Source organism: Mycolicibacterium diernhoferi (assembly GCF_019456655.1).
GTDB classification, from domain to species: Bacteria; Actinomycetota; Actinomycetes; order Mycobacteriales; family Mycobacteriaceae; genus Mycobacterium; species Mycobacterium diernhoferi.
The window spans coordinates 5,763,584-5,821,254 of sequence record NZ_CP080332.1; the positions used below are offsets into that span (position 1 = coordinate 5,763,584).

43 protein-coding genes (2 of these 43 running past the window's edge) are annotated in these 57,671 nt (G+C 68.3%); 21 read left to right on the forward strand and 22 right to left on the reverse strand.

Annotated elements, in window-relative coordinates; translation table 11 throughout:
- The 5 genes in view from wzt to K0O62_RS27510 are tightly spaced (at most 44 nt apart) and all read left to right on the forward strand, a layout consistent with a single transcriptional unit that may run on beyond the window.
- A protein-coding gene (gene wzt, locus K0O62_RS27490) for a galactan export ABC transporter ATP-binding subunit Wzt/RfbE (RefSeq protein ID WP_073857289.1) crosses the window boundary here: on the forward strand, positions 1–732 show its 3' portion. It extends 72 nt beyond the left edge of the window; 732 of the gene's 804 nt are visible here — the last part of the coding sequence; its start codon lies beyond the left edge, outside the window; the stop codon is at positions 730–732.
- Positions 725–1,660, forward strand: coding sequence for a galactofuranosyltransferase GlfT1 (glfT1, locus tag K0O62_RS27495; protein WP_073857290.1), 936 nt, complete (start codon positions 725–727; stop codon positions 1,658–1,660). Before wzt ends, glfT1 begins: the two co-directional genes overlap by 8 nt.
- Entirely contained in the window at positions 1,657–2,487 is an 831-nt protein-coding gene (gene wzm / locus K0O62_RS27500) for a galactan export ABC transporter permease subunit Wzm/RfbD (protein ID WP_073857291.1), read from the forward strand. Before glfT1 ends, wzm begins: the two co-directional genes overlap by 4 nt.
- Positions 2,488–2,505: 18 nt before the next feature.
- Positions 2,506–3,291: an alpha/beta fold hydrolase gene (locus K0O62_RS27505; protein WP_073857376.1), complete on the forward strand. Its 786-nt coding sequence runs from the start codon at positions 2,506–2,508 to the stop codon at positions 3,289–3,291.
- 44 nt (positions 3,292–3,335) lie between these two features.
- A complete protein-coding gene (locus K0O62_RS27510; RefSeq protein ID WP_073857292.1) occupies positions 3,336–4,733 on the forward strand; it encodes an HNH endonuclease signature motif containing protein in 1,398 nt (465 codons plus the stop codon).
- On the opposite strand, the gene K0O62_RS27515 is transcribed toward K0O62_RS27510, so the two are convergent.
- Positions 4,730–5,107, reverse strand: a complete 378-nt coding sequence (locus tag K0O62_RS27515) for a hypothetical protein (RefSeq protein ID WP_073857293.1) — start codon at positions 5,105–5,107, stop codon at positions 4,730–4,732. The two genes, K0O62_RS27510 and K0O62_RS27515, sit on opposite strands and share 4 nt — an antisense overlap.
- The gene (locus K0O62_RS27520) at positions 5,104–5,820 is read right to left on the reverse strand and encodes a TMEM165/GDT1 family protein (protein ID WP_073857294.1); all 717 of its coding nucleotides are present in this window, start codon (positions 5,818–5,820) and stop codon (positions 5,104–5,106) included. The genes K0O62_RS27515 and K0O62_RS27520 overlap by 4 nt, the downstream gene beginning before the upstream one ends.
- Positions 5,821–6,243: 423 nt before the next feature.
- Here K0O62_RS27520 and K0O62_RS27525 point away from each other — a divergent pair, with 423 nt between their 5' ends.
- The 3 genes from K0O62_RS27525 to K0O62_RS27535 are packed head-to-tail and all read left to right on the forward strand — an operon-like array spanning position 6,244 to position 9,869.
- Positions 6,244–7,293: an iron ABC transporter substrate-binding protein gene (locus K0O62_RS27525; RefSeq protein WP_073857295.1), complete on the forward strand. Its 1,050-nt coding sequence runs from the start codon at positions 6,244–6,246 to the stop codon at positions 7,291–7,293.
- A gap of 4 nt (positions 7,294–7,297) precedes the next feature.
- Complete coding sequence (locus K0O62_RS27530; RefSeq protein ID WP_073857296.1) at positions 7,298–8,833, forward strand: ABC transporter permease; 1,536 nt, start codon at positions 7,298–7,300, stop codon at positions 8,831–8,833.
- On the forward strand, positions 8,826–9,869 hold the full coding sequence (locus K0O62_RS27535) for an ABC transporter ATP-binding protein (protein WP_073857297.1): 1,044 nt from the start codon (positions 8,826–8,828) through the stop codon (positions 9,867–9,869). Before K0O62_RS27530 ends, K0O62_RS27535 begins: the two co-directional genes overlap by 8 nt.
- Positions 9,870–9,877: 8 nt before the next feature.
- Here K0O62_RS27535 and K0O62_RS27540 read toward each other — a convergent pair whose 3' ends face one another.
- The gene (locus tag K0O62_RS27540; RefSeq protein ID WP_073857298.1) at positions 9,878–10,348 is read right to left on the reverse strand and encodes a carboxymuconolactone decarboxylase family protein; all 471 of its coding nucleotides are present in this window, start codon (positions 10,346–10,348) and stop codon (positions 9,878–9,880) included.
- Positions 10,349–10,397: 49 nt separating this feature from the next.
- On the opposite strand from K0O62_RS27540, the gene pdxR reads away from it, so the two are divergent.
- Positions 10,398–11,804 (forward strand): MocR-like pyridoxine biosynthesis transcription factor PdxR, encoded by a 1,407-nt coding sequence (gene pdxR, locus K0O62_RS27545; RefSeq protein ID WP_073857299.1) that lies wholly within the window; start codon positions 10,398–10,400, stop codon positions 11,802–11,804.
- On the opposite strand, the gene K0O62_RS27550 is transcribed toward pdxR, so the two are convergent.
- Positions 11,794–12,417 carry an HD domain-containing protein gene (locus tag K0O62_RS27550; protein WP_073857300.1) on the reverse strand — a complete coding sequence of 208 codons (624 nt, stop codon included), beginning with the start codon at positions 12,415–12,417 and terminating at the stop codon, positions 11,794–11,796. The genes pdxR and K0O62_RS27550 overlap by 11 nt on opposite strands.
- A 30-nt stretch (positions 12,418–12,447) precedes the next feature.
- On the opposite strand from K0O62_RS27550, the gene K0O62_RS27555 reads away from it, so the two are divergent.
- The 5 genes from K0O62_RS27555 to K0O62_RS27575 are packed head-to-tail and all read left to right on the forward strand — an operon-like array spanning position 12,448 to position 20,256.
- Positions 12,448–12,858: a GtrA family protein gene (locus K0O62_RS27555; RefSeq protein WP_073857301.1), complete on the forward strand. Its 411-nt coding sequence runs from the start codon at positions 12,448–12,450 to the stop codon at positions 12,856–12,858.
- Positions 12,859–12,885: 27 nt separating this feature from the next.
- Positions 12,886–14,298, forward strand: coding sequence for a decaprenylphosphoryl-beta-D-ribose oxidase (gene dprE1, locus K0O62_RS27560; RefSeq protein WP_073857302.1), 1,413 nt, complete (start codon positions 12,886–12,888; stop codon positions 14,296–14,298).
- A 30-nt stretch (positions 14,299–14,328) separates the two neighbouring features.
- Positions 14,329–15,108, forward strand: a complete 780-nt coding sequence (gene dprE2, locus K0O62_RS27565; protein WP_073857303.1) for a decaprenylphospho-beta-D-erythro-pentofuranosid-2-ulose 2-reductase — start codon at positions 14,329–14,331, stop codon at positions 15,106–15,108.
- Between the two features lie 58 nt (positions 15,109–15,166).
- Complete coding sequence (locus K0O62_RS27570; RefSeq protein ID WP_207550993.1) at positions 15,167–17,041, forward strand: galactan 5-O-arabinofuranosyltransferase; 1,875 nt, start codon at positions 15,167–15,169, stop codon at positions 17,039–17,041.
- Entirely contained in the window at positions 17,041–20,256 is a 3,216-nt protein-coding gene (locus K0O62_RS27575; protein ID WP_073857304.1) for an arabinosyltransferase domain-containing protein, read from the forward strand. The genes K0O62_RS27570 and K0O62_RS27575 overlap by 1 nt, the downstream gene beginning before the upstream one ends.
- An 11-nt stretch (positions 20,257–20,267) precedes the next feature.
- Here K0O62_RS27575 and K0O62_RS27580 read toward each other — a convergent pair whose 3' ends face one another.
- On the reverse strand, positions 20,268–21,884 hold the full coding sequence (locus K0O62_RS27580; RefSeq protein ID WP_073857378.1) for a GMC oxidoreductase: 1,617 nt from the start codon (positions 21,882–21,884) through the stop codon (positions 20,268–20,270).
- A 132-nt stretch (positions 21,885–22,016) separates the two neighbouring features.
- Here K0O62_RS27580 and K0O62_RS27585 point away from each other — a divergent pair, with 132 nt between their 5' ends.
- Genes K0O62_RS27585 through K0O62_RS27600 form a run of 4 tightly spaced genes read left to right on the forward strand, consistent with a single transcriptional unit; the run spans position 22,017 to position 29,868 of the window.
- Positions 22,017–23,201 (forward strand): alkane 1-monooxygenase, encoded by a 1,185-nt coding sequence (locus K0O62_RS27585; RefSeq protein ID WP_073857305.1) that lies wholly within the window; start codon positions 22,017–22,019, stop codon positions 23,199–23,201.
- A gap of 5 nt (positions 23,202–23,206) precedes the next feature.
- Positions 23,207–26,449 carry an arabinosyltransferase domain-containing protein gene (locus K0O62_RS27590; protein WP_073857379.1) on the forward strand — a complete coding sequence of 1,081 codons (3,243 nt, stop codon included), beginning with the start codon at positions 23,207–23,209 and terminating at the stop codon, positions 26,447–26,449.
- 56 nt (positions 26,450–26,505) lie between these two features.
- Positions 26,506–29,643, forward strand: coding sequence for an arabinosyltransferase domain-containing protein (locus tag K0O62_RS27595; RefSeq protein WP_165637003.1), 3,138 nt, complete (start codon positions 26,506–26,508; stop codon positions 29,641–29,643).
- Positions 29,644–29,664: 21 nt separating this feature from the next.
- On the forward strand, positions 29,665–29,868 hold the full coding sequence (locus K0O62_RS27600) for a hypothetical protein (protein WP_073857307.1): 204 nt from the start codon (positions 29,665–29,667) through the stop codon (positions 29,866–29,868).
- On the opposite strand, the gene K0O62_RS27605 is transcribed toward K0O62_RS27600, so the two are convergent.
- The 15 genes from K0O62_RS27605 to glf all read right to left on the reverse strand — a co-directional run bounded on the left by K0O62_RS27605 (position 29,865) and on the right by glf (position 51,517).
- A complete protein-coding gene (locus K0O62_RS27605) occupies positions 29,865–30,293 on the reverse strand; it encodes an RDD family protein (protein WP_097933937.1) in 429 nt (142 codons plus the stop codon). The two genes, K0O62_RS27600 and K0O62_RS27605, sit on opposite strands and share 4 nt — an antisense overlap.
- Before the next feature lie 5 nt (positions 30,294–30,298).
- Positions 30,299–30,709, reverse strand: a complete 411-nt coding sequence (locus K0O62_RS27610) for a hypothetical protein (protein ID WP_073857309.1) — start codon at positions 30,707–30,709, stop codon at positions 30,299–30,301.
- Positions 30,710–30,730: 21 nt separating this feature from the next.
- Complete coding sequence (locus K0O62_RS27615; RefSeq protein ID WP_073857310.1) at positions 30,731–32,305, reverse strand: acyl-CoA carboxylase subunit beta; 1,575 nt, start codon at positions 32,303–32,305, stop codon at positions 30,731–30,733.
- Entirely contained in the window at positions 32,302–37,746 is a 5,445-nt protein-coding gene (gene pks13 / locus K0O62_RS27620) for a polyketide synthase Pks13 (protein ID WP_073857311.1), read from the reverse strand. Before pks13 ends, K0O62_RS27615 begins: the two co-directional genes overlap by 4 nt.
- A gap of 60 nt (positions 37,747–37,806) precedes the next feature.
- Positions 37,807–39,696 carry a long-chain-fatty-acid--AMP ligase FadD32 gene (gene fadD32, locus K0O62_RS27625; protein WP_073857312.1) on the reverse strand — a complete coding sequence of 630 codons (1,890 nt, stop codon included), beginning with the start codon at positions 39,694–39,696 and terminating at the stop codon, positions 37,807–37,809.
- 215 nt (positions 39,697–39,911) lie between these two features.
- Entirely contained in the window at positions 39,912–40,922 is a 1,011-nt protein-coding gene (culp6, locus tag K0O62_RS27630; protein ID WP_073857313.1) for a carboxylesterase Culp6, read from the reverse strand.
- A 69-nt stretch (positions 40,923–40,991) separates the two neighbouring features.
- Entirely contained in the window at positions 40,992–41,495 is a 504-nt protein-coding gene (locus K0O62_RS27635; RefSeq protein ID WP_234800163.1) for a DUF732 domain-containing protein, read from the reverse strand.
- A gap of 87 nt (positions 41,496–41,582) precedes the next feature.
- Positions 41,583–42,470, reverse strand: coding sequence for an esterase family protein (locus K0O62_RS27640; protein ID WP_165637001.1), 888 nt, complete (start codon positions 42,468–42,470; stop codon positions 41,583–41,585).
- 145 nt (positions 42,471–42,615) lie between these two features.
- The gene (locus tag K0O62_RS27645; protein WP_073857315.1) at positions 42,616–43,614 is read right to left on the reverse strand and encodes an esterase family protein; all 999 of its coding nucleotides are present in this window, start codon (positions 43,612–43,614) and stop codon (positions 42,616–42,618) included.
- 99 nt (positions 43,615–43,713) lie between these two features.
- The gene (locus K0O62_RS27650; protein WP_073857316.1) at positions 43,714–44,703 is read right to left on the reverse strand and encodes an esterase family protein; all 990 of its coding nucleotides are present in this window, start codon (positions 44,701–44,703) and stop codon (positions 43,714–43,716) included.
- A gap of 194 nt (positions 44,704–44,897) precedes the next feature.
- Positions 44,898–46,865: a terminal beta-(1->2)-arabinofuranosyltransferase gene (gene aftB / locus K0O62_RS27655; RefSeq protein ID WP_372512819.1), complete on the reverse strand. Its 1,968-nt coding sequence runs from the start codon at positions 46,863–46,865 to the stop codon at positions 44,898–44,900.
- The gene (locus K0O62_RS27660; protein ID WP_073857317.1) at positions 46,843–47,760 is read right to left on the reverse strand and encodes a decaprenyl-phosphate phosphoribosyltransferase; all 918 of its coding nucleotides are present in this window, start codon (positions 47,758–47,760) and stop codon (positions 46,843–46,845) included. Before K0O62_RS27660 ends, aftB begins: the two co-directional genes overlap by 23 nt.
- A complete protein-coding gene (locus K0O62_RS27665; protein WP_073857318.1) occupies positions 47,757–48,287 on the reverse strand; it encodes a phosphatase PAP2 family protein in 531 nt (176 codons plus the stop codon). The genes K0O62_RS27660 and K0O62_RS27665 overlap by 4 nt, the downstream gene beginning before the upstream one ends.
- 1 nt (position 48,288) lies before the next feature.
- Entirely contained in the window at positions 48,289–50,244 is a 1,956-nt protein-coding gene (locus K0O62_RS27670) for a glycosyltransferase (RefSeq protein ID WP_073857319.1), read from the reverse strand.
- A 61-nt stretch (positions 50,245–50,305) separates the two neighbouring features.
- Complete coding sequence (glf, locus tag K0O62_RS27675) at positions 50,306–51,517, reverse strand: UDP-galactopyranose mutase (RefSeq protein ID WP_073857320.1); 1,212 nt, start codon at positions 51,515–51,517, stop codon at positions 50,306–50,308.
- A gap of 267 nt (positions 51,518–51,784) precedes the next feature.
- On the opposite strand from glf, the gene K0O62_RS27680 reads away from it, so the two are divergent.
- Both K0O62_RS27680 and K0O62_RS27685 read left to right on the forward strand, forming a co-directional pair.
- A complete protein-coding gene (locus K0O62_RS27680; protein ID WP_073857321.1) occupies positions 51,785–52,756 on the forward strand; it encodes a hypothetical protein in 972 nt (323 codons plus the stop codon).
- A 147-nt stretch (positions 52,757–52,903) separates the two neighbouring features.
- Positions 52,904–54,496 carry an N-acetylmuramoyl-L-alanine amidase gene (locus K0O62_RS27685; protein ID WP_073857322.1) on the forward strand — a complete coding sequence of 531 codons (1,593 nt, stop codon included), beginning with the start codon at positions 52,904–52,906 and terminating at the stop codon, positions 54,494–54,496.
- A gap of 49 nt (positions 54,497–54,545) precedes the next feature.
- On the opposite strand, the gene K0O62_RS27690 is transcribed toward K0O62_RS27685, so the two are convergent.
- Both K0O62_RS27690 and K0O62_RS27695 read right to left on the reverse strand, forming a co-directional pair.
- Positions 54,546–55,358, reverse strand: a complete 813-nt coding sequence (locus tag K0O62_RS27690) for a Cof-type HAD-IIB family hydrolase (RefSeq protein WP_079244627.1) — start codon at positions 55,356–55,358, stop codon at positions 54,546–54,548.
- Positions 55,359–55,607: 249 nt separating this feature from the next.
- Positions 55,608–56,381, reverse strand: a complete 774-nt coding sequence (locus K0O62_RS27695) for a lysophospholipid acyltransferase family protein (protein ID WP_073857324.1) — start codon at positions 56,379–56,381, stop codon at positions 55,608–55,610.
- Between the two features lie 97 nt (positions 56,382–56,478).
- Here K0O62_RS27695 and K0O62_RS27700 point away from each other — a divergent pair, with 97 nt between their 5' ends.
- Positions 56,479–57,671: the 5' portion of an MBL fold metallo-hydrolase gene (locus K0O62_RS27700; protein ID WP_073857325.1), read on the forward strand. Its footprint extends 367 nt past the window's final position; the window shows 1,193 of its 1,560 coding nt (coding positions 1–1,193); it begins with the start codon at positions 56,479–56,481; its stop codon lies off the right edge, out of view.

The window sequence follows — 57,671 nt, forward strand, 5'->3', positions numbered from 1 at the left end:
TCGCTGAAGAAGGCGTTCCTCGGCAAGGCCGGTGGCACGATCGGCCGCAACGAATCCAACGTCGTGGTCATCGAGGCATTGCGCGACATCACCATGTCCCTGCAGATGGGCGACCGGGTCGGGTTGGTCGGCCACAACGGCGCCGGCAAGTCGACGTTGCTGCGGCTGCTCTCGGGCATCTACGAGCCCACCCGCGGATCGGCCACCGTGCGGGGCCGGGTGGCGCCGGTGTTCGATCTCGGGGTCGGGATGGACCCGGAGATCTCGGGGTTCGAGAACATCATCATCCGCGGCCTGTTCCTCGGCCAGACCCGCAAGCAGATGATGGCCAAGGTCGACGAGATCGCCGACTTCACCGAGCTCGGCGACTATCTGTCGATGCCGCTGCGCACCTACTCCACCGGCATGCGGGTGCGGCTGGCGATGGGCGTGGTCACCAGCATCGACCCGGAGATCCTGCTGCTCGACGAGGGCATCGGCGCGGTCGACGCGGAGTTCATGAAGAAGGCCCGTACCCGGCTGCAGAGTCTGGTGGCCCGCTCCGGAATCCTGGTGTTCGCAAGCCATTCCAACGAGTTCCTGGCCCAGCTGTGCAAGACGGCGATGTGGGTGGATCACGGCACCATCAAGATGACCGGCGGCATCGAGGAGGTCGTCGGCGCCTACGAGGGCCCGGATGCGGCCCGGCACGTGCGTGAGGTGCTCGCCGAGAACGCCCGTGACGATGCCTGAGCAGGTGGCCGATGAGCGCTCCCGCGAAGAGCACGTAACCGCGGTCGTCGTCACCCACCGCCGGGTGGGCGAACTGTCCGTCTCACTGCAGGCGGTGTGCGGCCAGACCCGCCCGCCCGATCACCTGATCGTCGTCGACAATGACGACGATCCGGCCGTGCGCGAGCTGGTGGCCGGCCAGCCGGTTGCGTCAACCTACCTGGGTTCGCGCCGGAACCTCGGTGGCGCAGGCGGTTTCGCACTCGGCATGCTGCACGCCCTGAGCCTCGGGGCGGACTGGGTGTGGCTGGCCGACGATGACGGGCGCCCCGCCGACCCGAGCGTACTGGCCACCTTGTTGGCCTGCGCGGCAGAGCATTCGCTGTCCGAGGTGTCACCCATGGTGTGCGATCTCGACGATCCCAGCCGGTTGGCGTTCCCACTGCGGCGCGGCCTGGCCTGGCGCCGGCACGTCGCCGAACTGCGTGTCGACGGCGCCGGTGACCTGCTGCCCGGCATCGCCTCGCTGTTCAACGGTGCGCTGTTTCGCGCCGAGGCCCTGGAATCGGTCGGCGTGCCCGATCTGCGGTTGTTCATCCGCGGCGACGAGGTCGACGTGCACCGCCGGCTGGTGCTGTCCGGTCTGCGGTTCGGCACCTGCCTGGAGGCGGTGTACCTGCATCCGCAGGGGTCCGACGAGTTCAAGCCGATCCTCGGCGGCCGCATGCACACGCAGTACCCGTCCGACGAGGCCAAACGGTTCTACACCTACCGCAATCGCGGATACCTGCAGGCGCAGCGGGGATTACGGCGCCTCATTCCGCAGGAGTGGCTGCGGTTCGGCTGGTTCTTCCTGGTGACCCGCCGCGACCCGGCGGGGTTGCGCGACTGGCTGCGACTACGACGGTTGGGTAGGCAGGAGAAGTTCGAGAGGTTCAGACGAGCATGACGATTCTTGACGCCGCGGCGCAGTCCAAGACCATGACCCGCGCCTGGGGCGATCTGCGCGACGGGTTCAACAAGCGCGAGCTGTGGCTACACCTGGGCTGGCAGGACATCAAGCAGCGTTACCGGCGTTCGGTGCTGGGGCCCTTCTGGATCACCATCGCCACCGGCACCATGGCGGTCGCGCTCGGTGGGCTGTACTCGAAGCTGTTCAAGTTGGAGCTATCCGAGCATCTGCCCTATGTCACGCTCGGCCTGATCATCTGGAACCTGATCAACGCGGCCATCATCGAGGGTGCCGACGTGTTCGTCGCCAACGAGGGCTTGATCAAACAGCTGCCCACACCGCTGAGTGTGCACGTCTACCGGCTGGTGTGGCGTCAGGTCCTTTTGTTCGCGCACAACATCATCATCTTCGTGATCATCGCGATCATCTTCCCGCAGCACTGGACGTGGGCCTCGCTGGCCTTCATCCCGGCGCTGGCGCTGATCGTCGCCAATTGCGTATGGGTGGCACTGGTTTTCGGCATTCTGGCGACCCGCTACCGCGATATCAGCCCGCTGCTGTTCAGCCTGGTCCAGCTGCTCTTCTACATGACGCCGATCATCTGGAACGACGCCACGCTGCGCCAGCAGGGCGCCGAGGGCTGGGCGAAGATCATCGAGTTCAACCCGCTGCTGCACTATGTGGACATCGTGCGGGCGCCGCTGCTGGGCGCCGATCAGGAACTGCGGCACTGGATCGTGGTGCTGGTCTGCACGACCGTGGGCTGGATCTGTGCCGCGTTCGCCATGCGCCAGTACCGGGCACGGGTGCCGTACTGGGTGTGATCGCCTAACGTGCTGTCGGTGGGCATCTCGCTGACTGCACCGGACGGCACCGAACTCGTCGCCGAAGTCACCGGGTCGGGTCCGCCGGTCGTCTTCGTGCACGGCTCCAACGGCGGGCTGGACTCGTGGGCCGACATCGGCGACCGGCTGACCGGTCATCAGGTGGTGCGATACGCCCGCCGCAACCATCCGCCCAGCGGGACCGGGCCGGCGCCGAACAGTTTCGCCGTCGAGGCCGGCGATCTGCAGTCGGTGCTCGACACCGTCGGACGTGCGCACGTGGTGGGCGGCTCCTACGGGGCCACCGTCGCGCTGCACGCCGCGCTGGCCGATGCCGGTCGCATCGCGTCGCTGGCGTTGTTCGAGCCGCCATTGCTGCAGTCGGGTCCGCGGCTGGCGCCGATCATCGAGCAGTACCAGCGGCTCTACGTCACCGTCCGCTACGCCGACGCGCTCGAACTGTTCCTGCGGGACGCTGCGCGGATGCCGGCCGAGCTCATCGCCCAGGGTGCACCGATCCCGGACGATCCGGTGGCGGCCATGTCCGCGCTGGCCGATCTGGAGGCGATGGCCGGCGACACCGACGATGTCGGCCGGTGGGGCGGCATCGACGTCCCGGTCCTGCTGATGCAGGGCGGGCTCAGTTGGCCGCCGCTGCCGGAGGGGATGGATCTGCTGGCCGCGGCGCTGCCGCGTGCCCAGCGGGTGATCTGGCCCGATCAGTCGCATTTCGCGACCGCCACCGCCCCGGAGCTGGTGGCCGCGGCGCTGCAGACATTCCTCGATTCACTTGTCGGGTCCTAGACATACAAATCGACTTGTCACCCCCGGATGGCATAATCGAAAGCATGTTCGATAGCGGGAGTGTGGCAGTCAAACACCTCGATGCCGCGCGGGATCAGTTGCGCGCCGAACGTCGGGCCGTGGCCGCGAAGATCTTGGAGGCGGGCAATTTCGCGTTGACGCGGATGACCGAACTGGGTCACGCGTTCGAGGATCTCATCGTCGATGACTGGGAACTGGTCGCCGCCGAACTCGGCGTCGAACTCGGGATCAGCCGGGGTCGGGCTTGCACGCTGATCACCCAGGGCCGCAACCTCATCAAAGACCTTCCGGCCTTTGCCGAGGTCTTCGCCACCGGCGCGGTCGATCTGCGGGTCCTGCGGATTATCCTGCACCGCACGGCGCTGATCACCGACCCGGACATCATGGCGGTCATCGACGCCCAACTCGCCAAAGCGGCTCCCTCGTGGAATGCCTTGTCCGACGATCGGATCGCCGAGTTGGTCGACTGGATGATCATCGATGTCGACCCCGAGGCGGTGCGCCGTGCCCGCCAAGCCCGCCAGTCCCGCAGCATCCATGTTGAGCCCGTCGGGGACGGGATGGTCGAGATCTACGGCCGCGTTGATGCGGCCAAGGGCGCGGTGTTCGATCAGGGTTTGGATGCGTTGGCGCGCACCGTGTGCCCCGATGACCCGCGCACCCTGGATGAGCGTCGCGCCGATGCCGTCGAGCCCCTGTCGCTGGGCGCCACCGCTCTGAGCTGTCTGTGCGGCAACGACAGCTGTGTTGCGGCCGGCAACGAGGTACCCAGGGGGCACCTCGTCATCCACGCACTCGCCGAGCAGGGGACCCTCAGCGGGGAGTCCGAGCGCCCGGCGTTGCTGCCCGGATACGGCACGATCCCGGCCGAGCAGGTCCGCGAGATGGTACCGCGCGCGCAGCTCCGCCCCGTGCCCGAAGCGGCCGATCTGGGCGGTGAACGCGGCTACCAGCCCTCCCGCAAGCTGACCGATTTCGTGCGCTGCCGGGATCTGACGTGTCGGTGGCCCGGTTGCAACGTCGCGGTCGAGCGCTGCGATATCGACCACACCGTGCCGTGGCCGTACGGGAGCACCCACCCGTCGAACACCAAGTTGTACTGCCGGATCCATCATCTGATCAAGACATTTCACTGCGGCCCCGGTGGTTGGACCGATCAGCAGCACGCCGACGGCACCATCACCTTCACCGCACCCAACGGGCGCACCTACACCACCACACCCGGCGGGCAATTGTTCTTCCCGAAGCTGGCCACCCCGACCGCGACGCTGGTGCTGCCACCGGATCCTCCGTCGAGTCCGCACCGTGAACTGGCCGCACCCAAACGGGCACGCACACGCACACAGAACCGGGCGTATCGAATAGCGCATGAACGCGCACTCAATCGCGCCCACTACGACGCGAACCCACCGCCGTTCTAGCTGGGTTGGGTCTCCCGCTGGGCAAAGATCCAGCAGGCCAACCAGATTGACCCGACGGTGACGAGGAGCGCACCGGGGATATGGATGGCGAGCGTGTAACCCTTGCCCAGGTATGCCTGGACGAACGAGAACGCGAACAGGACCGAGGCCAGTCCCGCCACCCACCACCCGGACCCGCGCAGCCGGGCCAGGCCCAACAGGGTGATCGCCAGCGCTCCCGAAACGACATGCAGCGCAATGGCGGCCACGCCGTGCACATTCTCCAGTTGGTGCGACTGCACCAGCTGCCCCGCGGTGACGAACAGGACCGCCACCACGGCCACGGTGAGCACCGCCAGACCTCGCGACGCCCGCAGCCAGACCACCGGGCTCATGCCTGGGTCACCGCGGGATCGGCGGGAGCCGGGACCGGCCTGAGCACGGCCGGGCGGAACCGCTCGGGCAGGGCGCGCAGTCCGCCCGCGACAAGTCCGAGGATCGCCGCGGTGGCCAGCGCGATGACCCAGAACGGCGCGGTGGCGAACACGTTGTCCAGCAGCATGAACACACCGAACAGCAAGAACAGCGCCGCCGCGGCGATTTGGATGAATCGCTCGGGCAGATGCTTACCGGCCACGGCGCCCACCACGATGGCGAGACCGTCGGCCACCACCATGCCGAGGGTGGATCCGATCCACACCCCCAGCCAGTCGTTGTCGGCGGCCAGCGTGATGGTCGCCAGCATCGTCTTGTCGCCGAGCTCGGCCAGGAAGAAGGCCGAGGTCACCACGAAGAACGCGATGCCGGACGCGCGCTCCACCCGGCTCTTCTCGTCATCGCTGAGGCTGTCCCCGCGCAGCGTCCACATCCCGAAGAAGACGAACATGGCGCCGGCCAGGATGCCCAGCAGATGCCCGGGCAGGGCGGCGCCCAGGTAGTGCCCGATGGCGACCGAGAGCACATGCACCAGAGTGGTCGCCGCGGTGATCGCGCCGAGCACGACCCACCACTTGTAGCGCAGCGCGAACGTCATCGCCACCAGCTGTGTCTTGTCGCCGAGCTCGGCGACGAAGATGACGGCGAAGCTCAGCAGAAGCGCGGAGACCACGGGCAACTCCTCGATCGGTGGCTCCCGGCGAGGATCAACAGATACCTCCGGCCGGCAACCGTTACGGTTCGTGCGGCCGAAGGTCTCGCCCACCGGCAGATGCCGGTTCGGTGACCGGGCTTCGCGACGTGCGCTCAGCCAGTATGTCGATCAACCGATTTGGGGGCTACTCCCCTTCGCTTTTCCCAGATTGGCACACAAAGGCCGATAGCGCAATCGCTGGACGCTGAAAGAGCTTACGTATCAATAGTTTTCAGTAGCCTTCTGGAAATGTTCGTAGGCACGAACATTTTCTCAACGGTGCCCCGAGTCGCCCGTTCACCACCGGGTATTGTGCGGACTCGACCGCGAACAAAGAATCCTCACAGCAAGCTGTCCATACTGTGAGCTCGACGGTCACACGACAGACGAAGGTGGCAATAGATGGCAAAGGCGCGATGGATCGCCGGGCTGGGAGCGTGCGCCGCGGCGCTGGCGCTCACCTCCTGTAGCTCCGGCTCCGATTCCGCATCCGAGGCGACATCGGCCGGCGCCGAGGGCGAACAGAAGGTGCTGGTCTACTCGGGACGCAGCGAGGATCTCGTGGCGCCGCTGCTCGAGCAGTTCACCACCGACACCGGAATCCAGGTCGAGGTCCGCTACGCCGGCTCGGGCGAGCTCGCCGCACAGATCCTCACCGAAGGTGACGGCTCCCCCGCCGACGTGTTCCTGTCCCAGGACGCCGGCGCGTTGGGCGCCGTCTCGAAGGCCGGGCTGTTCGCCCCGATCGACGACACGACACTGCAGGCCGTCCCGGCGGCCTACTCCGCAGAGGACGGCACCTGGGTCGGCGTGTCCGGCCGGGCCCGCACCATCGTCTACAACCCCGAGCTGGTCCCGACGCCGCCGGACACCATCGACGCGCTGCTCGACCCGCAGTGGCAGGGCCAGATCGCCTACGCCCCGAGCAACGCCTCCTGGCAGGCCTTCGTCACCGGGCTGCGGGTCCTTCGCGGCGACGAGGGCGCCGAACAGTGGCTGCGTGGTTTCAAGGCGCAGAACCCTCGGGCCTACGAGAACAACGTCCAGATCCGCGATGCGGTCGACGCCGGTGAGATCCCGATGGGCCTGACGAACCACTACTACATGTACGAGCTGATCAACAGCAAGGGCGCCGAAAACGTCTCCGCCCGACTGCAATTCATGGCCCCGGGCGATGCCGGCGGGCTGATCAACGTGGCGGGCGTCGGTGTCCTGAAGACAGCGCCCGATCCGGCCGCCGCCCAGGAGTTCGCGGCCTACCTCGTCGGCCGGTCCGCACAGCAGTACTTCGCGGCCGAGACCGCCGAGTTCCCGCTGATCGACGGCATCGCCGTGGTCGGCGATGTCCCGCCGCTCGCCGACCTGCAGCCGCCCGCGGTCGATCTGTCCCAGCTCGACGACATCGAGGCGACCCAGCAGATGCTGGTGGACACCGGCCTGCTCACCGGCTGACCGGGTGAGTTCCAAGCGCCGGCCACCGGCGCTCCTGCTGCTCGCCGCGACTGCAGTGGTCACGGTGTTGCTGGTACCACTGGTCTACCTGGCCGACCGGTCACTGGCGCGTGGCGGCTCGTTCGTCGCCGACGAGCTGCTGCGCTGGTCCACCGCGATGCTGATCGGCCGGTCGCTGCTGCTCGTCGGCGTGGTGACCGCCGCATGTGTGACGCTCGGCGTCGGGTTCGCAGTGCTGCTGTCACGCACCGACCTTCCGGGCCGGCGCTGGTGGGCCGTTGCGTTGACGCTTCCGCTGGCGATGCCGAGCTATCTGCTGGCCTTCCTGTGGGTGTCCGCGATCCCGTCGATGAACGGCTTCTGGGGCGCCGCGCTGGTCCTCACCCTGGTCAGCTACCCGTTCGTGATGCTGACGACGACGGCCGCGCTGGCCCGGGTCGATCCCGCGCAGGAGGAGGTGGCGCGCTCGCTCGGGTTGGGCAGCGTGGCGGTGCTGTTCCGGGTGACACTGCGCCAGGCACGAGCCGCCATCGCCGCCGGCGCCCTGCTGGTGGCGCTCTACGTGCTCAGCGACTTCGGTGCGGTGGCCGCGATGCGGTACGAGGTGTTCACCTGGGTCATCTACGGCGCCTACCGGTCGGGGTTCAATCCGGCCCGGGCCGCGGTACTGTCGCTGGTCCTGATGCTGTTCGCGGTGGTCCTGGTGGTGGGCGAACGATGGGCCCGCGGGTTGGCCGCCTCCCGGGTCGGAACGGGTGTGCCCCGACCGGCTCCGCGCGCCCGGCTCGGCAGGTGGCGGTACCCGGCCACCGTGCCGGCGGCCGCGGTGCTCGTCCTGGCGGTGCTGGTTCCCGGCGTGGCCCTGTCGAATTGGTTGATCGCCGGTGGACTGCGCTGGGATCTCGACCGGTGGTTGGACGCGCTGACGTCGACCCTGTGGCTGTCCGCGGTGGCGGCCGTGGTGTGCACCGCGGCCGCGCTGCCGCTGGGTCTGCTCGCCGCGCGGTACCGGTCGCCGGCCACCCGGATGCTGGAGAGCGCCGGCTATATCGCGCACGGACTGCCGTCCATCGTGGTGGCCATCTCCATGGTGTCGGTCGGGATCCTGCTGCTGCGCCCCATCTATCAACGCGAGCCGCTGCTCATCCTGGGCTACCTGGTGTTGTTCGTGCCGCTGGCGGTGGGGTCGGTGCGATCCGCCATCGAGTCCTCACCTCCGCGCCTCGATGAAGTCGCGCAGTCACTGGGCCGCAGCCCCGCGCACGTGTTCGTATCGGTGACCGCTCGCGCGGCGGCACCCGGAATCGCCGCTGCGGCAGCCCTTGTACTGCTGACCTGCATGAAGGAACTCCCGGTCACCCTGTTGCTGCACCCGACGGGTGTCGATACCCTCGCCACGCGACTGTGGGGATACAGCACGGTCAGCAACTACGCTGCGGCCGCCCCGTATGCCGCGGCACTGCTGGTCTTCGCCGCCATCCCGACGGCACTGCTCGGCTTCTGGACGACACGGTCCACCGAAAGGAGAATCGATGCCTGACCCGGTCGGCGTCCAGATCGTCGATGTGACGAAGTCCTTCGGTGACACAACGGTTCTCGCCGGAATCACGCTCGACATCGCGGCCGGATCGGTCACCGCGATCCTCGGTCCGTCCGGCTGCGGGAAGTCGACACTGCTGCGCATTCTGGCCGGGTTCGAAGATCCCGACGCCGGAACCGTGCGCATCGCCGGAAGCACCGTCGCCGATCGGACCGGCACGGTGCCGGCCCACCGACGGCGGGTGGGCCTGATGCCGCAGGAAGGCGCGCTGTTCCCGCACCAGGATGTCGCCGGGAACATCTCCTTCGGGCTCGGCAGGATGGCGCCGGCGCAGCGGGCGGCCGAGGTCGCCCACTGGCTGGACGTCGTGGGCCTGCAGGGGTTCGCCGACGCCCGCCCCCATCAACTCTCCGGCGGGCAGCAACAACGGGTCGCACTGGCCCGTGCGCTGGCGGCCCGGCCACGGGTGCTGCTGCTCGACGAACCGTTCGCCTCCCTGGACACCGGCCTGCGAGTCCGGGTCCGGGAGGACATCACCGCCATCCTGCGGAAGTCGGGAACCACCGCGATCCTGGTGACCCACGACCAGGCCGAGGCGCTGTCGCTGGCCGATCAGGTGGCCGTCCTCCTCGACGGGAGGATCGCCCAGTACGGCGCCCCCGTCGACCTGTACCGCCGGCCCGCATCCCTCGGGGTGGCCCGATTCGTCGGCAGCACAATCGAGATCGACGGTCAGGCCGAAGGCGGTGTGGTCACCTCGCCGGTGGGAACCCACCCGGCGGCCGGTGCGGTCCCCGACGGCCCGGTGACGGTGGTGATCCGGCCGGAGCAGGCCACCTGCGGACCGGGCGCCGGCGATGCGGCGAACGCGGTGGTCATCGGTCACCGCTTCTACGGCCCGCAGACAGTGGTACGGGTCAGGCTCGTCGACGGCACCGCGATGGAATTGCAGGAGGCCGGCCACAGCACCACCGCGGTCGGCGAATCGGTGCGCGTCCAGCTCCACGGGAAGGTGCTGGCCTTCCCGCAGACCTGACGGCGCCCTCACCGCCGTGGTGCCGGCATCCGGGTGGCGACGTTGAACCGGTTCCAGGCATTGATGGTGACGGCCATCGCGATCACCTGCGCGAGTTCACGCTCGTCGAACACCGCGGCGGCCTTGGCGTAGACCTCGTCGGACACGTGACCGTGGTGCAGTTCGGTGATGGCCTCGGTGAGTTCCAGGGCGGCCCGCTCCCGCTCGGAGAACAGGTCCCCGGCCTCTTCCCAGGCCGCGAGGAGCGCCAGGCGCTGCTCGGTCTCGCCGTTCTTGCGCGCGTCGGCGACGTGCATGTCCAGGCAGAACGCGCAGTGGTTGAGCTGCGAGGCGCGAATCTTGATGAGCTCGCCGAGGGTCGGGTCGATGTCCTTGGCCGAGGCCGTGGACAGCTTCATCATCGCGTCGTACAACTCGGGCGACACCTTGTAGATGTTCAGGCGGTCGATGGCGGTCGGGTGTTGCAGTGTCTGCGTCATGGCATCACGCTAGGACCGTAAAGAACCAATGACATGGTTCAATTCTGCAGTGACTTCATGGGCCAATTCTGGGTCGCGGGATCTGCACCTCGACCTGGGTGAAGTCATCACCCCCGGTCTGCGCGGGGCCAGGAACACCCTGGTCGACGCCCTACGTGCGGCCATCCGGTCCGGCCGGTTGGCACCCGGGGCGATGCTGCCACCGTCCCGCGGCCTGGCTGCCGACCTGGGATTGGCCCGCAACACCGTGGCCGAGGCCTACGCCGAACTCGTCGCCGAGGGATGGCTGGCCTCCCGGCAGGGCGCGGGCACCTGGGTGGTCAACGTCCGGACCGCCCCGCTGCCGGCCCGCCCGCGCGGGAGCCCCGGCGTCCCGCCGCACAATCTGATGCCCGGTTCCCCGGACGTCTCGCAGTTCCCTCGCGCCGCCTGGCTGGCCTCGACCAAGCGGGCCCTGGCAAGCGCTCCCACCGAGGCATTGCGCATGGGGGATCCGTTGGGCCGCATCGAATTACGCGAAGCGCTCACCGAGTATCTGGGCCGGGTCCGCGGAGTGCGCACCCGCCCCGACGAGATCGTCATCTGCGCGGGCACCCGCCACGGTGTGGAGATCCTGGGCAGGGCGCTGGGCGGCCCGATCGCGGTGGAGGCCTATGGGCTGTTCCTGTTTCGGGAGGCCCTGCAGTCCGTCGGCGTGGCCACCACCCCCATCAGCGTCGACGAGGACGGTGCGGTGATCGCCGAGCTGGACGCCACCGAGGCGCGGGCGGCGTTGCTCACCCCCGCCCACCACTTCCCGCACGGTGTACCGCTGCATCCGAGCCGGCGTACCGCGGTCCTGGACTGGGCGCAGCGCACCGACGGCTACCTGCTGGAGGACGACTACGACGGCGAGTTCCGGTACGACCGCCAGCCGGTCGGCTCGGTGCAGGGCCTGGATCCCGACCGGGTCGCCTATCTCGGCTCGGCCAGCAAGAGCCTGTCACCGGTGCTGCGGCTGGGCTGGATGGTGCTGCCGGCGGCGCTGATCGACCGGGCCGTGGCCGCGCTGGGCGGTCAGCAGTACTACGTCAACGCCCTGACCCAGCTCACCATGGCCGACTTCATCGCAAATGGCAGCTACGACAAGCATATTCGGCGCATGCGGGTGCGCTACCGGCGCCGCCGGGATGCGCTCGTCCGGGCACTGGAACCGTTCGACGTCGGCATCCGCGGCCTGTCGGCGGGTCTGCACCTGCAGCTGACGCTGCCCGAGGGTACCGAGGCCGAGGTGTTGCGTCGCGCCGGGGAGGCCGGCATCGCGTTGTCCGGGCTGCAGATCCTGCGCCACCCCGACGCCGGCCCCGACATCCCGAGCCCCGACGGGGTGGTGGTCAGCTTCGGCACCCCGGCCGAGCACGCCTTCGGCGCGGCCGTCGACGCGCTGTGCCGCGTGCTCGAGGGCCTCAGCCGTTGAGGGTGCGCAACTCGGCCGTCAGGTTCTCCCGAGCGGCGCTCTCCCACAGCCGTTGCCCCTGCGCCGTGCGGTAGAGCGCCGGTGCGGCCAGCAACGCGGCGATGACGCGGGCCCGGCCGGCGCGGAAGTCCTCATCTGACACATGGCCGTACTCGGCACGGACTCGCTCGGTATTTCGGCGGTATTGCTCGGGAGCCACCGCCAGCTCCGCCAGATCCGCATCCGAGAGCACCTGGCCGTTGCGGTCGGCCGGACCGGGATCGTGCTCGACGGTCAGCCGGACCAGCCGGGCGACCTCGTCCACCAGCGCCGCCGGCACCTGCAGCGAGCGCAGGTCGGCTTCGGCGAGCAGCGCGCTGTTCTCCTCGTCGTCGGGAGCGCCCGCGTACACCGCGTCGTGGTACCAGGCGGCCATCCGTACCGCGTCCGGGTCATCCGCGTGTTCGGCGAGCGCGTCGACGGCATCCAGTACGCCCTGCAGATGCGCCGTGTCGTGGTAGCGGCGGTGCGGTTCGGACCAGCGCGCCAGCATCGCGGCGCCCACGGCACCGGCATCCGGTGACGCGGTGTGGCGCGCAAGCAGCACCAGCCACTCCTGGAGCAGATCGGTCACGCGCCCATTCTGGCCCCGTAAGCTGCCCGCGTGGCCGACACCCCGGATTACGCTCCCCTGAGCCTGCGCACCCAGGCGGCGCGGTTCATCATCACCGGCGGGCTGTCGGCGGTCGTCGACTTCGGGTTGTACGTGCTGCTGCTCGCGCTCGGCCTGCACGTCAACCTCGCCAAGACGCTCAGTTTCATCGCCGGCACCACCACGGCGTATCTGATCAACCGGCGATGGACCTTCCAGGCGCCGCCCAGCCGGGCCCGGTTCGTCGCGGTGATGGTGCTCTACGCACTCACCTACGCCGTGCAGGTCGGCATCAATTACCTGTTCTACCTGGAGTTCGCCGGGCAGCCCTGGCAGGTCCCGGTCGCCTTCGTGATCGCCCAGGGCACCGCCACGGTCATCAACTTCGTGGTGCAGCGAGCGGTGATATTCCGGTTGAAGTGACCGCGAACGGTACCCTTCATCACTGATATGTCTACCGAAACTGGCACCACCCTGCCGCTGACCGCGCGCACCCTGACCGGCTTCGGCCGTACCGCGCCGAGCGTGGCCCAGGTGCTGTCGACACCCGATGTCGAGGTCATCGCCGACGCCGTCAAGCGTGTCGCCGACGCCTCCAAGAGTGATCCCGCATACCTCAGACGCGGCATCATCGCCCGCGGCCTCGGCCGTTCCTACGGCGACCATGCCTGCAACGGCGGCGGCATCGTCGTCGACATGACGCCGTTGAACCACATCCACTCGATCTCGGGTGACACCGCGGTCGCCGACGTGGACGCCGGGGTGAGCCTGGACCAGCTGATGAAGGCCGCCCTGCCGTTCGGGCTGTGGGTGCCGGTGCTGCCGGGCACCCGCCAGGTCACCGTGGGCGGAGCCATCGGCTCGGACATCCACGGCAAGAACCACCACAGCGCCGGCAGCTTCGGCAACCATGTGCTGTCGCTGGACCTGCTGATGGCCGACGGACAGGTGCGTACCCTCACCCCCGACGGCGACACCAGCGAGCTCTTCTGGGCCACCATCGGCGGCAACGGCCTGACCGGCATCGTGATCCGCGCCCGGATCGCGATGACCCGCACCGAGACCGCGTACTTCATCGCCGACGGCGTGGCCACCGCCGACCTGGACGAGACCATCGCCGTGCACACCGACGGCAGCGAGGACGCCTACACCTACTCCAGCGCGTGGTTCGACCTGATCAGCCCGCCGCCCAAACTGGGCCGGGCCGCCGTCAGCCGGGGCAGCCTGGCCAAGCTGGATCAGCTGCCCGCCAAGCTGGCCCGCAATCCGCTGAAATTCGATGCGCCGCAACTGTTGAAGGTGCCCGACATCTTCCCGGTCAGCGCGATGAACAAGCTGTCGTTCACCGCGATCGGCGAGGTGTACTACCGCCTGGGCGGGACGTATCAGGGCAAGATCATGAATCTGTCGCAGTTCTACCACATGCTGGATCTGGTCAGCGGGTGGAACAATGCTTATGGCCCAAAGGGTTTCGCGCAGCACCAGTTCCTGGTCCCGCCGGACGCGCTGGACGAGTTCAAGGACATCATCCGGTGGATCCAGACCCAGGGCCAGTACTCGGCGCTCAACGTCTTCAAGCTGTTCGGCCCCGGCAACCGGGCCCCGCTGAGCTTCCCGATGGCAGGCTGGAACGTCGCGATGGACTTCCCGATCAAGTCCGGTGTCAACGAATTCCTCAACGAACTCGACGATCGCGCCATGGAGTTCGGCGGCCGGGTGTACACCGCCAAGGACTCCCGGGTCAGCGCGGAGAAGTTCCACCGGATGTACCCGCGTATCGATGAGTGGATCGCGGTGCGCCGCAAGGCAGACCCGCACGGCGTCTTCGCCTCCGACATGGCCCGCCGTCTCGAACTCCTATAGCTTGAACCTTCAGAAAGGCCTTACCCCTACATGATTGACGCGACCGGAAACCCGCAGACGATTCTGCTGCTGGGCGGCACCTCCGAGATCGGCCTGGCCATCGTCGAGCGGTACCTGCGCGATGCCAAGGCCAGGGTGATCCTTGCCGACCTGCCGGGTGCACCGCGGCGGGACGCCGCGATCGCCCAACTGCAGGCCGCCGGCGCCAAGTCGGTGGAGTACCTGGACTTCGACGCCGTCGACACGGCGTCGCACCCCGCGGTGATCGAAGCGGCCTGGGCCGACGGCGATGTCGACGTCGCCATCGTGGCGTTCGGAATCCTCGGCGACGCCGAGGAACTGTGGCAGAACCAGGCCAAGGCGGTGCTGACCGCTCAGGTGAACTACACCGCGGCGGTGTCGGTCGGCGTGTTGATCGGTGAGCGGATGCGCGCCCAGGGCTTCGGGCAGATCATCGCGATGTCCTCGGTGGCCGGTGAGCGGGTGCGCCGCTCCAACTTCGTGTACGGCTCCACCAAGGCCGGCCTGGACGGTTTCTACCTCGGTCTCGGAGAAGCACTGCGCGAGTTCGGCGTTCATGTCCTGGTCATCCGGCCCGGCCAGGTGCGCACCACCACCACCCTGGAGCACTGGAAGGCGACCGGCGCCAAGGAGGCGCCCTTCACCGTCGACAAGGAGGACGTCGCCGAGCTGGCGGTCGCCTCGGCGGCCAAGGGCAAGGAACTGATCTGGGCGCCCGGGCCGGTGCGGTACCTGATGGCCGTGATGCGCCACATCCCGCGGCCGGTCTTCCGCAAGCTGCCGCTCTGACGTGCGAGTGGGCTGGGGGCACCACCCGCTTGCGGGGGAGAGCGAAGCGACCCGGGGGATGACCGAGTCGGCGGCCAGGACGGCCGGCCAGATGCTGGCCGCGGCCGCCACCGCTGCGGTCCTCACCGTGATCGCCCTGTTGGCGATCGCCCGCGTCGAGTGGCCCGCGTACAACTCCTCGAACCAACTGCACGCGCTCACCACCGTCGGCCAGTTCGCCTGCTTGGCAGGCATTTTCACCGCCGGTGTGCTGTGGCGCACCGGACGCCGGCTGCTCGCCCGGATCGCCGCGGTGGTGTTCCTGTCGGCGTTCAGCGTGGTCACCCTCGCGATGCCGCTCGGCGCGACCCGGCTGTACCTGTTCGGCATCTCGGTGGATCAGCAGTTCCGTACCGAGTACCTGACCAGGCTGGCCGACAGTCCGGCGCTGCACGATATGACCTACAGCGGTCTGCCGCCGTTCTACCCGGCGGGCTGGTTCTGGATCGGGGGCCGGTTGGCCGATCTGACCGGCATGCCCGCCTGGGAGATGTTCAAGCCGTGGTCGATCATCTCGATCACCGCGGCGATCGCCGTCGCGTTCGTGCTGTGGTCGGCGATGCTGCGCTTCGAGATCGCGCTCGCGGTCACCACCGCCACCGCCGCGGTGACACTGGCCTACACCTCGGCCGAACCGTATGCCGCGGTGATCACCGTGCTGCTGCCGGCGATCTTCGTGCTGGCCTGGTCCGGGCTGAAGAGTTCGGCCGGGGGAAAGACCGGGCGGGGCTGGGGCGCGGTCGTCGGCGTCGGGTTGTTCCTGGGCGTGGCCGCCCTGTTCTACACCCTGCTGCTGGCCTACGCGGCCTTCACCGTCACCATCATGGCGCTGCTGCTGGCCGTCACCCGGCGCAGCATCGCGCCGCTGCTGCGACTGGCGGTGATGGCGGCCATCGCCGGGGTGCTGGCGCTGCTCACCTGGGCGCCCTACCTGTTGGCCGCCGCCCGCGGGGAGCGCGCCGCCAGCGGCACCGCGCAGCACTACCTGCCGATGGACGGCGCCGAGCTGACCTTCCCGATGCTGGACTTCACCCTGCTCGGCGCGCTGTGCATGCTCGGCACCATCTGGCTGGTGGTGCACGCGCGCAGCGGGACCCGCGCGGGTGCACTGGCCGTCGCCGTGCTGGCCGTCTACGCCTGGTCGCTGCTGTCGATGCTGACCACGCTGGCCGGCACCACCCTGCTGTCGTTCCGCCTGCAACCCACGCTGTCGGTGCTGCTGGCGGCGGCGGGAACGTTCGGATTCATCTGGCTGACCCAGGCCGCCGTGGCGAGCTATCAGCACCCGGGTCGGCACATCGTGGCGGTCGCCGCGACCATCGGCGCCATCGGCGCGGTGACGTTCAGTCAGGACATCCCCGATGTGCTGCGCTCCGACATCACCGTGGCCTACACCGATACCGACGGCTACGGCGAGCGTGCCGACCGTCGCCCGCCCGGCGCCGAGCAGTACTACCGGGCGCTGGACGAACGCATCCTCGAGGTGACCGGCCGGCCACGCACCGAGACCGTGGTGATGACCGCGGATTACAGCTTCCTGTCCTTCTACCCGTACTACGGCTTCCAGGGCCTCACCTCGCACTACGCAAATCCATTGGCGCAGTTCGAGGCCCGGTCGGCGGCCATCGAGAGCTGGGCGCTGCTGCGCACCCCGGACCAGTTCATCTCCGCGCTCGACGAGCTGCCCTGGGAGCCGCCGACGGTGTTCCTGATGCGCCGCGGCGGGCCGGACACCTACACCCTGCGACTGGCCGCCGACGTCTACCCGAACCAGCCCAACGTCAAGCGCTACCAGGTGGAGCTCGACGCCGGGTTGTTCGAGGATCCGCGCTGGGATGTCTCCACCGACGGGCCGTTCGTGCTGGCCATCCGCAAACCGCACGCGGGCCACTGATGCCCGGACAACTAGCATCTACCTCCGTGAACGACACGCAGGCCAATCACCGCACCACCCGACTGGTCGCCGTCGTCGCCGGATTGCTCGGCACCATCCTGGCGCTGGCCACCCCGTTCCTGCCGGTCACCCAGACCACCGCGACGCTGAATTGGCCGCAGGACGGAACCCTGGACAGCGTCGACGCACCGCTGATCGGGTATGTCGCGACCGACCTGAACATCACCATCCCGTGCAGCACCGCGGCCGGACTGACCGGCGCGCGCAGTGTGCTGCTGTCCACGGTGCCCAAGCAGGCCCCCAAGGCGGTCGATCGTGGACTGCTCATCGAACGGGTCAACAACGAACTACTGGTCATCGTGCGCAACACCCCGGTGGTCAGCGCGCCCCTGAACGAGGTGCTCAGCCCGGCCTGCCAGGAGCTGGTGTTCACCGCGCACGCCGACAAGGTGACCGCTGAATTCGTCGGTCTGACCCAGGGTCCCGACGATCAGGACCCCGGTGAGCCGCTGCGCGGCGAGCGCGGGGGCTATGACTTCCGCCCGCAGATCGTGGGAGTGTTCACCGATCTGGCCGGGCCCGCCCCGCCGGGCCTGCAGTTCTCCGCCACCATCGACACCCGCTACAGCAGCTCGCCCACGTGGGTCAAGACCGTGGTGATGGTGCTGGGCCTGCTGATGACGATCGCGTCGCTGATCGCGCTGCACCGCCTCGACATCGCCGACGGCATGCGGCACCGGCGCTTCCTGCCGCAGCGCTGGTGGTCGATCACCAAACTCGACGCGCTGGTCGCCACGCTGTTGGTGTGGTGGCATTTCGTCGGCGCCAACACCGCCGACGACGGCTACATCCTGACCATGGCCCGGGTATCCGATCACGCCGGTTACATGGCCAACTACTACCGCTGGTTCGGCACGCCGGAGGCCCCGTTCGGCTGGTACTACGACCTGCTCGGGCTGTGGGCCCAGGTGTCCACCGCGAGCATCTGGGTGCGGCTGCCCACTCTGCTGATGGGTCTGGCCTGCTGGTGGATCATCAGCCGCGAGGTCATCCCCCGCCTCGGCGCCGCAGTCAAGAAGAGCCGCCCGGCGGCGTGGACCGCGGCCGCGATGTTCCTGGCGTTCTGGCTGCCGCTGAACAACGGACTGCGCCCCGAACCGATCATCGCCGTCGGCATCCTGCTGACCTGGTGCTCGGTCGAGCGCGGCGTGGCGACCAGCCGGCTGCTGCCGGTGGCGGTGGCCATCATCATCGGTGCGCTGACCCTGTTCTCCGGGCCCACCGGTATCGCCGCCGTGGGCGCACTGCTGGTGGCGATCGGACCGCTGAGAACGATTGTGGCCGCACATGTCTCGCGGTTCGGCTATATGGCCCTACTGGCGCCGATCGCGGCGGCCGGCACGGTCACCATCTTCCTGATCTTCCGGGACCAGACCCTGGTCAGCGAACTGCAGGCCAGCTCGTTCAAGTCCACCATCGGCCCCAGCCTGGCCTGGTTCGACGAACACATCCGCTACTCCCGGCTGTTCACCACCAGCCCGGACGGTTCGGTGGCCCGGCGCTTCGCGGTGTTGACCCTGCTGTTGGCACTGGCCATCTCGATCGCGATGACGTTGCGCAAGGGACGCATTCCCGGCACCGCCATCGGGCCCACCCAGCGGATGATCGGGATCACCGTCATCTCCTTCCTGTCGCTGATGTTCACCCCCACCAAGTGGACCCACCACTTCGGGGTGTTCGCCGGCCTGGCCGGCTCCATCGGCGCGCTGGCCGCCGTGGCGATCACCGCGGCGGCAATGAGTTCCAAGCGCAACCGCACGATCGTGACCGGTGCCATCCTGTTCATGACGGCGCTGTCCTTCGCAACCGTGAACGGCTGGTGGTACGTCTCGAACTTCGGCGTCCCGTGGTCGAACGACTTCCCGCGCCTGTCCATCGGTTTCACCACCATCCTGCTCGGGCTGGCGGCGCTGGCGCTGCTGGTCGCGACCTGGCTGCACTTCTCCGGTCGTGCATCCGGGAACCGGCCGTGGACGCGGTTCACCTCTGCCCCGCTGGCCGTCGTCACGTGGGCGGTGGTGCTGTTCCAGGTGATCTCGCTGACGATGGCGGTCGTGGGGCAGCACCCGGCGTGGACCGTGGGCCGATCCAATCTGGATGCGTTGCGCGGCAAGACCTGTGGTCTGGCCACCGATGTGATGGTCGAACAGGACCCCAACGTCGGCATGCTCACCCCGATCGATGCACCGGTGTCCGAGGCGCTGGGCGCGGTCACCGCGGACAACTTCACGCCCAACGGCATTCCCGACGACATCGAGGCCGACCCGGTGATGGAACAGCCCGGGGACAGCAACTTCGCCGATTCCGCGAACAGCGATGAGACGGGCAGCGAACCGGGCACCGAAGGCGGCGTCACCGCGGCGGCCGGGGTGAACGGTTCGGTGGCCCGACTGCCCTACAACCTGGACCCCACCCGTACCCCGGTACTCGGCAGCTGGCGGTCCGGCCCGCAGGCGCCCGCCAACCTGCGTTCGGCCTGGTACCGGCTGCCTCCGAGCGACGAACGCGGTCCGCTGCTGGTGGTCGCCGCGGCCGGTCGCTTCGACCCGGGCGAGGTCGTGGTGCAGTGGGCCACCGAGGAGCAGGCCGAGAGCGGAAAGCCCGGCGGCACCATCGGTTTCGCGGACGTCGGCGCCGTACCCGCATGGCGCAACCTGCGCGCCCCGATGGCCGCCATCCCCGCCGAGGCCACCCGGGTACGCCTGGTCGCCTCCGACGACGACCTCGCACCACAGCACTGGATCGCGGTCACCCCGCCGCGCATCCCGGAGCTGCGCACCCTGCAGGAGGTCGTCGGGTCCACCGATCCGGTGATGCTGGACTGGCTGGTCGGCCTGGCGTTCCCGTGCCAGCGGCCGTTCTTCCACAACAACGGCGTGACCGAGGTGCCCAAGTGGCGCATCCTGCCGGATCGCTTCGGCGCCGAGGCCAACTCGCCGGTGATGGACTACCTGGGCGGCGGGCCGCTCGGCATCACCGAGCTGCTGTTGCGCGCCGTCCCGGTGCCCACCTACCTGAAGGACGACTGGTTCCGCGACTGGGGGTCGCTGCAGCAGCTGCGGCAGTTCTACCCCAACGCGAAGACCGCCGAACTCGAGCTCGGCACCGCCACCCGCAGCGGGCTGTGGAGCCCGGCACCACTACGTCCGAGCTAGCGGAGCCGGTCTCAGCGCCGGCCCGCCAGGATCGCTTCGATATTGCGTTCCGCCAGCGCGGTGATCGTCATGAACGGGTTACAGCCGATGTAACCGGGAATGAGCGAGGCGTCGTTGACGTACAGGTTCTGGTGGCCGTGCACGCGCCCGAACAGGTCGGTGGCCTGCCCCCGGACACACCCGCCGAGTGGGTGAACGGTGTTGGGCGCGAACGCCTTTCCCTCGAACAGGTCGTCGCGGTAGTCCACTCCGTTGGCCTGGGTCACCCGGTCGAACACCAGCTTCGCCCGTTCCACGAGGTGATCGGTGTGACTCTGCGGCCAGTCGATACTGATCGAGTCGGACTGCCGGTCATAGCCGATCACCGCCCGGTCACCGGTGCGCACCATGGCGTAGTAGCCCAGCGCGTGCGTCTCGACCGGCAGCGGCATGGAGAACATGCTGGCGTACACCGGGTTGTCCGGGTCGGCCCGGCCGTCCAGGTTGATCATGCCCAGCAGTGACTGCTGGGTGCCCGCCGGATCCTGCGCGGACAGCATGTGCGACACCATGATGTCGCCGTTGTTGCCGTACCCGTTGCCGAGTTCGTCGTGCAGGTTGGGCAGGTCGCCGGTCTCCCGGGCACGCAGCAGAAGCTGGGCGGTGCCCAATACGCCGGCGGCCAGATACAGTTGCTCACAACCGATTTCGTCGCGCGCGACCTCGGTCCCCCACCGGTCGATCTCCCGGGTGGACACCACGTACTCACCGGAGGGTTCCTGACGGATACCGGTCACCTCGGTGAGCGGCCGCAGGGTTACGTGCCCGGTCTGCAGCGCCTCGGCGACGTAGGTCTGGTCCACGCTGCCGAACCGGCCGTGGTTGTTGCCGTACTGCTGTTCCCAGTCCAGCGCCGAGAGCGGCACCTCACCTGCCGCCTCGCGCATCATGTAGTCGAACGAGTAGGCGCTGCCGTTGTAGTCCACCCCGTAGCCGGCCGCGGCGGCGTACTTGCGCCCCACCCGCGCGTACTGGAAATACGGGGTCTGCTCGAACCAGTTCATATCGCGGTAGCTGATCCGCAGCGCGGTCTTGGCCCGCTCGACGTAGGTGCCCAGGAATTCCGCCGGGTCGATGTCGGGGAACGCCGCGTGCACCTGTTCGGGGGTGGGCACCGCCGCGATGGCGGCATTGACCATCGAGCCTCCGCCGACGGCGATCCCGCGGAACACGTCGTGGGCGCCGTAGGTGACCTTGTCGCAGATCCCGGCCTGCACCGGCTGGGGCGACGGATTCTGCTCGGCCACCGCGTTCACCGATATACCCATGAAGGAGGGCACCAGGCTCGGTGGCACCTCCTTGAACCAGCCCGCCCGGGTATCGGCCGGCAACATCTTCGAGAACCGCTTGCCGTCCTCGTCCGGGGTGTCCCACAGCCGGCCGCGCTCCAGGATCAGCGTGTCCACCCCGGCCTGGCCCAGGCGCAACGCGCTTACTCCCCCGCCGTACCCGCTGCCCACCACGATGGCCCGGTGGAACGGGCGTGATGGGGGCCGGTCGGAGGGTGCGGACTGGCATGCCGCGGTCACCCCGGCGGTGCCTGTGACGAGGCCGGTCGCAGCAACCAGGAACCGCCGTCTCGTCAGCATGACCTGCAACTACACTCCACATATTTCGTAGCAAACGTCAATTTGACACGCTTCCATGTTTGCACGACAGCAATAACACGGTTAAATAGGCGTCCGTACCCAATACGACTATTAGACCGGCAAGGATACGAAGTGGCAGACCCCCAGTCCGGCAGATCGCCCAGAAAGCTGGGTGCGAAGCGGTATCTGTGGTTGCTCAGCGCGGTTGTGCCCGGTTTGATCGTATTGGCATGGATCTTGGTCCAATTGACCGGACTGTCGGTGTTCTGGTGGACCGGCCCGATCATGGCGTTCATCCTAGTTCCCCTCGTGGACCAGATTGTCGATCTGCGAGCGGATATGTCCGGATTCGATTCGCCACATCCGCTCGAGGACGACAAGTTTTACCGCTGTGTCACCTACCTATATCTGCCGGGCCAGTATCTTTCATTGATCTTTGTTTGCTGGTTGTGGAGCGGCGGCGGTTGGCTGACGATGAGCACCGTCGACAAAGTCGGGTTGATGGCCACCACCGGCATCGTCGGCGGCATCGCCATCAACGCCGCGCACGAATTGGGCCACCGGCGCGCAAGGGCTGAGAAACGTCTCAGCAAGATTGCGCTTGCGCAAACTGGATATGGACATTTTTTCGTCGAGCACAACCAGGGCCACCACCTGCGGGTGGCAACGGCCGAGGATCCAGCCAGCGCACGCCTCGGCGAGAGCGTCTACCGATTCATCCCGCGGTCGGTGCTCGGCGGGCTGCGTTCGGCCTGGCAACTGGAGACCGCGCGGCTGGCCCGGGCCGGCAAGCCGTGGTGGTCGCCGGCCAACGACATCCTCAACGCCTGGCTGCTGACCGCAACCCTGTTCGCGGGACTGGTCGCCTGGTTCGGCCCCGTCGTCATCCCGTGGCTGCTCGGGCAGGCCGTCATCGGCGTCTGCCTGCTGGAGACGGTGAACTACCTGGAGCATTACGGTCTGCGCCGCCAGCGCCTCGACGACGGGGTCTACGAGCCCGTCGGGCAGCGGCACAGCTGGAACAGCGACACCCTGATCGCCAATGTGTTCCTCTACCACCTGCAGCGACACTCCGACCACCATGCGAACCCGCACAAGCCGTACCAGACCCTGCAGCACTGCGACCAGGCCCCACAGCTGCCCGCCGGCTACGGCAACATGCTGGTGCTGGCGTGGTGCCCGCCGTTGTGGCGCCGGGTGATGGATCCCCGGGTGTTGGCCCATTACGGCGGCGACATCCGGCTGGCCGCGCTCAAACCGACCGACGTGCCACGCGGGTCGTCCGATGATGCCGGGGGTCGCGTCGCTTACCCTTGAGCCTCGTGCCCGATAGGACAGTCCGCCTCGTCGCCATCATCACTGGTCTTGTCGGCTTCCTGCTCTGCGTGCTCGTCCCGCTGTTGCCGGTCAAGCAGTCGACCGCCGCGATCCAATGGCCGCAATCCGCCGACGCCGACGGCTTCGCCGAGGATGTCACCGCTCCGCTGGTCTCCGGGGCGCCCAAGTCGCTGAATGTGACCATCCCGTGCCAGGCCGTCGCCAGCCTGCCCGCCGAGGGCGGGCTGGTGTTCTCCACGATCCCGCCGGGCGGCATCGACGCCGGCCGCAACGGTCTGTTCGTCAACGCCAACGCCGATGTCGTGTACGTCGCGTTCCGGGACACCGTGGCGACGGTCGCGCCGCGCGAGGCGGTGGACCGCGGTGACTGCGGTGAGCTGCGGATCTGGGCGGATGTGCGCACGGTCGGCGCCGAGTTCGTCGGCATCTCCGAGGCGCCCGGCACGCTGAGCGTGGACAAGCGTCCCCAGGTGGCCGGTCTGTTCACCGAGCTGCGGGTGGCCCCCGATGCCGGGCTGTCCGCGCACATCGACATCGACACCCGGTTCATCACCACCCCGACCACGCTGAAGACGGCCGTCATGGTGCTCGGGGTCGCCGCGGTGCTGGCATCCATCGTGGCGCTGGCGGTGCTGGACCGAAGCGCCGGGCGCCGCGCGCCCCCGGCGCCGCGCCGCCGCAGCCTGACGGTGTGGCTGGCCGACGCCGGTGTCATCGGTGCCCTGCTGATCTGGCACATCGTCGGGCCGCCGACGTCGGACGACGGCTACAACCTGACGATGGCGCGCGTCTCGGGCGAGGCCGGCTACATCACCAACTACTTCCGGTACTTCGGCGCCTCGGAGGCCCCGTTCGACTGGTATCAGAGCGTGCTCGCCCAGCTGGCCTCGATCAGCACCGCCGGGGTCTGGATGCGGCTGCCCGCCACCGCGGCCGCGATCGGTACCTGGCTGCTGATCAGCCGCTTCGTACTGCCGCGACTGGGCCGCAGACTGGTCCGCAACCGGGCCGCGGTGTGGACCGCCGGGGCCGTGTTCCTGGCCGCCTGGCTGCCCTTCAACACCGGCCTGCGACCGGAGCCGCTGATCGCCTTCGGCGTGGTGCTGATCTGGGTGCTGGTGGAGATCACGGTGGGTACCCGCCGGCTGTGGCCGACCGCGGCCGCCGTCGTCGTCGCCGCCTTCTCCGTGACCCTGGCCCCGCAGGGTCTGATCGCGCTGGCGCCACTGCTGGTCGGCGCCCGGGCCATCACCCGGCTGATCGCCGAACGCCGCGCCGTCCAGGGCGTGCTGGCGCCGCTGGCCGCGCTGCTGGCCGCCGCCTCGCTGATCTTCGTGATCGTGTTCCGGGACCAGACCCTGGCCACCGTCGCCGAGTCGGCCCGGATCAAGTACGTGGTGGGCCCGACCATCCCCTGGTACCAGGAGTTCCTGCGGTACTACTTCCTGACCGTCGAGGACAGCGTGGACGGATCGCTGACCCGCCGGTTCGCGGTCCTGATCCTGCTGCTGTGTCTGTTCGGGCTGCTGATGGTGCTGTTGCGCCGCGGCACCGTGCCGGGGGCGATGAACGGACCGGTGTGGCGGCTGATCGGCAGCACCGGGATCGGGCTGCTGCTGCTGACCCTGACCCCGACCAAGTGGGCGATCCAGTTCGGCGCGTTCGCCGGTCTGGCCGGCGCGCTGGGCGGGGTGACCGCGTTCGCCCTGGCCCGGGTCGGCCTGCACAGCCGACGCAACCTCGCCCTCTACGTGACGGCCCTGCTGTTCGTGCTGGCCTGGGCGACCTCGGGCATCAACGGCTGGTTCTACACCGGCAACTACGGGGTGCCGTGGTTCGACAAGCAACCCGTCATCGTCGGCTACCCGGTGACCACCATCTTCCTGGTGCTGGCCATCGCCGGTGGCCTGCTGACCGCGTGGCTGCACTTCCGCATCGACTACGCCGGGCACACCCAGGTCGCCGACACCGGTCGCAACCGGGCACTGGCATCCACGCCGCTGCTGGTGGTCGCCGTGATCATGGTGGTGCTCGAACTCGGCTCGATGGTCAAGGCCACCGTGGGCCGCTACCCGGTCTACACCACCGGCTCGGCCAGCCTGTCGGCGTTACGGTCGGGTCTGTCCGGAGACAGTTGCGCGATGGCCGACGCCGTTCTGGTCGAGGCCGACACCAATGCCGGCCTGCTGCAACCCGTTCCGGGGCAGCGATTCGGCCCGTACGGTCCGCTGGGCGGCGAGAAGCCGATCGGCTTCACCCCCAACGGTGTCAGTGACACCCTCGAACCCCCCGAGCCCGTGGCCGGCAATCCGGGCACGCCGAACTCCGACGGGCCGGTCGACAAGCCCAACGTCGGTGTCGGCTATGCGGCCGGTACCGGCGGTGGCTACGGCCCCGAAGGCGTGAACGGATCCCGGGTGTTCCTGCCGTTCGGACTGGATCCGGAGCGCACCCCGGTGATGGGCAGCTTCGACGAGAACACCCTCGCCGCCAAGGCCACCTCGGCCTGGTACCAACTGCCGCCCCGCACCCCGGACCGGCCGCTGGTGACCGTCGCCGCGGCGGGCGCCATCTGGTTCTACGAGGAGGACGGGTCGTTCAACTACGGCCAGTCGCTGAAACTTCAGTGGGGTGTGCACCGCCCCGACGGCAGCTACCAGGCACTGTCGGAGGTCCAGCCGATCGACACGTTCTATCAGAAGGCGTGGCGCAACCTGCGGTTCCCGCTGACCTCGGCCCCGCCGGAGGCCAATGTGGCCCGCATCGTCGCTGATGACCCGAACCTGTCCGAGGACCAGTGGTTCGCGTTCACCCCGCCGCGGGTGCCGGTGCTGCAGACCGCACAGGAATTTCTCGGCACCCAGACCCCGGTGCTGATGGACATCGCGACGGCGGCGAACTTCCCGTGCCAGCGGCCGTTCGCCGAGCGGCTCGGGGTGGCCGAGCTGCCCGAGTACCGGATCCTGCCGAACTTCAAACAGATGGTGGCCTCGTCGAACCAGTGGCAGTCCGCCGACGACGGCGGACCGTTCCTGTTCATCCAGGCGCTGTTGCGCACCGCCACGATCCCCACCTACCTGCGGGATGACTGGTACCGCGACTGGGGTTCCATCGAGCGCTACATCCGGGTGGTGCCGAGCGACGAGGCGCCCGACGCCGTCATCGAGGAAGGGACGACCAACGTGTTCGGCTGGAGTCGCGGCGGACCGATCAGGGCCCTGCCGTGAACGACGTGAAGATCGCCCGCTGGGTCGCCACCATCGCCGGCCTCCTGGGCTTCCTGATGGCGGTGGCTGTGCCGTTGCTGCCGGTCACCCAGACCACCGCCACGTTGAATTGGCCTCAGGGCGGCCAGCTCTCGAACGTGACCGCGCCGCTGATCTCGCAGGCGCCGGTGAGCCTGACCGCCACCGTGCCGTGCTCGGTGATCCGCGATATGCCCGCCGACGGCGGGCTGGTGATGGGCACCGCGCCGGCACAGGGCCGCGACGCCGCGCTGAACGCGATGCTGGTGACGGTCAGCCCGGAGGCGGCGGATGAGCCGGCTCGGGTCGATGTCATCGTCCGAAATGTGGTGGTGGCCAGCGTCGAACGTGACAAGGTCACCGGTACGGCGGCGGCCCCCGGGTGTTCGGAGATCCGGATCACCTCCGACCATGACGGCACCTACGCCGACTTCGTCGGGTTGACCAAGGACGACGGCTCCGCCCAGCGGACCGGCTACCCGGACCCGAACCTGCGCCCGGCGATCGTGGGCGTGTTCACCGACCTGACCGGTGCTGCACCGCAAGGGTTGTCACTGTCGGCCGATATCGACACCCGGTTCACCACGCACCCGACCGTACTGAAGCTCATCGCGATCGTGCTGGCCATCATCTCGACCGTCATCGCGGTGCTGGCGCTGTGGCGCCTCGACCGTCTGGACGGCCGTCGGATGCGCCGCCTGATCCCCACCCGGTGGCGGACCCTGACCGCCGTCGACGGTGTCGTGGTGGGCGGCTTCGCGATCTGGTACGTCATCGGCACCAACTCGTCTGACGACGGCTATATCCTGCAGATGGCCCGCGTCGCCGAGCACGCCGGCTACATGTCGAACTACTTCCGCTGGTTCGGCAGCCCGGAGGATCCGTTCGGCTGGTACTACAACGTGCTCGCGCTGATGTCCCAGGTGAGCACCGCGAGCATCTGGATGCGGTTGCCCGACCTGATCTGCGCGGTGATCTGCTGGCTGCTGCTGTCCCGCGAGGTGCTGCCCCGACTGGGGCCCGCGGTGGTCGCCAGCCGTCCGGCGCTGTGGGCGGCCGGTCTGGTGCTGCTGGGCGCCTGGATGCCGTTCAACAACGGCCTGCGCCCCGAGGGCCAGATCGCCACCGGCGCACTGATCACCTACGTGCTCATCGAGCGGGCCATCAGCTCGGGCCGGCTGACACCCGCTGCGCTGGCGATCATCTCGGCGGCCTTCACCCTCGGGATCCAGCCCACCGGCCTGATCGCGGTGGCCGCCCTGGTGGCCGGCGGCCGGCCCATCCTGCGCATCCTGATGCGCAGGCGCGCGCTGGTCGGCACGCTGCCACTGCTGGCTCCGCTGCTCGCGGCGGGCACCGTGATCCTGGCGGTGGTGTTCGCGGATCAGACGCTGGCGACGGTGCTGGAGGCCACCCGGGTGCGCACCGCGATCGGGCCCAGCCAGGAGTGGTACACCGAGAACCTGCGCTACTACTACCTGATCCTGCCCACCGTGGACGGTGCGATCTCGCGTCGCTTCGCCTTCCTGTTCACCGCGATGTGCATGTTCCCGGCGCTGTTCATGATGTTGCGCCGCAAGCGGATCGCCGGGATCGCCCGCGGACCGGCCTGGCGGCTGATGGGCATCATCTTCGCCACCATCTTCTTCCTGATGTTCACCCCCACCAAGTGGATCCACCACTTCGGCCTGTTCGCCGCGGTGGCGGGCGCGATGGCCGCACTGACCACGGTGATGGTGTCCCGGACGGTGCTGCGTTCGGCACGCAACCGGGTGGCCTTCCTGGCGCTGGTGTTCTTCGTGCTGGCGCTGTGCTTCGCCTCGGTCAACGGGTGGTGGTACGTCTCCAACTTCGGTGCCCCGTTCAATACCGCGGTGCCCGCCATCGGTGGGGTGTCCGTCAGCTCGATGTTCTTCGCGCTGTTCGCGATCACCGCACTGTGGGCGTTCTGGCTACACGTGTCCGGCAAGACCGAATCGCGGCTGGCCGACCGGCTCACCGCCGCGCCGATCCCGATCGCCGCCGGGTTCATGGTGGTGGTGTTCGTGGCGTCGATGGCCATCGGCGTGGTGCGCCAGTACCCGACGTACTCCAACGGCTGGGCCAATATCCGGGCCTTCGCCGGCGGCTGCGGGATGGCCGACGACGTGCTCGTCGAACCCGACTCCAATGACGGCTTCCTGCAGGCGCTGCCGGGCGACTACGGCCCGTTGGGCCCGCTGGGCGGGGCCGGCGCACCCGGCTTCAGCCCGAACGGTGTCCCGGACCGGATCATCGCCGAGGCGATCCGGCTGAACAACCCGCAACCCGGTACCGACTACGACTGGAACCGCCCGATCCGGCTGCCCCGGCCCGGGATCAACGGATCCCGGGTACCGCTGCCCTACGGGCTGGACCCCGCGCGGGTTCCGGTCGCGGGCACGTATTCCACCGAGGCACAACAGGAGAGCCGACTCACCTCGGCCTGGTACGAGCTGCCCCCGGCCGATGACGCGCATCCGCTGGTCACCATCACCGCGGCCGGCACGATCGCCGGTTCCAGTGTCGCCAAGGGCGAGACCTCCGGCCAGACAGTGGAACTGGAGTACGCGGTGGCCGGTCCGGACGGCGCCCCGGTGCCGGCGGGCCGGGTCAGTCCGTACGACGTCGGCCCGACGCCGTCCTGGCGTAACCTGCGCTACCCGCGCGAGCAGATCCCGGCCGACGCGGTCGCGGTCCGGGTGGTCGCCGAGGATCTGTCACTGGGCCAAGGCGATTGGGTCGCGGTGACACCGCCCCGGGTCCCCGAGGTCCGCTCGGTGCAGGAGTACATCGGTTCCGATCAGCCCGTGCTGCTGGACTGGGCGGTGGGCCTGGCCTTCCCCTGCCAGCAGCCGATGCTGCACGCCAACGGCGTCACCGAGATTCCGAAGTTCCGCATCTCCCCGGACTACTTCGCCAAGCTGCAGAGCACCGACACCTGGCAGAACGGCCTGGAGGGCGGCCTGCTCGGGATCACCGATCTGTTGCTGCGCGCCTCGGTGATGTCGACCTACCTGTCGCACGACTGGGGCCAGGACTGGGGTTCGCTGCGGCGCTTCGACACCATCGTCGACGCGCAACCGGCGGAGCTCGACCTGGGTCACACCACCCATTCCGGGCTGTACTCGCCCGGTGAGATCCGCATCGGCCCCTAGCCGTTCGGTTACCGTGCACACATGTCCGACCGTGTGCGCCTCGGGAAGTCGGTCCTCACCCGCGTGGCGGAGACCTCCTTCGAGCCGAGCATCGACATGTTCGGCTCGACCCCGGAGGAGGCCTGGGCCGGTAACGCGGACCTGCTGGTACCCGATTTCGTGAACCTCGCGGCCCGCGGCGACGCGTTCATGGTGGACGACTGGCTGGAACTGGACGCGATCTAGGGCTTCACGTAGACGACACGACTACCGAACACGATGTCCTGCAATGACCTTCGCCGGACATCCACCGCCGCCCAGAGCAGGCCGACGGGGAACAGCACGCATGCGGCGGCACGGAGCACCGCGATCACCGGGGCAACCCGCCCGCCGCGGCGACCGGTCACCCGCAAACCCATCACCGCCGCACCCGCGGTGCACCCCGACACCGCCCAGCAGCCCGTCAGATAGAACACCGCGACGGCGAACATCGCCGCGGTGGAGAACACCGCGTTCAGCGTCGGGAAGCTGAACGTCGAAGGATTGAACATCAGCCGGAGCAGGATGAGGCCGACGTAGAGGGCGCCCAGCGCGAAACCCACGACGGTGAGGTCGATGACGGCGGCGACACCGCGGCTGACGATGCCGGCCTGCCGGAGCCGTGTGGGCACGCCGCTCACAGCTGCTCCCGTTCCCGGCGTAACAGCCGGTCGACCAACCCGGCCACCAGATCGTCGGCACGCTCGCCCTGGCTGCGCACATCGGTCATCACCTCGGCGGTGACCGAATCGGTGGACTGCTTGATGATGGCCGGCAGATCGATCCCGTCGACCACCTCGTCGGCCAGCCCGATCAGGTCGATCCGTTGGCGCGCCAACGCGTTCAGGTCGAGCTGGTCGAGAACCATCTCGATGCCGGAGCCCAGCACCTGTTCACCGCGGGCCTGCAGGGCACGGCGACTGCGGTGCAGCCAGCCGCCGACCACCGGCAGTTGCTCGGCACCGCGACAGACCAGCGCGACGCCGTCACCGGCGGCCGCGACCAGTCCCAGGGCGACGGCCACCGCCGGCGGCACGGGTTCGGTCACCGTTGCATCGTAGAGTGCCGACTAGATCGGCGTCAGGCCATGCTTGCGCTGCACCCGCTGAATCTGCTTGTCGCGCAGCAGCCGCATCGACTTGCGCAGCAACAGACGGGTCTCGTGCGGCTCGATCACCCCGTCGATGTAGCCGCGCTCGGCGGCGATCCAGGGCACGGCCATACCGGCGTTGTAACCCTCGATGAACTCCTTGCGGATCTTCTGTACCTCGGGCGCGGTGGGATCCGGGAAGCGCTTCACCAGCAGCTGGGCCGCACCTTCGGCGCCGATCACCGCGATACGCGCGGTCGGCCAGGCGAAGTTGAGGTCCGCGGTGAGCTGCTTGGAACCCATCACCGCGTAGGCGCCACCGTAGGACTTGCGCACCGTGATGGTGACCTTCGGGATGGTGGCCTCCACGACGGCGTTGAGGAACCGGCCGCCGCGCTTGATGATTCCGCCCTTCTCCTGCTCGACACCGGGCATGAAGCCGGGGGTGTCCACCACGAAGACCAGCGGGGTGTTGAACGAATCGCAGAACCGCACGAAACGGGCGGCCTTGTCGGAGGCCTCGTTGTCGATCGCGCCGGACATGTAGGACGGCTGGTTGGCGATGACACCGACCGGCCGGCCGTCGACCCGGGCGAAGGCGGTGATGATGGACGGGCCTGCCTGCTCGGCGACCTGGAACACGTCGCCGTCGTCGAAGATCCGCAGCAGGATCTCCATCATGTCGTAGGCCTGGTTGTCCGAGTCCGGCACGATCGCGTCGAGTTCCAGGTCGTGCGGGGTGATCTCGGGCTCCAGGCCCGGGTTGATGATCGGCGGATCGTCGAAGGTGTTGCTGGGCAGGAAGCTCAGATAATCCCGGACGTACTGGAACGCCGCGGCCTCGGACTCCACCACCTGGTGGATGTTGCCGTAGCGGGCCTGCGCGTCCGCGCCGCCGAGCTCGTCGAGGGTGACCTCTTCACCGGTGACGTCCTTGATGACGTCCGGGCCGGTGACGAACATGTAGCCCTGGTCGCGGACCGCGACGATGAGGTCGGTCTGGATCGGCGAGTACACCGCGCCACCCGCACACTTGCCGAAGATCAGCGAGATCTCCGGGACCTGCCCGCGCAGCAGTTCGTGCCGGCGGCCGAGTTCGGCGTACCAGGCCAGCGAGGTCGCGGTGTCCTGGATACGGGCGCCCGCGGAGTCGTTGATGCCGATGATCGGGCAGCCGACCATGGCCACCCATTCCATCAGCTTGGCGACCTTGCGGCCGAACATCTCACCGACCGAACCCTGGAACACCGTCTGGTCGTGGCTGAACACGCCGACCGGACGGCCGTCGATGGTGCCGTGACCGGTGACCACACCGTCGCCGTAGAAGGCGTTCGGGTCGCCGGGGGTGCGGGCCAGGGCACCGATCTCCAGGAAGCTACCCGGGTCGAGCAGCGAGTGGATGCGGGCGCGCGCACTCGGGATACCGCGCTTGTCCCGCTTGGCCCTGGCCTTCTCGTCGCCGGGATCCTTTGCCAGTTCCAGCTTCTCCCGAAGCTCGGCCAGTTTTTCCGCGGTGGTCGCCAGCTTCGGCTGGGCGGCAGGGTTTTCCGTCACTGTGCTTCCTTTTTCGGCAGGTCCTGCTGCCGCGATTCGATGCGGTTGATGGCCTCGCTCATGTGAGCGCCGACCTTGGCGATGATCGGCTCGTCGATGGCCTGGATGTGCTCGCCGCCGATGTGCACGACCTCCAGGTCGGCGACGGCCTCGCCCCAGCCGCCGTCGGGCTGGCGGGTGGCGTACGCCGGTTCGAAGACGATGGCGTCATCGTGGTAGCGGTCGGCCATGTAGAGCGTGACATGTCCGTCGTAGGGCTGGATGTCGATGGTGTCCAGGGCCCGGTTGTCCAGGTACGAGGTGCGCTGGTGCTCGATGATCCCGCCCGGGATCTGCACGCCGCTCTGTGCGACGAGGTCGAGCACGTAGCGCACCTGGCCCTCGTCGTCGAGCTTCTCCAGCTCCTCGTACGGGATCTCGGGGATCTCGACGTTGAAGGTGCGCTCGGCGAACCGCGCGTAGCGATCCCACCTTGCCCGCATGCCGGCCTGGGTCTTGTCGATCGGCACGCCGGGGCGCACGCAGTCGATGAGCCCGACGAACTGCACGTCGGCGCCGGACTGCTTGAGCCCGATGGCGCAGGCATACGCCAGTGCGCCCCCCAGGGACCATCCCGCCAGCACGAACGGGCCCTTGTGCAGTTCGAGCAGTTTGGGCACGTACTCGGCGGCACGTTCCTCGATGGACCCCTCGACCCGTTCGATGCCGTACACCGGGATATCGGCCGGCAGTCGCTTGAGCAGCGGCTCGTACACCACGGTGGAGCCACCGGCGGGGTGGAAGACGAACAGCGGCACCGCGTTCGAACCCTCGACCGGCGGGCGCAGGGTGCGCACGAACCCGTCGACCACACCGTCCTCCAGCTGGTTGCGGACGTGGGTGGCCAACTCCTCGATGGTCTTGGCCGTGCTGACCTGCTCGACGGTGATGATGCCTTCGGCGCGCTCGGACAGCCGCTCGGCCATCTTCGTCGCGGCCGCCTCATCCAGGGCCGGCAGCTCGTTGAAGATGCCGCCGGGCGACTTTCCGGTGACGATCGCCCAGGTGGCGAAGGTGACCCGTTCGGCTGCGTCACGCGGGGGCACATCGGCGCCGAGCGCCTCGGTGACCGCCTCCTGGGTGAGCACCTTGGCCGCGGCGGCGGCAGCCGTCGCATTCGAGGGGCCCTGGGCCGGCCCGCTCGGGTCGGTGGGCGGAGCGGGGATGCCGGCGACATCGGTAGGCGGCGGCGGGATCTCGATGCCCACCTCGGCCAGCGACTCGGCGGTGCTGTCGGTGTTGCCGGCGACCGTCGCCGTGTTCGCCGCTTCGGCCAGCTTGGCTTCCAGCTCGGCGACGGTGGTCGCCCCGCCCATCAGCTCGGCCTGCGCGGCCGCGATCTCCTCGGCCGTCTGGCCCTTCTGCGCCTCGGCGAGCTCGCCGACCTCGTCGCGGTGCTCGATCGCGTACTGGATCAGCTTCTCCACCGCGTACAGGTTGGCGTCGCGCACCGCGGTCAGCTGGATGGGCGGCAGGTCGAAGTCGTATTCGACCCGGTTCTTGATCCGCACCGCCATCAGGGAATCCAGGCCCAGCTCGATCAGCGGCACCTCCCAGGGCAGATCCTCGGGTTCGTAGCCCATGGCGCTGCCGACGATGGTGCCCAGCCGATCCGCGACCGTCTCACCGGAATCCGGCGACCACTTCGCGAAGCTCGAACCGAGATTCGCACCGGCGGTCAGGTTGTCGGCCTCGAACGCCGCGACATCGGACCCCGTCTCGGGCTCCTCCGCCGCGGGTGCGGCGGCGCTCTCGGCGACCGTGCCCGCACCGACCGCAGTCGGCAGCACGGTCTGCGCGCCGCCACGGGTGACGATGGCGTCGTAGACCAGGGTGAAGGATTCGTCGATGCGCGCATGCACCTGCACCGACGCCCCGCCCGGATGGCGGGTCACCGTGGTGACCAGCCGCGAGCCCGCCGCGGGCACCGCACGCTGCTCGGACGCGGTCAGCGTCGCATCCGGAAGCACCTGCGCGGCAGCTGCTTTCACCAGTGCTGCCAGATCCGTCTCACCGTCGGGTGCGAATTCGAAGACGTGCCGGCCGTCCGGGGTGGCCACGTGGGTGCCGGGCATGAGCACCGAACTGTCCCCGGTGAACCGGGCGTCCAGCCAGTGCTGCTTGCGCTTGAACCGGGTCTGCGGGATGTCGGCGTAGTCCAGTGCGCCGGCCAGGCCGCGGGCGGTGCGCGGGAACAGCGTGCGCGGGTCCAGATCGTGGCCGTGCACGAACAGGGTGGCCATCGCCACCGTCATCGAGTCGACCTCGTCCTGCTTGCGGGCCAGCGTCCCGATCAGCTGGGCATCATGGAGGCCGGCCGCAGCGGTCGTCAGCCCGACCTGCATGAGCGCCACCGGATTCGGCGCCAGTTCCAGGAAGGTGGTGTGCCCGTTGTCGACCGCGTTGCGGATGCCGTGGGTGAAGTAGACGCTGTGCCGCAGCCCCTTCTTCCAGTAGTCCACATCGTGGATCGGGTCGGCGCCGGCACGGATGAACGTGCCCTCGTGCACCGTGGAGTAGTAGCCCGTCTTGAGCGGAAGCGCCTCGATGCCCTGCAGTTCGGCGGCCAGTTCACCGAGCAGCGGATCCATCTGCTGGGTGTGGCTGGCGCCCTTGGTCTGCAGCTTGCGGGCGAACTTGCCCTCGGCTTCCGCGCGTTCGACGATCGCGTCGATCTGTTCCGGCGGGCCACCGATGACGGTCTGGGTCGGTGCGGCGTAGACGCACACCTCCAGCCCGGGGAAATCGGAGAAGACGGTCTTGATCTCCTCGGCCGAGTACTCGACGAGCGCCATCAACCGGATGTACTCACCGAACAGCATGGCCTCGCCCTCACCCATCAGGTGGGCACGCGAGCAGATGGTCCGGGTGGCGTCGGCCAGCGACAGACCCCCGGAGAAGTAGGCCGCGGCGGCCTCGCCGAGCGACTGCCCGATCACCGCACCGGGGGTGGCGCCGTGGTGGCGCAGCAGTTCACCGAGCGCGATCTGCAGCGCGAAGATCACCGTCTGGACGACCTCGATCGGGTATTCGCAGGTCTCGTTGGTGTAGTCGATCGAGTCGTCGAGGATCAGTTCGACCACCGAGTAGCCGCGCTCGTCCTGGATCAGGGCGTCGACCTTGTTGATCCACTCGGCGAACACGTCGTTGCGCAGGTAGAGGCTCTTGCCCATCTTGCGGTGCTGGGCACCGAATCCGGCGAACACCCAGACCGGCCCGCTGGTGACCGGGCCGTCGGCGGCCAGCACCAGCGGGCTGGGCTTGCCGTCGGCGAGGGCACGCAGACCCTTGATCGCCTCGTCGTGATCGTGGGCCAGCACCACCGCGCGGGAGCGGCCGTGGTTGCGCCGCGACAGCGACCGGCCGATCGACTCCAGCGAGGAGGCCCGGCCCGCCTCGCTGTCGATCCAGTCCGCCAACTCGGCGGCCGCGGTCCGCTTACGGGAGGTCAGGAAGCCGGAGATGAACAGCGGGACAACCGGATTCGGCTGCTCGCCGCTCTCCAGTTCCTCCCGGGAGACCTCGATGAGCCGCTTGGCCTCGTCGGTCAGGCCGGGCAGCTCGTAGCTGTCCTCGCCGTAGGTCGGGACGCCGTCGCCGGCGCTGTCATCGTCGTCCTCGATGAACTCGCCGTACTCGTCCATCCGGACCCCGCCGACGTAGACCGCGTCGGCGTCGGCGGCCGGCTTGTCCTCGACCGCAGGAGTTTCGGGCTCGGGTTCGACGAGGTCGGATGCCAGCACCTCACGCAGCACCAGGTGCGCGTTGGCGCCACCGAACCCGAAGCCGGAGACACCGGCGACGGCACGACCGCTGTAGCGCGGCCAGTCGCTGACGGTGTCGTTGACCTTCAGGTGTTCCTTGTCGAAGTCGATGTACGGGTTGGGCCCGGCGTAATTGATCGACGGCGGCAGTTTGTCCCGCTGCAGCGACAGCGCCGTCTTGGCCAGGCTGGCCACACCGGCGGCCGATTCCAGGTGTCCCAGATTGGATTTCACCGCGCCCAGCAGGGCGGGCTTGTCGTCGGCACGGCCCAGCCCGACGACCCGGCCCAGCGCGTCGGCCTCGATCGGGTCGCCCAGGATGGTGCCGGTGCCGTGCGCCTCGATGTAGTCGACGTCGCGCGGGTTGATCCCGGCGTCCTTGTAGGCCTTGCGCAGCACGGCCGCCTGCGCGTCCGGGTTGGGTGCCAGCATGCCGTTGGAGCGGCCGTCGTGGTTGACCGCGCTGCCGGCGATGACGGCGATGATCTCGTCACCGTCGCGGCGCGCGTCGGAGACCCGCTTGAGGACCAGCATGCCGCCACCCTCGGAGCGGGCGTAGCCGTTGGCGTCCGAGGAGAAGGACTTGCACCGGCCGTCCGGGGCGAGCACTCCGCCGACCTCGTCGAAACCGATGGTGACGATCGGGGTCACCATGGCGTTCACCCCGCCGACGATGGCCATGTCGATCTCGCCGGAACGCAGTGCGCGCACACCCTGGTGGGCGGCGACCAGTGAGCTGGAGCAGGCGGTGTCGATGGACTCGGACGGGCCGCGGAAGTCGTAGAAGTAGGACACCCGGTTGGCGATGATGGAGCTCGCGGTGCCGGTGATGGCGTACGGGTGCGCGGTGGTCGGGTCGGCGACCGCCAGGAACATGTAGTCGTTGTTCGAGCTGCCCACGTACACACCGACATCGGTACCGCGCAGGCTGGAGGCCGGGATGCGGGCCTGCTCGAGGGCTTCCCAGGTCAGTTCCAGGGCCATCCGCTGCTGCGGGTCGATGTTATCGGCTTCCATCTTCGACAGCGCGAAGAACTCGGAGTCGAAGCCCTTGATGTCGGACAGGTAGCCACCACGGGTGTGCGCCCTGGCAACCCGCTCGGCGATGCGTGGCTCACCGAGGAATTCCGACCACCGGCCTTCGGGCAGATCCGAACTGGCGTCGCGACCCTCCATCAGGGCGGCCCACATCTCGTCGGCGCTGTTCATATCGCCGGGGAAGCGGGTCGCGATGCCGACGATGGCGATGTCCTCGACACCGGGCTCGCGGCTCCAGTCCTCGTCGGCATCGACGACCGTTTCGGGTTCACCCTCGATGATGACGGTGGCCAGTGCCTCGATGGTCGGGTTACGGAACACCACGGTGGCGGTCAGCGTGACCCCGGTCAGGTCCTCGATGTCGCTGGCCATGGCCACCGCGTCGCGCGAGGACAGGCCCAGCTCCACCACCGGAGCGGACTCGTTGATGGAGTCCGGCGACTGCCCGGTCGCGTTGGCCACCCAGTTGCGCAGCCATTCACGCATCTCGGCGACGGTCATGTCACCGCGGGCGGGGACGACGGCGTCCGAGGCGGATCCGGAAACGGCCGGAAGTCCGGCTACCTCTGGCTGGAGTGAATTATCTTGTGGTTCAGTCATTTTCACTATTCACTTTCGCCGCCGTGCGGCCTTGGTTGCGCGGCCGGAACTCAGTCGGTCTCAGTCGGTCTCATCGGGGAAGTCGTTGGCGATCTTGCCGCTGCGCAGGCTGCCGTCCAGGTAGCCGGCCCGGCAGGCGCGCCGGCCGATCTTGCCGCTGGAGGTACGCGGGATCGCACCCGCCGGTGTCAGCAGCACGTCGCGCACGGTGACACCGTGGCGCACCGCGATCGCGGCACGGATGTCGTCGATGACCGGGCCCAGCTCGAGCTTGTGCGATCCGGGCGCCCGCTCGGCGACGATCACCAGCTGCTCGGAGGTGTCCTCAGGGTCGAACTTCAACCCGGTGTGTGCGTCGTCGAACACCTCGGCGGGCAGCTGGTTGGCCGGCACCGAGAACGCCGCGGCGAACCCGGTGCGCACGGCCTTGCTGGCCTCCTGCGCCGAGTACTCCAGGTCTTGGGGGTAGTGGTTGCGGCCGTCGATGATGACGAGGTCCTTGACGCGGCCGGTGATGTAGAGGTCACCGTCGTAGAAGGCGCCGTAGTCACCGGTGCGCACCCAGGTGGCGTCGTCGGCGGCGCCCTCGGCGTGCGACGGGGTGGTGCGCGACTTGAGGATGTTCTGGAAGGTGTTGACCGTCTCGTCGGGCTTGCCCCAGTAGCCGGTGCCCATGTTGTTGCCGCTGATCCAGATCTCACCGATCTGACCGTCGGGCAGCTCGGTGGCCGACTCGGCGTCCACGATCGCGGCCCACTCCGAGATACCGACCTTGCCGGCGGAGGCCTGCGCGACGGCCGTCGGCGAATCGGCGTCCACCTCGACGATCCGGTTGTTGTTCAGCGCGTCGCGGTCGACGTAGAGAATCTTGGGCTCTTCGGACGCCGGGGTGGTCGACACGAACAGGGTGGCCTCGGCCAGCCCGTAAGAGGGCTTGATGGCCTTGGGCGAGAATCCGTACGGGCCGAAGGCCTCGTTGAACCGGCGCACGGTGGCCGCCGAGATCGGCTCGCTGCCGTTGAGGACCGCCTTGACGTTGGAGAGGTCCAGCGGCGGCTCGCCCTCCTTGGGCAGCCCGCGCGCGGCGGCGTGGTCGAAGGCGAAGTTCGGGGCCACCGAGATGACACCACCGGTGTCCTCGGGCTTGCGGGCCATCTCGCGGATCCAGCGACCGGGACGACGCACGAAGGCGGCCGGGGTCATGAAGGTGAAGTTGTGGCCGATCATCGGCGCCAGCAGCGCGGTGATCAGGCCCATGTCGTGGAAGAACGGCAGCCAGGACAGACCGCGGTCGCCCTCTTCTCCCTCCAGCGCCTCGATGATCTGCACGATGTTGGTGGCCAGGTTCTGATGGGTGATCTGCACACCGGTCGGGATGCGCGTCGAACCCGAGGTGTACTGCAGGTAGGCGACGGTGTCGATCGTCACATCGACCGGCTCCCAGGTGCCGGCGACCTCGTCGGGCACCGCGTCGACGGCGATCACGCGGGGACGCTGGTTGGCCGGGCGGCTGCGGAAGAACTTGCGCACACCCTCGGCGGCATCGGTGGTGGTCAGCACCGCGGCGGGCTCGCAGTCGTCGAGTACGGCATGCAGTCGGCCGACGTGCCCGGGCTCGGAGGGGTCGAACAGCGGCACCGCGATGCGGCCGGCGTAGATGGCGCCGTACATGGCCACCAGGTAGTTGAGGTTCTGCGGGCTCAGGATGGCGACCCGGTCGCCTTCCTGGGTGACCTGCTGCAGGCGGGCGGCGACGGCCCGGTTGCGGGCGCTGAACTGTGCCCAGGTCAGATCGCGCGCGACCCCGTCACGCTCGACCGAGTAGTCCAGGAAGCGGTAGGCGAGCTTGTCGCCGCGGACCTTGGCCCAGCGCTCGACGTGCTGCACGATGCTGCCGTTGTCGGGGAGCTTGATCTGTCCGTTCTTGATGAACGGGTTATGGAACGGCATCAAAGACTCCTGTCACAGCACACTTAAATCTCGCACGATCGCAAAGACCTCCGGAATCGTACCGGGGCGGCGGATTTCCACCTCCGGACGACCATGGGCCGACCGCGACCGCTCTTAGTTTTCTCTTAATGTTAGGTGACCGATTCACGCAGGCCAAATCTGGTTACCGGCGAGTCGGGCCCCGGTTCGAGCGAAGCGCCGGGGAATGGGTTCGCTCAACCGTGCTTGGGATGCGGCGCGTTCTCGATCAGATTGCGCACCCAATCCAGCGTCCACTGGGTGGTGGTCTTTCCATCCAGTGTCCAGAACTGCGGCGTGTTGTACAGCGCGTGCACCGGTCCCGCGGCACTGCCCAGCAGGGTACTCAGGGTGGCCGGCAGATTGCCCACCGAGAACGCCGATTCCGGGGCCGCGCAGATCAGATCGCCCGCACCGCAGATCTGGTAGGTGCGGTCGTCGAGTGCGCCGAACCCACCCTCGCGGGGCCCGGTCATCGACAAGCCCATGGCGGACAGCATGGGCAATTCGTGCAGGGTGATCTCGGCACCCTGCCCCGGTGGGTTGGGGCTGAGGTTCTGGCCCACGCCGTCCTGGCGGCGGCCGTCGGCGATCAGCATCACTCCGAGCACCAGATCCTGGTCCACCGGGCCACGGCCGTTACCGATATCACTGGCGATGTCCCCGGCGATCACCGCGCCCTGGGAGAAGCCCACCAGCACGTAGCTGGTCAGCGGGCACCGGTTGTTCATATCCGTCATCGCCCGCACCGTGGCGCTGAGCCCCTCGGCCCGGCTGTCGTTGTAGGACATCTGGCCGTCGGCGGAGAACGGATTGTGGAACTCCGCGGTGTAGGGGACGGTGTAGATCTCCACCCGGTCGGTGCCGAACTCGGCGCGCAGCGGATTGGTGACGTTGAGCAACAACGCGATCGGGAACTGCACCGGGTTGAACGGGTCGAGGTGCGGGGAGGACTCCCAGGTTCCCGGAATCGAGACCAGCTGGACGTCCGGGCAGCTGGCGTCCTGGAACTCCGGGCGCGGCTTACCCGTCGGCGGCACGGCGCCGGGCACGTCGGGCGCGCCCGGGGGCGTGGCGACGGGCGGGGTGTCGGGCTGACGCAAGAACACCACCACACCGGCGACGAGCACCGCCACCAGCACCGCGATCGCCCCGGCCGCAGCCAGCGCGAGTATGCGGTGCCGCCTACGTCGGCTCTTTTTCGCCATGGTGTCTTGACTCCTCACATGCGCCGACTCTGCGGCGGGGCGGGTGGTGTGTGGTGCTGCTGCTGATGGTCAGCAGAGCCGTTCGGTAGCGATGCGAATGTAGTCAGCCGTGGCGGCGTCGACCTCATCGATGTCCGGGGCGACCGAGCCCGCGTGGGCGTCGTCGACGTCGTCGCGGACCAGCGGCACCACGAAATCCCAGACCGCGTGCTCGGACTGTCCGGCGGCGCGGGCCTGGCAGACGTAGGCGCCGATGCTCAGGGCCATCAGATCGTCGGAGGGCTGCACCCCGGCATCGACCAACGCGTCGAGGTAGGCCCGCTGATCGGCGGTCACCGCGAAGTGCTTCTCGGGATGTCCGCCGGCCCGCAACGCGCCCTGCAAACCGCGCACCTGCTCCTCGGTGGACGCCGCGGCGGGTTGGCCGATGGTGGTCAGCGTCCGGTCGCCGAGCGAACAGCCGGTGGACAACGTGGTCACCGAGGCCAGCATCATCGGGGCCACCACGATCAACGTCGGGGAGACCACCGGCCACTTTGCCAGGGTGTTCACCCACCGTCGGTTGCGCGCCACGATTTCCACGGTACCGGCTGCCGAGGGCCGTTTCCGGTCCGCGGCTGTGACCGTTATCGCACCGCGATCACCGATCACAGCTCGCGCTCAGGCGATGGCTGCCACCAGGTCACCACGCAGTGCCGCCAACTGTGCCGACCAATTGCCCCAGTCGTGCTGACCGCCGGTCGGGAAGTCGAAGTGCCCGTTGCGGCCGCCGATCGAGCGGTAGTGCGAGTAGAAGGTGCGGTTGCTGCCCTGGGCCTGTGCACAGTCGTTGATCATCGCCACCGGGTCACTGCAGGTGGTGGTCTGCGGGCTGAAGATCCACAGCCGGGTGTTGTTGTCGACCAGCAGCTGCGAGTGCACGTCCGGGTCATGCCACTTCCACCGGCCGAACTGCACCGGACCCCACATGTCGTGGGTGTTGACGCCGCCGTACTGCGCCATGCCGGCGGTGATCGCACCGTTCTCGAACGTGCGCGACGGGGTCAGGAATCCCGACATCGACCCCGCGTAGCGGAACCGGTCGGGGTGGAAGGTGGCCAGCATCAGAGCACCGGTACCGCCCTGTGAGGCGCCGACCACGCCGTGCCCGCTCGGCGCCAGGCCCTTGTTCGCGGCCAGCCAGTTCGGCAGCTCGGTGGCCAGGAAGGTCTCCCACTGCTTGCTGCCGTCCTGCTCCCAGTTGGTGTACAGGCTCCATGCGCCACCGGCCGGCGCCGCCACCGAGACGCCCGAACCGGCGAAGGTGCTCATCGCGTTGCCCGCGGTCACCCAGTTGCTCACGTCGGGGGCGGCGTTGAAGGCGTCGAGGAGGTAGACCGCGTGCGGACCGCCGGCCTGGAAGGCGACCGGGATGTCGCGGCCCATCGCCGCCGAGGGCACCATCAGGTACTCGACGGCATCGGCGTGGGCCGGGGTGTCCGAAGTAGCCGACACCGTCCACAGGCCCATCGCCAACAGAACCGCGCCGAATATCGCGCGCAGCCTCATATCCCACCTCATTCTTTGGTCAGCAATCTCCCCGCCACCGCGTTGTAGTGAACCACATCACCGCGAAGACGTGAGTTGGAAACGGCCGACGGCGGCACCCGCAGGGGTACCGCCGTCGGCTGTGAGTTGTCTGGTGCCGTGACCGCTACGCCGCGGGGGTGGCACCCAGCACGCGCTGGATGTCCGGCTTCATGGTCTGCAGCTGCTGACCCCAGTACGGCCAGTCGTGCGTTCCACCCGCCGGGAAGTTGAAGACACCGTTGGTGCCGCCGGCAGCGATGTACTCGTCCTTGAACGTCTTGTTGGTGCGCAGCGTCAAGCTCTCCAGGAACTTCGCGGGCAGGTTGTCGCCCGCCACGTTGCCGTTGACCTCGGCCGGCTTTCCGTTACCGCAGAACAGCCAGACGCGGGTGTTGTTGGCGACGAGACGGTCCATGTTGACCATCGGGTCGTTGCGCTTCCAGGCGCTGCTCTCGTCCTCGGTCTTGCCCCACATGTCGTCGGCCTTGTAGCCGCCCGCGTCACCCATGGAGATGTTGATCAGGAACGGCCACCACCCCTCGGAGGGGTTCAGGTAGCCCGACAGCGAGGCGGCGTACTGGAACTGCCCGGGATGCCAGATGGCCAGGGTCAGCGCGGCCGATCCGGCCATCGACAGACCGACGGCGGCCGATCGGGTGCGGTCCACGCCCTTGGTCTCCAGGAATGCGGGCAGCTCCTGGGTGAGGAAGGTCTCCCACTTGTAGGTGGAGCAACCGGCCTTGCCGCAGGCGGGCTTGTACCAGTCGGAGTAGAAGCTGGACTGGCCGCCGACCGGCATGATCACCGACAGGCCCGAGCCGTCGTACCACTCGAAGGCGGCGGTGTTGATGTCCCAGCCGTTGAAGTCGTCCTGGGCGCGCAGACCGTCGAGCAGGTAGACCCCGGGCGAGTTCTCCCCGCCGCTCTGGAACTGGACGCGGATGTCGCGGCCCATCCCGGCCGACGGGACCTCGAGGTATTCGACCGGCAGACCCGGCCGCGAGAAAGCTCCAGCTGTCGCCGAGCCGCCGACGGCGCTCACCAAACCGGGCAGTACCGCGACCGCTGCGGTCGCGACCACCACTCGGCGCGTGGCACCGCGCAACTTCGAAACGAAACTCATCAGCTTTCCTATCCCATCTTTTCTGACTCAAGTGCTCGTGTAGTCAACCACACCTCGCTGTGAGTTCTCTCTCCGGCGAAGTCACACCTGATAGATATCTCAGCGATTGATCGTGGCGATCAGATCGGGCTTGAGAGCTTGTAATTGGGCTCCCCAGTACGCCCATGAATGGTTCCCGGCGGGAGGGAAGTCGAAGGTCGCGTTGCGCCCGCCGGCGGCGGTGTAGCGCTCCTGGAACTTCTTGTTGCTGCCGATCGCCAGCCCTTCCAGGCTGTCGGCGTTGAACTTCTGGCCGGGGTCGGCGTTCTCGTCCAGCTGCGTGGAACCGCCTGGCGCACAGTAGATCCACAACCGGGTGCCGGCAGCGACCAGCCTTCCGACCTGCTCGGTGGGATCGTTGCGCTTCCAGGCCGGATCCCACGGCGGCCCCCACATGTTGTCCACGTTGTAACCGCCGGAGTCGAGCATGGCGACTCGGATGGCCTGCTTCATGAAGGTGCTCGACGGATTGAGGAACCCGGATAATGATGCGGCATAAGTGAATTGGGCCGGATGGTAGGCCGCCAGGATGAGTGCCGCCCCGCCCGCCATCGACAGCCCGACCACGCCGTTGCCGGTCGGGCTGACCTGCTTGTTGGCGGCCAGCCACTGCGGCAGTTCGCTGGTGAGGAAGGTTTCCCACTTGTAGGTGTAGGCCTGGTTGTTGAAGCTCGACGGCGAATACCAGTCGGAGTAGAAGCTGGACTGGCCGCCGACCGGCATGACGACCGAAACCCCGGATTCGTAGAACCATTCGAAGGCCGCGGTGTTGATGTCCCAGCCGTTGTAGTCGTCCTGGGCACGCAGACCGTCGAGGAGATAGACGGCCTTGCTGCCCGCTGCACCGGCCGGCGCCGTAGCGCCTCCGTCCTGGAACTGCACCCGGATGTTGCGGTTCATCGACGGGGAGAACACGTCGAGGTACTCGACCGGCAGACCCTCGCGGGAGAACGCGCCGGCGGTGGGTGCGGGCACCCAGACCATCGTCGCCGCGGCGGCGATCGCCACCAACATCGCGCGCAGCGGTCTCGCGAAACGGGTTCTACGCATCGGTTGTTCTATCCATCCATCTCACAGGCGACGCGATATGCGCATCACCAGGGGTGAACGCCGCTCCAAGCGGCTGCGGGCGTGTTCAGGGCCACGCTCGCTCATTCCCCGAGTCCGCCGAGCTCGTGCCCACCGGTCTATCGCCACAACATAACCGCGCCGTTACCGCAGCCGCAAAACCGCAGTAACCCAGATCACGGTCCGGTGGCGGGCAGCCCGGTGTACTCCGGAGTCTTGGGCGGCGGGATGTCCAGACCGCATCGGCGCAGTTCATAGAGCGGAACCCGGTCGATCCGGTAGGAACCGAAGTCGAGCGCGTGCACGATGTTGGACAGGAACCGGCGCGGCCCCATCGGGGAACGCACCGCGTTCAGCTTCGAGACGGTGTCCGGGCATTCCAGCGCGGCCCCGGCCTGGATGATCCAGTCCTCGTCCAGGTACACCGGGATATAGGGGCGTTCCTTGAGGAACGGGCCCTCTGCCACCGCCCAGTCCGCGAACAGGTTCTTGTCGTGGCCGATGCGGGCATCCTCCAGTCGCGCCGTGTGCGCGGCCAGCGGGTTGGTCAGCCCGATCTGGTCGATCACCCGAACATCCAGGCCCACGTTCATGCCGAGCATGCCCATGTTGGTGAAAAACACCGTGTGCGGACCGTTCTCGCCAGGAGGGAGCGGCCGGTCCGGCGGCGGCGGGATGGCCGGCACGACATCCCACACGTCGTAGTTGCCCGACGGCAGCAGCAGCGCGCCGTCCGGGGTGTTGCGCAAGGCCACCATGACGGCGCGCATCCGCGGATAGTCCAGGTAATCGGCCGCCGTCAACGGATGCGCGTGACCGGTCGCCTGTGCGTAGAAGCGTCGTTCGTCGACGATCCCGGAATAGGTGACCCGCGTCGCGTCGGCGCCCATACCGGGCGAATTCGCCGCCCACAGGGACCAGCCCGCGGTCGCCACCCACAGCACTCCGGTGGCGCCGGCGAGCAGGTAACCCGTTCGCCTGCTGAACTTCTCCGTGGACGGGACCGCGATGGGGATGACCGCCACCGGTGCCAGCATCAGGAACACCGCCGTCAGCAGCACCCGGCCGTGCATGAAGTCGCCACCCTGGCGGACCCAGTACACCGCCTGCAGCGCACCGCTGGCGACGATGAAGATGACCACGGCGGTGGGGCTTTGCAGTGCGCGACGCCAGCCTCGCGCACCCCGCGCGGCCGGCTGGATCCGGGACACCGAGAGCAGGATGCCGATCAGTATCACCAGCACCAGCGGGATCCACAGCAGATAGGGGGCGTTGAAGTTGCCCAGATAGGTAAGGCCCTGCGCCCATTTCGCGCCCGAGGCGTCCTTGGCGATCGCGGTCTGCGGCACCAGCAGGCCGTAGTAGCCCATCCGGAAGATCTGGTAGGCCACCGGAAGTGCACCACCGGCCGCCACGATCAGCAGCCACTGCCGCCAGCCCGCGGCGGCCAGCACCATCATCACCAGCACCCCGCCGCCGACCAGTGCCAGCTCGGGGCGGACCAGCACGCTCAGCCCGGCCACGAATGCCAGGCCCGCGGTCAGAAGGTGCCCGGGCCGGGCCCGCTCGATGGCCGGGGCCTGCGACCAACACACCAACAGCCACCACAGCAGCCCGACATAGGCCAGCACCAAGCCGTTCTCCAGGCCGGAGGAGGCGAAGTCCCGGGCCGGGGGGATGGCGATGTAGATCAGCGCGCCGGCCGGCAGCAGCAGTGCCCGTCGGCCCTGTAGTCGCGGCGCATACAGGCGTGCGGCGCCGAGCATGACGAACACCACCCCGGCCACACTCAGCCCGAGGGTCAGCGCCAGCGTCACGTATTCCAGGCGCAGCGGCCCGGCCAGCCAGCTCGCCCCGGTGATCAGGTAGGTCCACAGTGTGGAGGTGTTCGACTCGACGCGTTCCCCCGCGTTGAACACCGGGCCGTTGCCGGCCAACAGGTTGCGCACCGTGCGCAGCACGATCAGGCCGTCGTCGGCCATCCAGCGACGCTGCCAGGCACCCCAGCCGAACAGTCCGGCGACCACCAGGACCGACACCCACAGGCTCAGCCGCACCGACAGGCTGTAGCGGTAGGCCGGCCAGTTGCTCAGGCGCGCAGCGACCGCGGCGCCCAGGCGATCAACTGAGGATTGCAGCCGCACAGACGGTTCCGATCCACGCCACCGCGAGCAGCTGCAGCACGCGGTCCCCCAGTGCTATCTCCTCGGGCTCTCCGGCATGTCCGCCGTCGACGTCGACGGCGTACCGCAGGATCGCGACCGTGAAGGGAATCATCGAGATGGCGAACCAGGAGCCTTCGCTGCCGTCGCGTTCGAACGCCCAGAGTCCGTAGCAGAGCACTAGCGCGGTGGCCGACAGCGTCCACACGAAACGCAGGTACGAACTGGTGTAGCTCTCCAACGATTTGCGGATCTTGGCGCCGGTGCGTTCGGCGAGCTGCAGTTCGGCGTAGCGCTTGCCGGCCGCCATGAACAGCGAGCCGAAGGCCATTGTCAGCAGGAACCATTGCGACAGCGGCACACCGGCCGCCACGCCGCCGGCGATGGCCCGGATGAGGAAGCCCGAGGACACGATGCAGATGTCGATCACCGGCTGGTGCTTGAGCCCGAAGCAGTACGCCAGCTGGATGGCGATGTAGACGCCGATCACCACGGCCAGGTTCGGCGACACCAGCCAGGAGATGACCAGCGAGGAGACCCCGAGCACCACGGCGAGGATGTAGGCCAACGACTCCGGCACCACACCCGCGGCGATCGGCCGGAACCGCTTGGTGGGGTGCGCCCGGTCGGCCTCGACATCCCGGGCGTCGTTGACCAGATACACCGACGATGCCGCGAGGCTGAACACCACGAACGCCAGCAGCACCTTGACCAGGACTTCGCGGTAGTCGTAGACATACCGGTCGTCGCCGAGCGCGGCCACCGGCGCGGCGAAGACCAGGACGTTCTTCACCCACTGCCGCGGCCGTAGCGCCTTGACGATTCCGCCGGCCAGCGTCTTCGGCGGGCCAGCGGTCGGAGGGGGCTCTTCGCTCACAGGGTTTTCTCCTTCGAAGGCGGGCCCGTGACGGCACCGACGGTCCGGGCGACCGTGCTGCCGACCGCGATTCCGGTCAGCACATCGGTCGGATAGTGCACCCCCAGCACCAGGCGTGACAGCGCCATCGTCGGAACCAGCAGCAGCGGCAACCGGGTTCCGGTGACCCGCGCCAGCAGGATCGCGGCCGCGGTGGTCGACGTCGCGTGCGCGGACGGGAAGCTCAGCTTGCTCGGCGTGCCCACATTGATGGCGATGGCCGGGTGATGCGGGCGCGGGCGCTTGACGACCCGCTTGATCAGAACGGCGGCCGCATGGGCGCCGAACGCGCCGACACCGACGGCCAGCCACTCCCGGCGCCGCCGGGGCGACAGCACGGCGCCGAGCGCCGAGACACCGACCCAGCCGGCGCTGTGCTCACCGAAGTGCGACAGCGCGCGGGCGGTGGCCAGCACCCCGGGCCGCCCGGCCAAGGCGGCCTGAACCGCTACCAGCGCCGTCTCTTCGGGCGCCAGATCGCCTGCCACGTCAGGCCTTTTCCAGAGCCGGGGACGCCGGTTCGGTCGCCAGGAGCACAGCTTCCCACCGCTCGGTGCTGGTCAGTTCGGGCCGCGCCTTGCGGTAGACCTTGCGCATCTTGTTGAACTTGCGGCCCAGCTTGATCTGCCGGCTCACCGATTCCCGCAGCAGTTCGAACATCCTGGCACGGTCCCGCTGGCGGTACACCACACCACACCCGTCGGCGGTGGTGACGGTCACACCGTCGACCTTGCACAGCGAGAACCAGCGGGCATCCTGGGTTGCGACGTTGATCTGCGGCCGTACGTGATGCTCCGGATTGTGCACCGAAAGTTGGTGCAGCACACCCTGAGTCAGGCGGATCAGGATCGACAGCGGATTGGTGGGGATGCTGACCTTGCGGCGCCACCTCTTGTCCGACGGGGCGGGCAGCACGGTCGCGCTCTCCAGCACCACGGCGTCCGGGAACTGTTCACGCAGCTTGCGCACATCCGGCAGCGCGGACTCCAGGATGGAGAAGATGTGATCCGGGCCGGCCAGGAAGTCGTCCATCGCCTTGTTCTGAATGGCGACGGTCGAATACTCAAGGCAGAGAAGGTGTTTGAGGGTTGCCTTGAGATGGCTCAGCAACAGACCGCTGATCTTGCCGTCCCAGTGCAGGGCCGCGACGACCAGCCGGTTGCGCAGGTGGAAGTAGGCCTGCCAGTCGATGGCGTCGTCCTTGTCGCTCCACGCCATGTGCCAGATCGCCGCGCCGGGCAGGGTGACGGTGGGATACCCGTGCTCGGCGGCACGCAGTCCGTACTCGGCGTCGTCCCACTTGATGAACAGCGGCAACGGCTGGCCCAGTTCCTGGGCCACCTGCCGCGGGATCATGCACATCCACCAGCCGTTGTAGTCGACGTCGATACGCCGGTGCAGCAGCTTGCTGCGCTCCTGCTCCTCGTCGTTGAGCGGGTACTTGGCGAAGTTGTGGTCGTACTCGGTGTTGACCGCGCCGGTCCACATGAAGTTCGCCGAGTCGACCATCTCGCCCATCACGTGCAGGTGCGAGGGTTCCTGCAGATTGAGCATCTGGCCGCCGACCAGGGTGGGTGTCTTGGCGAACCGGTTGAGCGCCAGCGCCCGCAGGATGGAATCCGGCTCGACCCGGATGTCGTCGTCCATGAACAGGATCTGTTCGCAGTCGGTGTTCTTCAGCGCCTCGTACATGACCCGGCTGTAGCCTCCGGAGCCGCCGAGGTTGGGCTGGTAGCGCACCGACAACCGGTCCCCGAGCGCGGCGGCGGCGGCCGCGAAACCGGGATGGTCCTTGGCCTGCCTGGTGCCCTGGTCGGACACGATGACCGCGCTGATCACCTCGTCGACCAACGGATCCGACGTGAGTGCGGCCAGCGCGTTGACGCAGTCCGCAGGCCGGTTGAAGGTCGGGATGCCGATGGCGATGTCGGCCCGTCCGGGCGCCGCCATCGGCGCGTACCAGCCGGCGTGCGAGACGGTCACGTTGGTGTTGGTGGTGATGTCGAACCAGATCCAGCCGCCGTCCTCGAACGGGGCGAGGTCGACCTCGAACTCCACCACGGCCGGCGTGCCGTCCTCGGCGCCGCTCGCCTCGGTGCCACCGACGGTGATCCGGGCACCGTTGGCCTTGGACCGGTAGACGTCGACGCGCGCTCTGCCGGTGAGTTCGACGCGCAGCACCACCGAGCCCAGCACCGACCAGCGGCGCCAGTAGCTGGCCGGGAAGGCATTGAAGTAGGTGGCGAAGGAGACCTCGGACTCGGCGCCGATCTCCAGCGTGGTGCGGGTCGGGGCGTGTGCGCGGCGCGCGTTGGTCGAGGACTCCTCGATGTAGAGCTTGCGCACGTCGAGCGGCTCACCGGGACGCGGAAGGATCACCCGCGCCAGCAGGCTCACTGCGCGTGACTCCGTGGAGTCGAGTGCACCGGAAGGGATCCCGCTCATGCCGCCACCTCGCAGGCTCGGTCGCGCCATTCTCGGTCGATGATTCGCTCGCAAGCGTCGTTCATGAATTACTGCCTTCGTCGTTGACACTCAGGGCCGCCCCGTCGCGCAGGTGCGGCGCCAGAATGTTGTCGTACATGTTCAGGGCACTGGCGATCGCCATGTGCATGTCGAGGTACTGGTAGGTGCCCAATCGGCCACCGAAGAGCACCTTGGCCGCCGCGGTCTCGGCCTTCGCCCGCTCCCGGTACCCGGCCAGCAACGCGCGGTCGGAATCGGTGTTGATCGGGTAGTAGGGCTCGTCGTCGTCATCGGCGAAACGGGAGTACTCCCGCATGATCACGGTCTTGTCGGTCGGGTAGTCCCGCTCCGGATGGAAGTGCCGGAACTCGTGGATCCGGGTGAAGGGCACGTCGGCGTCGTTGTAGTTCATCACCGGGGTGCCCTGGAAGTCCCCGGTCGCCACGACCTCGGTCTCGAAGTCCAGCGTGCGCCAGCCCAGGCGGCCGTCCGCATAGTCGAAGTAGCGGTCGAGCGGGCCGGTGTACACCACCGGCGCGTTCGGGGACGCCGCGCGCAGCTCGTCCCGGACGTCGAACCAGTCGGTGTCGAGGCGCACCTCGATGTTCTCGTGGTTCGCCATGTTCTGCAGCCAGGCGGTGTACCCGTCGACCGGCAGACCCTCATAGGTGTCGTTGAAGTAGCGGTTGTCGAAGTTGTAGCGCACCGGGAGCCGGCTGATCACCGCCGCGGGCAGCTCGGTGGGGTCGGTCTGCCACTGCTTGGCGGTGTAGTGCTTGACGAAGGCCTCGTACAGCGGACGGCCGATCAGCGAGATGGCCTTCTCTTCGAGGTTGCGCGCATCGGCGGTGTCGATCTCGGCGGACTGCTCGGCGATCAGCGCGCGTGCCTCGTCCGGGCTGTAGTAGCGGCCGAAGAACTGCGACACCAGGCCCAGCCCCATCGGGAACTGGTAGGCCTGCCCCTTGTGCAACGCGAACACCCGGTGCTGGTAGCCGGTGAAGTCGGTGAACTGCCGGACGTAATCCCAGACCCGCTGATTGGAGGTGTGGAACAGGTGCGCACCGTAACGGTGCACCTCGATCCCGGTCTCGGGGTCCGGCTCCGAGTAGGCGTTACCTCCTATATGGGAGCGCCGGTCGACGACGAGCACTCGCTTGCCGAGTTCGTTGGCCACGCGTTCAGCGATCGTCAGGCCGAAGAATCCGGAGCCGACGACGAAAAGATCCACGTGATCTGGTTCAGCGGTCATCGGCAGCAAGGGTATCCGACCGGGACCTGCGGACCCGAAATGTGTGAGCTGCCCGGCACCGCGTTGCGTCTCGGCGCGGGAGATGGCAGGTCGCAATTAGCTCACGATTCCGCATCGTCACTCTAGACCCAGTAGTCACAGCAGTACCATCGATCACGTCGACAAAGGGCGGTAACCCGGGCACGAGAACCGTCCGCGCCGACGCGATTTACCAGCACTTATGCATCACACCCGGAAAAACGTAGTCCATGTATTGAGGAGACTTCCGTGCCGAACCGACGTCGACGCAAGCTCTCGACAGCCATGAGCGCAGTCGCCGCCCTGGCCGTCGCAAGTCCAGTCGCTATTGCCGCCGTTTCCGAATTGTCCGAAGCGCAGGATGCCCCGCAGCAGCGCGAGTTCGTGCACGCCGCGATGATCACCGATCTGCCCGGTGAACTGCTCTCGGCCCTGTCCCAGGGGCTGTCCCAGTTCGGCGTCAACATGCCGCCGATGCCGACCGGCCTGCTCACCGGCTCGCCGGCCGCGAGCCCGACCCTGGTCTCGCCGGGGCTCACCTCGCCGGGCCTGACCTCGCCGGGCCTGACCTCGCCGGGGCTCACCTCCCCGGGCCTGACCACGCCGGGTCTGACCTCCCCCGACCTGACCATGCCGGGCCTGACCACGCCCGGTCTCACCACCCCCGGCCTCACCACGCCCGGCCTGACGACGCCCGGCCTCACCACCCCGGGACTGAGCACCCCGGAGCTGACCACGCCCGGTCTGAGCATCCCGCCGGTCGGCGCTGCCGGCCCGTCGCTGTCCCCGGGAACACTGTCGCCGACGTCACTGACCGATCCCGGGCTGACCAGCCCGATCGGCCTGACCGATCCGGCCTTCACCGGACTGGGTCTGCCCGGTGAGGTCCCGATCGCGGCACCCATCGGCCTGGACCCGATGGCGGGCACGTATCCGATCATCGGCATGGACCCGACGCTCGCGGCGATGCCGGCGTCGACCGGAGGTGGCGGCATACTCGGCACCATCAACCAGGCCGCCGAACAGCTCGGCGCCGGCCAGGCCATCGACCTGCTCAAGGGCATGGTGATGCCGGCGATCATGTCCGCGGTCAAGAGTGCCGCGCCCGCTGCGGCACCCGCGGCCGCAGCAGCTCCGGCAGCGGCGGCCGAAGCCGCCGTCGGTGCGGCCGAGGCCGCCACCGGCACCGCCGCGGCAGTCGCCTCGGCAGCCGGGGCCTGACACCAGTACCTGTCACCTAACGGCACCGCAGAAGCCACCCCGGCTCTGCGGTGCCGTTGTGTGCGGTCACCCGGATTGACGAAACTTCCGCCTCATACGACCGTGTCGTAACACTGGCAACAGTGGGCACATACGTAACATCAGCTCGTGTTGCGTCGTCGTCCTGCGCCATCTCTGCTGCTCTCCGCAGTGTTGGGCACGGTTGCCATCCTGCCGTGGGCCATCAGCGGACTCCCCGAAGATTCGGCCACCGAGAACTGGGCGACCTCGATCAGTCAGCAGCCCCTCGCCGAACTCGGCGGCGGGGAGACCATCCGCGAGATCCACCAGGACGACCCGTTCTCGTTGGTCGCGCTGACCGCCGACAGCCTCGACGGGACGAGCGCGCGGATCCGCGCCAAACGCGAAGACGGCAGCTGGGGCCCCTGGTATGAGGCCGAAGCACTCGTCGGGGTCGGCCCCGAGCAGCGCGACACCCACGGCACCGAACCGGTGTTCGTCGGGCGCACCAACACCGTGCAGATCGCGGTCACCCGCACCGACCCGGCCCCGCAGCCGGCGGCCAAACCGGCCACCAACCTCGGCTACATCCCCGCCAACGTGGAGCAGCCGCTCCCGCAGAACGTCAACGCGGTGCTCATCAGCCCGCCGGAAGCGCCGATGGACGTGCAGCCCCCGCCCATCGCGGCCACCGTCCCCGGCCAGGCACCGCACATCATCACCCGCGCCCAGTGGGGCGCCAACGAGTCGATGAAATGCGGAAACCCCATCTACGACACCGGAATCCGGGCAGGCGTCGTACACCACACGGCCGGCAGCAATGACTACGCGCCGCAGGATTCGGCGGCCATCGTGCGATCCATCTACGAGTACCACGCACGCACGCTGGGCTGGTGCGACATCGCCTACAACGCGATGGTCGACAAGTACGGCCAGGTCTTCGAAGGTCGCGCCGGCGGCATGAGCCGGGCCGTGCAGGGCGCGCATACCGGCGGTTTCAACACCGATACCTGGGGTGTGGCCATGCTCGGCGACTTCAACGCCGAACCACCCACCCCGATCCAGTTGCGCACCACCGGAAGACTGCTGGGATGGCGACTCGGCCTGGACCGCGTCGACCCGCGCGGCACCGCGGCGCTGACCTCCGCGGGCGGGAGCTTCACCACGTTCGCCGGGGGTACCACCCCCACCCTGCCGAGCATCTTCACCCACCGCGACGTCGGCAACACCGATTGCCCCGGCGACGCCGCGTACGCGCAGATGGACATGATCCGCGACATCGCGGCCCGGTTCAATCAGCCGTCGGGGCCGCAGGATCTCCTCGACTCGTTGCGCGGCGGCGCCATCTTCACCAAGTGGCTGGCCATGCGCAGCGAGGCCGGACCGCTGGGCATGCCGACCTCACCGGAGGCCTCCGGCCTCGGGGACACCCGGTATGTCACCTTCGACCGGGGTGCCATGTACTGGTCTCCGGTCACCGGCGCGCAGCCTGTCACCGGCGCCATCTACGAGGCCTGGGGCACACTGGGATTCGAGCGTGGCGCGCTCGGCCTGCCGACCAGTGGCGAGATCCAGGAACCGCTGTGGATCAAGCAGAACTTCCAGCACGGCACCCTGAACTTCGACCGCGAGACGGGTGCGGTCACCCGCGTCATCGACGGTGTGCCGTTGGAACTTCCGCGCCCCGACCAGTCCCCCGTGCAGCTGGAGCGATTCACCCCGATCAGCAATCAGGCCTGACTCCCGGACAGGCGCAACCGGCGGCTCCTCGACGCGGCTGGTTCCCGGCCTAAAGCCACCAGCGTTCGAGCACCCGGGCCAGTCCCTCATCACTGTTGGTTGCGGTGACCTCATCGGCGGCGGCCAGCGCTTCGGGGTGGGCATTGCCCATCGCAACCCCGAGCCCGGCCCAGCGCAGCATCGGGATGTCGTTGGGCATGTCGCCGAACGCCACGATCTCGGAGGCGTCGATGCCCAGCGGGCCGGCGATCTCGGCGATACCGGTCGCCTTGCTCAGACCGCGGGGCAGCACCTCGATCAACCCGTTGTTGGTCGAGTAGGTCAGATCCGCTTCGGCGCCGATGTGCGGAGCGAGGGCGGCGGCCATATCCCCGCTGCGCGCACCGGCTTTGCGGATCAGCAGCTTGACCGCGGGGGCACTCAGCAGATCCTCCAGCGACACCTCGGTGTTGTCCGGGTTCAGCCAGGCGTGCTCGTATCCGGGTGAGCTGACGAACTGCGGGGTCGCCGCGTCGTGTGCGCTGCGGCCCACCCGTTCGACGGCCAGCCCCGACCCCGGGATGACCCGCGCCGTGATCTCGGCCAGCGAGGCCAACTGCTGCACCGACAGCGTGCGCGCCGAGATGATGCGGTCGGTTTCCGGGTCGTAGATCACCGCCCCGTTGGCGCACACCGACATCGGCGCGAAACCGAGCTCCTCGACGATCGGCGGCACCCAGCGCGGCGGTCGTCCGGTGGCCAGCACGAAACTGGTGCCCGCATCCACCGCGGCCCGGATCACCGCCGCGGTGCGTGGTGTCACCCGCTCCTCGTTGTCCAGCAGCGTGCCGTCCACGTCGGTGGCGATCAGTGCGGGCAGCATCATCGCCGCCCGGACCGGTCGCGCCGGCGACCCGCCTGCGCCTCATGCGGCAGTGATTGCATCGCCGTCCTCAACTCCCTCATCGTGTGGTCCGGATCGCAGGCAGGAAGTCGGTGTGATCGATCGCCGGCACGGCGGCACCGGTGCGCCGAATGTGTTCCATGCCAAGGTGGGTGATCCGGGCAGCCGGGGCGCGAAGCACTCCCTGCCCGCGATCTCCAGGGCTGGAAAAGACCGGTTCCATGCACGCTACTCCGGCGCCTCACCCGAAGAGTCGGCCGCACGTCTGGCCGCCTTCTCGGCGGCCTCCTCCATGTCCATCCGGTTCGCCTCGGCCAGCGTCGGCGCACCGCCACCCAACCGGTGCGGAACCCAGAACTCGCCCTCCGGGTGCGGCCCGTAGGAGTCCTGCACCTGTTGCAGCAGATGCTGCATCCGGTGGTGCAGCAGCGCGGTCAGCTCGGCCGGCGGCAGGGTCGGGTAGATGGGTTCACCCACGGCGATCGAGATGGGCACCTTGGGCCGACGCATGTTGCGCGGTTGTCCCTTGGTCCAGATCCGCTGGGCGCCCCAGATGATGTGCGGGACGATCGGCACATCGGCCTCGATCGCCATTCGGGCCGCACCGGACTTGAAGTCCTTGATCTCGAAGCTGCGGCTGATGGTCGCCTCGGGGTACACCCCGACCAGCTCGCCGGCCCGCAGGGCCGCGACCGCCGCGGCGAACGAGTCGGCGCCGCTGGCACGATCCACCTCGATGTGGCGCAGCTTGCGCATGATGGGGCCACCGATCTTGTGATCGAAGACCTCCTTCTTCGCCATGAAGCGGACCTTGCGCCCGCGCCCCTGCCGGTAGGCGGGCAGGCCGGCGAAGGTGAAGTCGAAGTAGCTGGTGTGATTGACGGCGATGACCGCCCCACCGGTCACCGGCAGGTTCTCCACCCCGGTCACGGTGAACTTCAATCCCTGCAGCCGCCACACCAGCCGGGCGGCTTGAATGACAGTCCCGTATACCGGCTCCACACGCCCCAGCCTAGTTCCACCGGCCCGCCTGAACGGAACGCAGCGCGCGCAGCGGCTAAACTCGTACCCGGACAACACCCCCTCAGGAAGGCTATTCGTGCAGGTCACAAGCGTCGGACACGCCGGTTTCCGGATTGATACGGAAGCCGGCAGCATCCTGTGCGACCCGTGGGTCAACCCGGCGTACTTCGCGTCCTGGTTCCCCTTCCCGGACAACAGCGAATTGGACTGGGCAGCGCTGGGCGACGTGGACTACCTCTACGTCAGCCACCTGCACAAGGACCACTTCGATCCGGCCCTGCTGCGCGCGCACGTCAACAAGGACGCCGTGGTGCTGCTGCCCGACTACCCGGTGCCGGACCTGCGCCGCGAGCTCGAGGCGCTGGGCTTCCACACCTTCGTGGAGACCACCGACTCGGTGAAGCAGCGGGTCTCCGGCCCCAAGGGCGACCTGGACGTGATGATCGTCGCACTGCGGGCCCCCGCCGACGGGCCCATCGGGGACTCCGGGCTGGTGGTGTCCGACGGCGTCACCACCGCCTTCAACATGAACGACGCCCGGCCGATCGACCTGGACATGCTGGCAGCAGAGTTCGGTCACATCGACGTGCACATGCTGCAGTACTCGGGGGCCATCTGGTACCCGATGGTCTACGACATGCCGGCGCGGGCCAAGGAGGCGTTCGGCGTCCAGAAACGCCAGCGCCAGATGGACCGCTGTCGCCAGTACATCGCCCAGGTCGGCGCCACCTGGGTGGTGCCCTCGGCCGGTCCGCCGTGCTTCCTGGACCCCGAACTGCGGGGGCTCAACGACGATCAGGGGGACCCGGCGAACATCTTCCCCGACCAGATCGTCTTCCTCGAACAGATGCGCCGGCACGGCCACGACGGCGGCCTGCTGATGATCCCCGGGTCCACCGCAGATTTCACCGGTTCGGAACTCAACTCGCTGACGCACCCGGTGGCGGACCCGGAGGTCATCTTCACCACCGGCAAGGCCGACTACATCGAGGCGTACGCCCGGCGTCAGGCGCCGGTGCTGGCCGCCGAGAAGGCCGGCTGGGCGCCGGCCGAGGGGGAGCCCCAGCTGGAGTCCCTGCGCGCACTGTTCGAACCGATCATGCTGGCGTCCGACCAGATCTGCGACGGCATCGGCTACCCGGTCGAGCTGCGGTTGCGGGCCGGCGAGACTGTCGAGACCGTCGTCATCGATTTCCCGAAACGAGCTGTGCGCGAACCTGTCCCCGACGAGAAGTTCCGCTATGGCTTCGAGATCCCTGCCGAGTTGGT

What these genes read in the sequence shown, in the direction of transcription:
- glfT1 (WP_073857290.1), top strand. Translation starts at nt 725, where the DNA reads ATGCCTGAGCAGGTGGCCGATGAGCGCTCCCGCGAAGAGCACGTAACC.
- wzm (WP_073857291.1), top strand. Translation starts at nt 1,657, where the DNA reads ATGACGATTCTTGACGCCGCGGCGCAGTCCAAGACCATGACCCGCGCC.
- K0O62_RS27510 (WP_073857292.1), top strand. Translation starts at nt 3,336, where the DNA reads ATGTTCGATAGCGGGAGTGTGGCAGTCAAACACCTCGATGCCGCGCGG.
- K0O62_RS27515 (WP_073857293.1), bottom strand. Translation starts at nt 5,107, where the DNA reads ATGAGCCCGGTGGTCTGGCTGCGGGCGTCGCGAGGTCTGGCGGTGCTC.
- K0O62_RS27525 (WP_073857295.1), top strand. Translation starts at nt 6,244, where the DNA reads ATGGCAAAGGCGCGATGGATCGCCGGGCTGGGAGCGTGCGCCGCGGCG.
- K0O62_RS27535 (WP_073857297.1), top strand. Translation starts at nt 8,826, where the DNA reads ATGCCTGACCCGGTCGGCGTCCAGATCGTCGATGTGACGAAGTCCTTC.
- K0O62_RS27540 (WP_073857298.1), bottom strand. Translation starts at nt 10,348, where the DNA reads ATGACGCAGACACTGCAACACCCGACCGCCATCGACCGCCTGAACATC.
- dprE1 (WP_073857302.1), top strand. Translation starts at nt 12,886, where the DNA reads ATGTCTACCGAAACTGGCACCACCCTGCCGCTGACCGCGCGCACCCTG.
- dprE2 (WP_073857303.1), top strand. Translation starts at nt 14,329, where the DNA reads ATGATTGACGCGACCGGAAACCCGCAGACGATTCTGCTGCTGGGCGGC.
- K0O62_RS27570 (WP_207550993.1), top strand. Translation starts at nt 15,167, where the DNA reads ATGACCGAGTCGGCGGCCAGGACGGCCGGCCAGATGCTGGCCGCGGCC.
- K0O62_RS27575 (WP_073857304.1), top strand. Translation starts at nt 17,041, where the DNA reads ATGCCCGGACAACTAGCATCTACCTCCGTGAACGACACGCAGGCCAAT.
- K0O62_RS27580 (WP_073857378.1), bottom strand. Translation starts at nt 21,884, where the DNA reads ATGCTGACGAGACGGCGGTTCCTGGTTGCTGCGACCGGCCTCGTCACA.
- K0O62_RS27595 (WP_165637003.1), top strand. Translation starts at nt 26,506, where the DNA reads ATGGCGGTGGCTGTGCCGTTGCTGCCGGTCACCCAGACCACCGCCACG.
- K0O62_RS27600 (WP_073857307.1), top strand. Translation starts at nt 29,665, where the DNA reads ATGTCCGACCGTGTGCGCCTCGGGAAGTCGGTCCTCACCCGCGTGGCG.
- pks13 (WP_073857311.1), bottom strand. Translation starts at nt 37,746, where the DNA reads ATGACTGAACCACAAGATAATTCACTCCAGCCAGAGGTAGCCGGACTT.
- fadD32 (WP_073857312.1), bottom strand. Translation starts at nt 39,696, where the DNA reads ATGCCGTTCCATAACCCGTTCATCAAGAACGGACAGATCAAGCTCCCC.
- culp6 (WP_073857313.1), bottom strand. Translation starts at nt 40,922, where the DNA reads ATGGCGAAAAAGAGCCGACGTAGGCGGCACCGCATACTCGCGCTGGCT.
- K0O62_RS27640 (WP_165637001.1), bottom strand. Translation starts at nt 42,470, where the DNA reads ATGAGGCTGCGCGCGATATTCGGCGCGGTTCTGTTGGCGATGGGCCTG.
- K0O62_RS27645 (WP_073857315.1), bottom strand. Translation starts at nt 43,614, where the DNA reads ATGAGTTTCGTTTCGAAGTTGCGCGGTGCCACGCGCCGAGTGGTGGTC.
- K0O62_RS27650 (WP_073857316.1), bottom strand. Translation starts at nt 44,703, where the DNA reads ATGCGTAGAACCCGTTTCGCGAGACCGCTGCGCGCGATGTTGGTGGCG.
- K0O62_RS27670 (WP_073857319.1), bottom strand. Translation starts at nt 50,244, where the DNA reads ATGAGCGGGATCCCTTCCGGTGCACTCGACTCCACGGAGTCACGCGCA.
- glf (WP_073857320.1), bottom strand. Translation starts at nt 51,517, where the DNA reads ATGACCGCTGAACCAGATCACGTGGATCTTTTCGTCGTCGGCTCCGGA.
- K0O62_RS27690 (WP_079244627.1), bottom strand. Translation starts at nt 55,358, where the DNA reads ATGCTGCCCGCACTGATCGCCACCGACGTGGACGGCACGCTGCTGGAC.